At 69.9% G+C, this 56,094-nt stretch carries 55 protein-coding genes; 27 read left to right on the top strand and 28 right to left on the bottom strand.

Annotation, left to right across the window (positions count from 1 at the left end):
- The first annotated feature begins 400 nt into the window (after nt 1–400).
- The 3 genes from ACTMTI_RS22720 to ACTMTI_RS22710 all read left to right on the top strand — a co-directional run bounded on the left by ACTMTI_RS22720 (nt 401) and on the right by ACTMTI_RS22710 (nt 2,673).
- Entirely contained in the window at nt 401–799 is a 399-nt protein-coding gene (locus ACTMTI_RS22720) for a hypothetical protein (RefSeq protein WP_441122468.1), read from the top strand.
- Nucleotides 800–1,480: 681 nt separating this feature from the next.
- Nucleotides 1,481–1,819, top strand: a complete 339-nt coding sequence (locus ACTMTI_RS22715) for a hypothetical protein (RefSeq protein WP_441122467.1) — start codon at nt 1,481–1,483, stop codon at nt 1,817–1,819.
- A gap of 515 nt (nt 1,820–2,334) precedes the next feature.
- Entirely contained in the window at nt 2,335–2,673 is a 339-nt protein-coding gene (locus ACTMTI_RS22710; protein WP_441122465.1) for a hypothetical protein, read from the top strand.
- 1,530 nt (nt 2,674–4,203) lie between these two features.
- Here the strand turns inward: ACTMTI_RS22710 and ku are convergent.
- The gene (gene ku, locus ACTMTI_RS22705) at nt 4,204–5,085 is read right to left on the bottom strand and encodes a non-homologous end joining protein Ku (RefSeq protein WP_441122464.1); all 882 of its coding nucleotides are present in this window, start codon (nt 5,083–5,085) and stop codon (nt 4,204–4,206) included.
- A gap of 83 nt (nt 5,086–5,168) precedes the next feature.
- Here ku and ligD (ACTMTI_RS22700) point away from each other — a divergent pair, with 83 nt between their 5' ends.
- The 5 genes from ligD (ACTMTI_RS22700) to ACTMTI_RS22680 all read left to right on the top strand — a co-directional run bounded on the left by ligD (ACTMTI_RS22700) (nt 5,169) and on the right by ACTMTI_RS22680 (nt 8,248).
- Nucleotides 5,169–6,050, top strand: a complete 882-nt coding sequence (ligD, locus tag ACTMTI_RS22700; protein WP_441122463.1) for a non-homologous end-joining DNA ligase — start codon at nt 5,169–5,171, stop codon at nt 6,048–6,050.
- Between the two features lie 13 nt (nt 6,051–6,063).
- A complete protein-coding gene (gene ligD / locus ACTMTI_RS22695; protein WP_441122462.1) occupies nt 6,064–6,942 on the top strand; it encodes a non-homologous end-joining DNA ligase in 879 nt (292 codons plus the stop codon).
- Nucleotides 6,943–6,985: 43 nt separating this feature from the next.
- Nucleotides 6,986–7,195 carry a hypothetical protein gene (locus ACTMTI_RS22690; RefSeq protein ID WP_441122461.1) on the top strand — a complete coding sequence of 70 codons (210 nt, stop codon included), beginning with the start codon at nt 6,986–6,988 and terminating at the stop codon, nt 7,193–7,195.
- A 112-nt stretch (nt 7,196–7,307) separates the two neighbouring features.
- Complete coding sequence (locus ACTMTI_RS22685) at nt 7,308–7,928, top strand: TetR/AcrR family transcriptional regulator (RefSeq protein ID WP_185082923.1); 621 nt, start codon at nt 7,308–7,310, stop codon at nt 7,926–7,928.
- Nucleotides 7,929–8,017: 89 nt separating this feature from the next.
- Entirely contained in the window at nt 8,018–8,248 is a 231-nt protein-coding gene (locus ACTMTI_RS22680; protein WP_441122460.1) for a DUF3107 domain-containing protein, read from the top strand.
- Nucleotides 8,249–8,369: 121 nt separating this feature from the next.
- Here the strand turns inward: ACTMTI_RS22680 and ACTMTI_RS22675 are convergent, their stop codons facing one another.
- Nucleotides 8,370–9,011, bottom strand: a complete 642-nt coding sequence (locus ACTMTI_RS22675) for a ferritin-like fold-containing protein (RefSeq protein WP_441122459.1) — start codon at nt 9,009–9,011, stop codon at nt 8,370–8,372.
- A gap of 349 nt (nt 9,012–9,360) precedes the next feature.
- On the opposite strand from ACTMTI_RS22675, the gene ACTMTI_RS22670 reads away from it, so the two are divergent.
- The 3 genes from ACTMTI_RS22670 to ACTMTI_RS22660 all read left to right on the top strand — a co-directional run bounded on the left by ACTMTI_RS22670 (nt 9,361) and on the right by ACTMTI_RS22660 (nt 13,366).
- Nucleotides 9,361–11,325, top strand: coding sequence for a DEAD/DEAH box helicase (locus tag ACTMTI_RS22670; protein ID WP_441122458.1), 1,965 nt, complete (start codon nt 9,361–9,363; stop codon nt 11,323–11,325).
- Nucleotides 11,326–11,550: 225 nt separating this feature from the next.
- Entirely contained in the window at nt 11,551–12,441 is an 891-nt protein-coding gene (locus tag ACTMTI_RS22665; protein WP_441122457.1) for an alpha/beta fold hydrolase, read from the top strand.
- 13 nt (nt 12,442–12,454) lie between these two features.
- Nucleotides 12,455–13,366, top strand: a complete 912-nt coding sequence (locus ACTMTI_RS22660; protein ID WP_441122456.1) for an oxygenase MpaB family protein — start codon at nt 12,455–12,457, stop codon at nt 13,364–13,366.
- Here the strand turns inward: ACTMTI_RS22660 and ACTMTI_RS22655 are convergent.
- The 4 genes from ACTMTI_RS22655 to ACTMTI_RS22640 all read right to left on the bottom strand — a co-directional run bounded on the left by ACTMTI_RS22655 (nt 13,317) and on the right by ACTMTI_RS22640 (nt 17,120).
- Nucleotides 13,317–14,504, bottom strand: coding sequence for an MFS transporter (locus tag ACTMTI_RS22655; RefSeq protein WP_441122455.1), 1,188 nt, complete (start codon nt 14,502–14,504; stop codon nt 13,317–13,319). The two genes, ACTMTI_RS22660 and ACTMTI_RS22655, sit on opposite strands and share 50 nt — an antisense overlap.
- 105 nt (nt 14,505–14,609) lie before the next feature.
- Nucleotides 14,610–15,578, bottom strand: coding sequence for a RecB family exonuclease (locus ACTMTI_RS22650; RefSeq protein ID WP_441122454.1), 969 nt, complete (start codon nt 15,576–15,578; stop codon nt 14,610–14,612).
- A 143-nt stretch (nt 15,579–15,721) separates the two neighbouring features.
- The gene (locus ACTMTI_RS22645) at nt 15,722–16,441 is read right to left on the bottom strand and encodes an MBL fold metallo-hydrolase (protein ID WP_441122453.1); all 720 of its coding nucleotides are present in this window, start codon (nt 16,439–16,441) and stop codon (nt 15,722–15,724) included.
- Between the two features lie 52 nt (nt 16,442–16,493).
- Nucleotides 16,494–17,120 (bottom strand): DUF6758 family protein, encoded by a 627-nt coding sequence (locus tag ACTMTI_RS22640; protein WP_441122452.1) that lies wholly within the window; start codon nt 17,118–17,120, stop codon nt 16,494–16,496.
- A gap of 74 nt (nt 17,121–17,194) precedes the next feature.
- On the opposite strand from ACTMTI_RS22640, the gene ACTMTI_RS22635 reads away from it, so the two are divergent.
- Nucleotides 17,195–17,590 (top strand): NUDIX hydrolase, encoded by a 396-nt coding sequence (locus ACTMTI_RS22635; RefSeq protein WP_441122451.1) that lies wholly within the window; start codon nt 17,195–17,197, stop codon nt 17,588–17,590.
- Between the two features lie 148 nt (nt 17,591–17,738).
- Here ACTMTI_RS22635 and ACTMTI_RS22630 read toward each other — a convergent pair whose 3' ends face one another.
- Complete coding sequence (locus ACTMTI_RS22630) at nt 17,739–20,507, bottom strand: hypothetical protein (RefSeq protein WP_441122450.1); 2,769 nt, start codon at nt 20,505–20,507, stop codon at nt 17,739–17,741.
- Between the two features lie 416 nt (nt 20,508–20,923).
- A complete protein-coding gene (locus ACTMTI_RS22625) occupies nt 20,924–21,910 on the bottom strand; it encodes a lysostaphin resistance A-like protein (protein WP_441122449.1) in 987 nt (328 codons plus the stop codon).
- A 148-nt stretch (nt 21,911–22,058) separates the two neighbouring features.
- On the opposite strand from ACTMTI_RS22625, the gene ACTMTI_RS22620 reads away from it, so the two are divergent.
- Complete coding sequence (locus ACTMTI_RS22620) at nt 22,059–22,745, top strand: hypothetical protein (protein ID WP_441122448.1); 687 nt, start codon at nt 22,059–22,061, stop codon at nt 22,743–22,745.
- On the top strand, nt 22,742–23,287 hold the full coding sequence (locus ACTMTI_RS22615) for a DUF6529 family protein (protein WP_441122447.1): 546 nt from the start codon (nt 22,742–22,744) through the stop codon (nt 23,285–23,287). The genes ACTMTI_RS22620 and ACTMTI_RS22615 overlap by 4 nt, the downstream gene beginning before the upstream one ends.
- On the opposite strand, the gene ACTMTI_RS22610 is transcribed toward ACTMTI_RS22615, so the two are convergent.
- Together ACTMTI_RS22610 and ACTMTI_RS22605 are read right to left on the bottom strand one after the other, a co-directional pair.
- Nucleotides 23,277–24,209 carry an HpcH/HpaI aldolase/citrate lyase family protein gene (locus ACTMTI_RS22610; protein WP_441122446.1) on the bottom strand — a complete coding sequence of 311 codons (933 nt, stop codon included), beginning with the start codon at nt 24,207–24,209 and terminating at the stop codon, nt 23,277–23,279. The genes ACTMTI_RS22615 and ACTMTI_RS22610 overlap by 11 nt on opposite strands.
- Nucleotides 24,210–24,254: 45 nt before the next feature.
- The gene (locus tag ACTMTI_RS22605; RefSeq protein WP_441122445.1) at nt 24,255–25,394 is read right to left on the bottom strand and encodes an Mrp/NBP35 family ATP-binding protein; all 1,140 of its coding nucleotides are present in this window, start codon (nt 25,392–25,394) and stop codon (nt 24,255–24,257) included.
- Between the two features lie 158 nt (nt 25,395–25,552).
- Between ACTMTI_RS22605 and ACTMTI_RS22600 the strand changes: the two genes are divergently transcribed.
- A complete protein-coding gene (locus tag ACTMTI_RS22600; protein ID WP_441122444.1) occupies nt 25,553–26,014 on the top strand; it encodes a MarR family winged helix-turn-helix transcriptional regulator in 462 nt (153 codons plus the stop codon).
- Here ACTMTI_RS22600 and ACTMTI_RS22595 read toward each other — a convergent pair.
- Nucleotides 25,998–26,465, bottom strand: a complete 468-nt coding sequence (locus tag ACTMTI_RS22595; RefSeq protein ID WP_441122442.1) for a DUF1003 domain-containing protein — start codon at nt 26,463–26,465, stop codon at nt 25,998–26,000. The genes ACTMTI_RS22600 and ACTMTI_RS22595 overlap by 17 nt on opposite strands.
- Nucleotides 26,455–27,663, bottom strand: coding sequence for a magnesium transporter MgtE N-terminal domain-containing protein (locus ACTMTI_RS22590; RefSeq protein WP_441122441.1), 1,209 nt, complete (start codon nt 27,661–27,663; stop codon nt 26,455–26,457). Before ACTMTI_RS22590 ends, ACTMTI_RS22595 begins: the two co-directional genes overlap by 11 nt.
- 97 nt (nt 27,664–27,760) lie before the next feature.
- Between ACTMTI_RS22590 and ACTMTI_RS22585 the strand changes: the two genes are divergently transcribed.
- On the top strand, nt 27,761–28,714 hold the full coding sequence (locus ACTMTI_RS22585) for an EamA family transporter (protein WP_441122440.1): 954 nt from the start codon (nt 27,761–27,763) through the stop codon (nt 28,712–28,714).
- Between the two features lie 12 nt (nt 28,715–28,726).
- Here ACTMTI_RS22585 and ACTMTI_RS22580 read toward each other — a convergent pair whose 3' ends face one another.
- The 5 genes from ACTMTI_RS22580 to sigE form a co-directional block, all read right to left on the bottom strand.
- On the bottom strand, nt 28,727–29,095 hold the full coding sequence (locus tag ACTMTI_RS22580) for a hypothetical protein (RefSeq protein ID WP_441122438.1): 369 nt from the start codon (nt 29,093–29,095) through the stop codon (nt 28,727–28,729).
- A gap of 26 nt (nt 29,096–29,121) precedes the next feature.
- On the bottom strand, nt 29,122–29,484 hold the full coding sequence (locus tag ACTMTI_RS22575; protein ID WP_441122437.1) for a sec-independent translocase: 363 nt from the start codon (nt 29,482–29,484) through the stop codon (nt 29,122–29,124).
- Between the two features lie 144 nt (nt 29,485–29,628).
- Nucleotides 29,629–30,819 (bottom strand): S1C family serine protease, encoded by a 1,191-nt coding sequence (locus ACTMTI_RS22570; protein ID WP_441122436.1) that lies wholly within the window; start codon nt 30,817–30,819, stop codon nt 29,629–29,631.
- 875 nt (nt 30,820–31,694) lie between these two features.
- Nucleotides 31,695–32,216 carry an anti-sigma factor family protein gene (locus ACTMTI_RS22565; RefSeq protein WP_441122435.1) on the bottom strand — a complete coding sequence of 174 codons (522 nt, stop codon included), beginning with the start codon at nt 32,214–32,216 and terminating at the stop codon, nt 31,695–31,697.
- Between the two features lies 1 nt (nt 32,217).
- The gene (sigE, locus tag ACTMTI_RS22560) at nt 32,218–32,850 is read right to left on the bottom strand and encodes an RNA polymerase sigma factor SigE (protein WP_441122434.1); all 633 of its coding nucleotides are present in this window, start codon (nt 32,848–32,850) and stop codon (nt 32,218–32,220) included.
- Nucleotides 32,851–33,037: 187 nt separating this feature from the next.
- Between sigE and ACTMTI_RS22555 the strand changes: the two genes are divergently transcribed.
- The gene (locus ACTMTI_RS22555) at nt 33,038–33,676 is read left to right on the top strand and encodes an O-methyltransferase (protein WP_441122433.1); all 639 of its coding nucleotides are present in this window, start codon (nt 33,038–33,040) and stop codon (nt 33,674–33,676) included.
- Nucleotides 33,677–33,707: 31 nt separating this feature from the next.
- Here the strand turns inward: ACTMTI_RS22555 and ACTMTI_RS22550 are convergent, their stop codons facing one another.
- The gene (locus ACTMTI_RS22550; protein WP_441122432.1) at nt 33,708–35,117 is read right to left on the bottom strand and encodes a leucyl aminopeptidase; all 1,410 of its coding nucleotides are present in this window, start codon (nt 35,115–35,117) and stop codon (nt 33,708–33,710) included.
- A gap of 86 nt (nt 35,118–35,203) precedes the next feature.
- The gene (locus ACTMTI_RS22545) at nt 35,204–35,371 is read right to left on the bottom strand and encodes a DUF3117 domain-containing protein (RefSeq protein ID WP_020545024.1); all 168 of its coding nucleotides are present in this window, start codon (nt 35,369–35,371) and stop codon (nt 35,204–35,206) included.
- A 161-nt stretch (nt 35,372–35,532) separates the two neighbouring features.
- Here ACTMTI_RS22545 and ACTMTI_RS22540 point away from each other — a divergent pair, with 161 nt between their 5' ends.
- From ACTMTI_RS22540 to ACTMTI_RS22530, 3 genes are read left to right on the top strand one after another with little or no spacing between them, the layout of a single operon-like run.
- Nucleotides 35,533–36,330 (top strand): PaaX family transcriptional regulator, encoded by a 798-nt coding sequence (locus ACTMTI_RS22540; RefSeq protein ID WP_441122431.1) that lies wholly within the window; start codon nt 35,533–35,535, stop codon nt 36,328–36,330.
- Entirely contained in the window at nt 36,327–37,103 is a 777-nt protein-coding gene (locus tag ACTMTI_RS22535; protein WP_441122430.1) for an enoyl-CoA hydratase/isomerase family protein, read from the top strand. The genes ACTMTI_RS22540 and ACTMTI_RS22535 overlap by 4 nt, the downstream gene beginning before the upstream one ends.
- Before the next feature lie 20 nt (nt 37,104–37,123).
- A complete protein-coding gene (locus tag ACTMTI_RS22530; RefSeq protein WP_441122429.1) occupies nt 37,124–39,370 on the top strand; it encodes a polysaccharide lyase 8 family protein in 2,247 nt (748 codons plus the stop codon).
- Here the strand turns inward: ACTMTI_RS22530 and ACTMTI_RS22525 are convergent.
- From ACTMTI_RS22525 to ACTMTI_RS22500, 6 genes are all read right to left on the bottom strand, one after another.
- The gene (locus ACTMTI_RS22525; RefSeq protein WP_441122481.1) at nt 39,330–39,848 is read right to left on the bottom strand and encodes a DNA-3-methyladenine glycosylase I; all 519 of its coding nucleotides are present in this window, start codon (nt 39,846–39,848) and stop codon (nt 39,330–39,332) included. The two genes, ACTMTI_RS22530 and ACTMTI_RS22525, sit on opposite strands and share 41 nt — an antisense overlap.
- 29 nt (nt 39,849–39,877) lie before the next feature.
- Nucleotides 39,878–40,660 (bottom strand): hypothetical protein, encoded by a 783-nt coding sequence (locus ACTMTI_RS22520; protein ID WP_441122428.1) that lies wholly within the window; start codon nt 40,658–40,660, stop codon nt 39,878–39,880.
- An 81-nt stretch (nt 40,661–40,741) separates the two neighbouring features.
- The gene (locus ACTMTI_RS22515) at nt 40,742–41,326 is read right to left on the bottom strand and encodes a TIGR00730 family Rossman fold protein (RefSeq protein ID WP_441122427.1); all 585 of its coding nucleotides are present in this window, start codon (nt 41,324–41,326) and stop codon (nt 40,742–40,744) included.
- An 11-nt stretch (nt 41,327–41,337) separates the two neighbouring features.
- Entirely contained in the window at nt 41,338–42,135 is a 798-nt protein-coding gene (locus ACTMTI_RS22510; protein WP_441122426.1) for a TIGR00730 family Rossman fold protein, read from the bottom strand.
- A 460-nt stretch (nt 42,136–42,595) separates the two neighbouring features.
- Nucleotides 42,596–43,666: a succinyl-diaminopimelate desuccinylase gene (gene dapE / locus ACTMTI_RS22505; RefSeq protein ID WP_441122425.1), complete on the bottom strand. Its 1,071-nt coding sequence runs from the start codon at nt 43,664–43,666 to the stop codon at nt 42,596–42,598.
- Nucleotides 43,666–44,499, bottom strand: coding sequence for a 2,3,4,5-tetrahydropyridine-2,6-dicarboxylate N-succinyltransferase (locus ACTMTI_RS22500; RefSeq protein WP_441122424.1), 834 nt, complete (start codon nt 44,497–44,499; stop codon nt 43,666–43,668). Before ACTMTI_RS22500 ends, dapE begins: the two co-directional genes overlap by 1 nt.
- 36 nt (nt 44,500–44,535) lie before the next feature.
- Here ACTMTI_RS22500 and ACTMTI_RS22495 point away from each other — a divergent pair, with 36 nt between their 5' ends.
- A complete protein-coding gene (locus tag ACTMTI_RS22495) occupies nt 44,536–45,351 on the top strand; it encodes a hypothetical protein (RefSeq protein WP_441122423.1) in 816 nt (271 codons plus the stop codon).
- A 24-nt stretch (nt 45,352–45,375) separates the two neighbouring features.
- Here the strand turns inward: ACTMTI_RS22495 and ACTMTI_RS22490 are convergent, their stop codons facing one another.
- The 3 genes from ACTMTI_RS22490 to fdxA all read right to left on the bottom strand — a co-directional run bounded on the left by ACTMTI_RS22490 (nt 45,376) and on the right by fdxA (nt 47,633).
- Nucleotides 45,376–46,041, bottom strand: coding sequence for a DUF4178 domain-containing protein (locus ACTMTI_RS22490; RefSeq protein WP_441122422.1), 666 nt, complete (start codon nt 46,039–46,041; stop codon nt 45,376–45,378).
- Nucleotides 46,042–46,132: 91 nt separating this feature from the next.
- Complete coding sequence (gene dapC, locus ACTMTI_RS22485) at nt 46,133–47,203, bottom strand: succinyldiaminopimelate transaminase (protein ID WP_441122421.1); 1,071 nt, start codon at nt 47,201–47,203, stop codon at nt 46,133–46,135.
- Between the two features lie 103 nt (nt 47,204–47,306).
- Entirely contained in the window at nt 47,307–47,633 is a 327-nt protein-coding gene (gene fdxA / locus ACTMTI_RS22480; RefSeq protein WP_106240826.1) for a ferredoxin, read from the bottom strand.
- Between the two features lie 105 nt (nt 47,634–47,738).
- Here fdxA and ACTMTI_RS22475 point away from each other — a divergent pair, with 105 nt between their 5' ends.
- From ACTMTI_RS22475 to ACTMTI_RS22450, 6 genes are all read left to right on the top strand, one after another.
- A complete protein-coding gene (locus ACTMTI_RS22475; protein WP_441122419.1) occupies nt 47,739–47,969 on the top strand; it encodes a putative acetyltransferase in 231 nt (76 codons plus the stop codon).
- Nucleotides 47,970–47,986: 17 nt separating this feature from the next.
- Entirely contained in the window at nt 47,987–49,048 is a 1,062-nt protein-coding gene (locus tag ACTMTI_RS22470; protein WP_441122418.1) for an ABC transporter substrate-binding protein, read from the top strand.
- Between the two features lie 101 nt (nt 49,049–49,149).
- Nucleotides 49,150–49,926, top strand: coding sequence for a class I SAM-dependent methyltransferase (locus ACTMTI_RS22465; RefSeq protein ID WP_441122417.1), 777 nt, complete (start codon nt 49,150–49,152; stop codon nt 49,924–49,926).
- Nucleotides 49,927–50,152: 226 nt separating this feature from the next.
- Entirely contained in the window at nt 50,153–52,357 is a 2,205-nt protein-coding gene (locus ACTMTI_RS22460) for a hypothetical protein (RefSeq protein WP_441122416.1), read from the top strand.
- 4 nt (nt 52,358–52,361) lie between these two features.
- Complete coding sequence (locus ACTMTI_RS22455) at nt 52,362–54,182, top strand: UvrD-helicase domain-containing protein (RefSeq protein WP_441122415.1); 1,821 nt, start codon at nt 52,362–52,364, stop codon at nt 54,180–54,182.
- A gap of 116 nt (nt 54,183–54,298) precedes the next feature.
- A complete protein-coding gene (locus ACTMTI_RS22450; protein ID WP_441122414.1) occupies nt 54,299–56,074 on the top strand; it encodes a sigma factor-like helix-turn-helix DNA-binding protein in 1,776 nt (591 codons plus the stop codon).
- Nucleotides 56,075–56,094 lie beyond the last annotated feature (20 nt).

Genomic DNA, 56,094 nt, shown 5'->3' with positions numbered 1-56,094 from the left:
CCACGCTGACCACAGCGAGGAAACGACCTCCAGCCGAATCCCTCAGCCGACCAGCTCAAGGTCGAGAAAGATCGAGGCTAACGCCTCATGGGATTGGCCTGAATAGTCACGAGATGCCTCGGCGGCACGCCTCCGCCGAGAGCGCATGTCCATGTCTCAGTGGATGGCCTGTGCGACATTAAGAGCAATTCGGACAAACCGTTCCATTCTATTTTATAAATACTTAATGAGAGCAACGAGAGCGTTATAGTACAGCAAAACGCCACGAATCTCGTTTACGCGACACTCGCCCCGGAAATGACAACATACGGATGGAACATTAGTCACCATCCGCAATATTTTCCACGCAGTCCGGAAAATATTGAGAACAGGGGCAACCGAACCTTTGGGGGGAAATTCAATGCCCAAGTTCAAGACCGGCATCGCAGCTCTCGCAGCCACCACCGCCATGACCGGCGGCGCCCTCGTGGCGCTGGCCTCCTCCGCCACCGCCAACGCCGTGTCCAGCGGCATCGTCGCTGGACACGGCGGAGGTTGGGGCTGGGGCAACGGCCACAGCCGCCACCGCAACAAGCAGAAGGTCCGCATCCGGATCCACAACAACAACCAGCAGAGCCAGCAGCAGGCCGAGCGCCAGGACCAGGACCAAGACCAGGACCAGGTCAGGTTCGAACCGGCGTCAGTGGTGGCGGCGGACGGAGCGGCGGACGGAGCGGGCCTGGATGGGATCGACCCAGCCGTGCGGGCCTGCCTGCTCCTTCCGCCCGGGCAGGTTATGGCGTGCATCGAGGCGCTGTGATCCGTTAAACGTCCGGAACCCCCATCTTCGGCGCCGCCATCGTGCGCTCGTGCACGATGGCGGCGCCCGTCGACTGGTCGCCAGGATGCGGGGGCCGGACGAGGAGCGCATCAATATCTCCGCCGTAACGCCCCTTTTATCGAGCAGGGGCTCGTAGTTGTTCTGCTGGCCGCCCGTGAAGCGCTCCGCAGGAGCGCGTTGAACGGTCGAGCGGCGATCATGCGATCTCATCCCGGTCGTCGTGAACCGTGGCCCAGTGCCTGTGTCCCGCAGTGGCGTCACCCCGCTTCACCAAAGCGATGAGCCGATGCGGAACGCGGGCACTGCGTTTTCACTGGCACCATCGAAAGAGGCGCTCGAGGACGTTTCTCCCAAGATCCACGCCACCCCGATATGCGCTCTCGGCACTTCGCTGCCGAGGGCGCATTCGCGCGTTGCCCGGTCCTCGCTTCACCACATATTGAGGGAGCGATTCGGACAAATCATCTCATTTCCTGAACACTCAAAGAAGGCGACGAAAGCGTTAGAGTAGAGCAAAACGCCGCGAAGCCCGTTTGCCCGACACTCGCCCTGGAAATAAAAACGCACGGATGGCGCATTAGCCACCATCCGCAATATTTTCCACAGCCAGTCCGGAAGATATTGAGAACAGGGGCAACCGAACCTTTGGGGGGAAATTCAATGCCCAAGTTCAAGAGTGTCATCGCAGGTCTAGCCGCCGCCACCGCCGCAACGGGTGCCGTCGTCAGCCTGGGGGCGCTGACCACCGCCTCGACCGCCAACGCCACCACGGCCTCCGCTGTCACCTCGACGGCCGGCGGCTTCACGAGCGGCTGGGGTGGTCACAACCACAACCGCCACAAGCAGAAGATCCGCATCTGGATCCACAACAACAACCAGCAGGACCAGTTCCAGAAGGAGCGCCAGGACCAAGACCAGGACCAGGACCAGTTCGAGTCGCCGTTCGGCTTCCCGTTCGCCTTCGGTGAGGAAGAAGACGACGAGGACAACGAGGACTGAGCCTGCAACGCTCCACAGCAGCATGCTGAACGGTCGCAGGACAGGCCATGGCATCGCATCTCGATCGGCGTGAACCTGCGACCGAGTGCCTGTGTCCCGCAGAGGCGTCACTCGCTTCGCCGAAGCGATGAGCCGACGCGGAACACAGGCACTCCGCTTCACCGACCACCCCGGCCTGGGAGAGACGGTCAAGAACGTTTCTCCATCGGATTCACGTCATCCTGGCATGCGCTCTCGATATTTCACTGTCGAGAGCGCATTCATTTGTTTCCAGGCCTCCACCTCACCGCACACCGAAGAGCAATACGGACAATTCAGATCATTTCATTTGATAAATGCTCAATGAGGGCGACGAGAGTGTTAGAGTATAGCAAAACGCGACGAAACTCGTTTATCCCGCACTGGCCTCGGAAATGAAATGTAACGGATGGCGCATCAGCTGACCATCCGCGATATTTCCAACTAGTCGGGAAATATTGAGAACAGGCGCGACCGATCCTTTGGGGGGAGATTCAATGCCCAAGTTCAAGAGTGTCATCGCAGGTCTTGCAGCCGGCACCGCCGCGACCGGTGCCGTCGTCAGCCTGGGGGCGCTGACCACCGCCTCGACCGCCAACGCCACCACGGCCTCCGCTGTCACCTCGACGGCCAACGGCTTCACGACGGGACACTGGGGTCACAATCGCAACAAGCAGAGGATCCGCATCTGGATCCACAACAACAACCAGCAGAGCCAGCAGCAGTTCAAGCACCAGGACCAGGATCACGACCAGGACCAGTTCAAGTCGCCGTTCGGTTCCTTGTTCTCCTCCTTCCTCGAGGATGAGGAAGACGACGAGGACAACGAGGACTGAGCCTGCAACCTTTACGGCAGCGTGCTGAACGGTCGACAGGCGGGGTCATCCCACCGCATCCCGATCGATGTGAACCGCAGCCGAGTGCCTGTGTCCCGCGGAGGCCTCCGCACGGGAGAGGCGATGAGCCCGACGCGGAACAGAGGCACTCGGCTTCACCGGGCTCCCAGCGCGGCAGCCACCATTCCTTGTGCGAGCTGGGGTGATGTGCTCCGAGTCGCTGCAGTCTCGTGATGAGTGATCCGCGCAACGAGAGCAGCCGCTCATGATCATGCCCTGAATGGGCCGAGATCCGGAGCGGCTGCTGACGAGATCGTAGAGCCGCGCGCGTGCGCCGGATGTCTTTCGGCCGTCTCTTTACATCACCATCCGCCTGCAGGATCACAGGACAGAGCGTGGTGCGACGCACCTCCCGATGCAGTCACGCAGCGCATGTAGACCTGAATAGTTACGAGAAATAGGCTGAACCGGCCAATACATCGGCTTGATCAGACAGGGCGGGCATCTCCTCCTTATCGTCGATACCGAGAATCTCCCGCCCTGAATGTGACCTCATGGAGAGACAGCCGCCCATGGCGAGCAGTTGGTCAGAGGGCCGGTGGCCGGGAAGAACGTCGGGGTCCCGTCAGCGGCCTCGACTTCACAACGCGTCTGGAGGATGGTGACAGCGGTCCTCGCCCTGATCAGCAGATTGGTAGGCCCGACGGCCTGATCTTCACCTGCGACGGTGATGTTGAGCACGGCGCGGCGATGGCTTCCTGGCACCCTGCTGAGGCTCTGCCATTGCTGCCCAGCAGCAGCGCGAGGGTCGAAGACCCACGCGACGCCGCGGTTGACCGAGGTGGCGAAGACCCGGCCTGGAGCGAATGTGCCGCTGAGAGGTACGAACGTTGAGTCGAGCCATGACGACATGATCGCCGGGCTCAGTGCCACCTGCCCGTTCGCCTGCTGGTGGGCAGCGCCGGCCTTCGATCCGGTAGTGGATTGGGCGGACGCCGTTCCACCTGAGAGTCCCACGGCTCCACAGACCATCGTTGTCGCGACGGCCCACGTCAGCAGACGACCGGCAGCACTCGTCCGCGAGGTCGGCCTGCTCATACGAGAAACCAATTGATTTCCCTCCATTGCGAGAATGGTTTTTCGGGCACCGCATGGTCGCGCGATGCGCTCCGAAGATACCCAGCCCGATAAACGCGGACGCATGGCCGAATATGTAGTGAGAGCAAAATAAGCGGAATGGCGGCACAAAAATTGTCCGCCTAGTATTCATCTTTCCTGACTTGGTCGCATAATTGGCCCGCATCTCGACACGCAGGCCAATGTTGCACTAATAGGCGAGCGCCATTCATCAGTGTGAATCGGGTATATGCGGTGGCCAAGCGGGAAGATCTCCCAGCGTCACGGCAGCCCTGCCCGCCTGGCGCGTAAGTCACGCGCGAGCGTCACGGACAACCCACACCAGTCTGACGGCGATGGTGGTGGCGGCGGGCGTGAGCAGGAGTGCGCGGTGAGGGAATCGGCGTCCGGTGCTCAGGCCGACTTGCGGGCTTTGCGCTTGGCCGGGGCCTTCTCTTCTTCCTTCTCGTCTTCCTTGGACTTGCTCGCCGCGGCTTTCTTGGGCTTGGCCGGCGCGCCTTCGCGTTCGCGTTTCGCCGCCTCGACGCTCGCCCGCAGCGCCGCCATGAGGTCCACGGCCGGGCCCGCTTCCTCCTCCACCGCCGGCGCCATGACCTCCTTGCCCGCGACCTTGGCCTCGATCACCTGCTGCAGCGCCTCGCGGTAGGTGTCGTGGTGTTCGCTCGGGTCGAAGTCGGCCTCCATCGTGCTGATCAGCGACTCGGCCATCTTGAGCTCCTGCGCCCGCACCTGGATGTCCTCCTCCAGGAAGGCGAAGTCGGGCCTCCGGATCTCGTCCGGCCAGAGCATGGTCTCCAGGACGAACACCCCGTCGCGCACCCGCAGGGTGGCCAGGGACTCGCGCTGGCGCAGGGCCACCTTGACCACCGCCACCTGGCCTGAGCTCTCCAGGGCGTTGCGCAGCAGCACGTACGACTTCTCGCCCTGGGCGTCCGGTTCGAGGTAGTACGACTTGGCGAAGTAAATGGGGTCGATCTGTTCGGCCGGGGTGAACTGAAGGACGTCGATCCTGCGCGAGGTGCTCAGCGGCAGGTCTTCGAAATCCTCGTCGGTGAGCACGACGATCTCGCCGGTGGCCAGCTCGTAGCCTTTGGCGATGTCGGAGTAGGGGATCTCCTGTCCGTCGACCGTGCACACGCGCTTGTAGCGGATCCTGCCGCCGTCCTCGCGATGGACCTGGTGGAACGACACGTCCTTCTGCTCAGTGGCGGAGTAGAGCTTGACCGGGATCGTGACCAGCCCGAAGGAGATCGCACCTTTCCAGATGCTGCGCATTGTGCACTCCTCAGCTCTCAACGACTCACCAATGGGGCACATACCCCTTCATGGGGCAAGCAATGCCATACCCGATCGAACCAATGCTCGCCGTGCCTGGGGAACTACCCTCGGATCCCGAGCGGTATGGCCTGGAGGTCAAGTGGGACGGCATCCGCGCCATCGTCCACCTTGACGGCGGGCTGAGGCTGACCGGGCGGCATGGGGTGGAGTACACCCGGCGATATCCGGAAATTTCGGGGTTCGGGATCAAGAACGCGATCATCGACGGTGAGATCGTGGCGCTCGATCCCCGCGGCAGGCCCAGCTTCGTACGGCTCCAGCACCGGATGCACCTGACCGACCCCGAGCCGGTCATGCTGGATCTCTACCCGGTCACGTACATGCCGTTCGACCTCCTCCAGCTCGACGGCATGCCGCTGTTCGACCTGCCCTACCAGGACCGGCGGGCGCTGCTCGACGAGCTGGACATCGGCGCGCCCCCGTACTTTCCCGGAGACTCCGACCTGCTCACGGCCACGTACGAACAGGGGCTCGAAGGCGTGATCGCCAAGCGGCTCGACTCCCCCTACCGGGCGGGGACGCGGTCGCCGTGGTGGATCAAGGTGAAGAACCTGAGCACCAGGGAAGTCGTGATCGGCGGCTGGAAACCGGGCAAGGGGCGCCGGGCGGGTGGGATCGGGTCGCTGGTGATGGGGGCGTTCACGGACGCGGGGCTGACGTATGTGGGGCACGTCGGCACCGGGTTCACCGACGCCGTGCTCGACGAGCTCTACCAGTGGCTGCGGCCGCTGGAGATCCCCCACAGCCCGTTCTGCAACGGGGTTCCGTGGCGGAATCGGTGGGTTAGGCCGAACCTGGTCGGGGAGGTGGCCTACACGATGTGGACCGACGAGCAGCGGCTGCGGCACCCGGTGTGGCGCGGGCTGCGGCCCGACAAGATTCCGGCGGAGGTGACTCTATGACGGAGGTGACGCCATGGCGAACAAGGTGCCGGTCAAGGTCGAAGGGCGCGCGCTGGCGCTGACCAACCTGGACAAGGTGCTCTATCCGGACTACGGCTTCACCAAGGCCGAGGTGATCGACTACTACAGCCGCATCGCCGCCGTACTGCTGCCGCATCTCCAAGGCAGACCCCTGACCGTCAAGCGCTACCCGAACGGCGTCACCGGCCAGTCCTTCTTCGAGAAGAACGCCCCCGAGCACACCCCGGACTGGGTCAGGCGGGTCAACCTGCCCGTCCCCGGCAGCAGCAAGGACCGCGAGAGCATCGACTTCGCCGTCATCGACGACCTGCCCACGCTCGTCTACTACGCCAACCTCGCCGCGCTCGAACTCCACGTGCCCCAGTGGCGCGTCGACGAGGAAGGCAAGGCGCTGCCGCCCGACACGCTCGTGTTCGACCTGGACCCGGGCGCGCCCGCGACGATCGTCGAATGCTGTGAAGTGGCGCTCATGCTGCGCGACGTGCTGAAAGCCGAGGGGCTCACCGCCAGGCCGAAGACCAGCGGCAACAAGGGTATGCAGCTGTACGCGGAGTGGGACTGCCGCGAGGAGCCCTCCGCGTACGCCAAGAGGCTGGCCCAGCTCCTGGAGAAGGAGCACCCTCAGCAGATCGTCAGCGTGATGGCGAAGAAGGCCAGGCCGGGCAAGGTGTTCATCGACTGGAGCCAGAACAACCCGGCGAAGACGACCGTGGCCCCATACTCACTGCGGGCCAGGGAGCAGCCGACCGTCTCGACGCCGCTGACCTGGAAAGAGGTCGAAGGCTGCGAGCGTCCCGAGGACCTGATCTTCACGGCGCCGGACGTACTCGCCAGAGTGGAGAAACGTGGCGACCTTTTCGGCCGGGCGTAGGCTGGTTCCGTCCACACCAAGAGGGGGACTGAAGATGTCGGAAATGGATATTCGTGGCGACGAAGGCGCCTACGAGGAGGAGACCCCGGGGGAAGTGTCGATCGAGACGCCTGAAGCCGATGCCGCCGAGCAGCAACGGGACGCGCGCCGGAGCGTCAGCACGCTGCGCCCGCAGCTGCCCATCGACGTCGATCCCGGTGACGCGGCCGAGCAGGACCGCGAAGTGGACCTCGACGACGACGAATATCGGTGAGTTGAGGCCGGCCGGCATTGCCCGGACGCCTTGGTGACGACTATCGCTGAGGCCTCGCCTACTCGCACGTAGGATGTCCGCACAGGCCGCTGAGAGACCAATGGAGACCCGCGTGACCGCAACCCCGGACGCCAAGCCCCGGGGCACCCGGCTGCCCCGACTCGCCCGCCGCCGGCAGCTGTTGAGCGCCGCGCAGGAAGTGTTCGTGGAGAACGGCTATCACGCGGCCGCCATGGACGAGATCGCCGATCGGGCCGGGGTCAGCAAGCCGGTGCTCTACCAGCACTTCCCCGGCAAGCTGGAGCTCTATCTCGCGCTGCTCGACCTGCACGTCGACGACATGGTCAACCGCTGCAGGGAGGCGCTGGCCTCCACGAACGAGAACAAACTGCGCGTCCAGGCCACCTTCAGCGCCTTCTTCGACTTCGTCTCCACGCAGGGCGAGGCCTTCCGCCTGGTCTTCGAGTCCGACCTGCGCAACGTCGCGCCGGTGCGGCAGCGGGTCGAGCGGTCCCTGCGCGAGTGCGCGGAGATGGTCAGCGCGGTCATCCAGGAGGACACCGGCTGCACCAGCGACGAGGCGCACCTGCTCGGCGTCGGGCTGGTCGGCATGGCCGAGGTGAGCGCCCGCTACTGGGTCACCACGCACGGCTCGATCCCCAAGGACGCGGCCGAGCAGCTCATGGCACGCCTCGCCTGGCGCGGCATCAGCGGTTTTCCGCGTACGGCATAACCCGTTCGCTGGGCGCGATCATTCACGCCTTCCGTGGGCGCGAGCGGCCACGATGGAGGTGAGCCAGCCCCGTCCACAAGGGAGCCACGATGGAAATCAAGATCGGCGTACGCTCCGTACACCGCGAACTCGTTGTCGAGACCGACCTCACCGCCGAACAGGTCGAGGAAGAGGTCAGGAAGGCGCTGTCCGTCGATCGTGGCATTTTCGCCATCACCGACACGAAGGGCAGGCGGGTGGTCGTCCCGGTGGCCGCGCTCGGATTCATCGAGATCGGTGAGGACGAGTCCAGGCCGGTCGGGTTCGGCGGCACGCTCTAACGGCTCGGGACGGGGGTACGGCGCCGCGATGCCGTACCCTCGCGGGGGCGTTGGGCCGCCTCGGCTCGGTGGTCGGACAGCCCGCGCTCGTCCTCGCAGTACGGCGTGCGTAGTCCAGGAATCAGAGCCCCATGGCGGCCATACGTTTGCCGTGCTCCTCCGTCAGTTTCGCGAAAAGTCGGGAAATGTCCGCCTGGCCACCGTCGGCCTCCACCAGTAGCAGCGCCAGCTCCGGCCGCGCCGAGGCCACCTGCTGGGCCTGACTCAGCGCCTCGCCCACGAGCCGCCGCGCCCACAGCGCGAGCCGCGCGCCGGCCGCCGGATGCGCCTCGACCCCGGCTCTGACCCGCTCCACCGCGAACTGCGAGCGCCCCTCGTCCACCAGCACCTCGTCCACCAGGTCGGCGATCGAGGGATCGAGGTGCCTGGACGCCTCGCGGTAGAAGTCGTGCGCGATGCCGTCCCCTACGTACGTCTTGACCAGCGCCTGCAGCCAGTCGGCCGGCTTGGTCTGGGCGTGCCAGGCGTCCACCGCCGCGACGAACGGCGACATGGCCTCATCGGGAGCGGCCCCGAGCTCGGCCAGCCGGTCGCGCAGCAGGCGGAAATGGGCGTATTCGGTCACGGCCAGCTCGCACAGCGCCGCACGGTCGGCCAGCGAGGGCGCCAGTGTGGTGGCGTCCTCGGTCATCCTGGCGTAGGCGCTGAGCTCCGCGTACGCCAGCACACCGAGCAGGTCGACGACTCCTGGAGACTCCTTCATGGTAGGCAGAGTACTTCCATGAATCTTCGGGAACATATGTGAGCTCGGCCAGCGTTGTGCTATCGAGTACACTGCTCTGTGAAAGTGCGACCGCACTGTGTAAATTCGGGGGGTTTCCCCGAATACCTCCGTTCCCCGGAGGCGCGGTCGCTGATGACGCGAGAGGGCTGGCTCTACCGCGAGGACCCACGATACGGCGCCGTTTCCCGCCCGTCGGTCCCGGCAGGCCCGCCTTCATTTGAGACTGAGGCAGGCCACGCTGACGACTTTCCGAGACCTCGGAGTCACACCAGAAATCGCCGATGCCCTCGAGACAGAGGGCATCGTCACGCCGTTTCCGATCCAGGAGATGGCACTCCCGCTCGCGCTGAGCGGCCAGGACCTCATCGGTCAGGCACGCACGGGCACGGGCAAGACCTACGCGTTCGGCATCGCCATGCTGCAGAGCATCGGCAAGCCCCGCAAAAACCGCAAGAAGCCCCGCGGGCTGGTCGTCGTGCCGACCCGCGAGCTGGCCGTACAGGTCAGCGAGGACCTCGTCACCGCCGCCGGCAAACTCGGATCCCGGGTTCTGACCGTCTACGGGGGCCGGGCGTACGAGCCGCAGATCGAGGCGCTCAAGGCCGGGGTCGACGTCATCGTCGGCACCCCGGGCCGCCTGCTCGACCTGGTCAAGCAGAAGCACCTCGACCTGAGCCAGGTCACCAGCCTCGTCCTGGACGAGGCCGACCGGATGCTCGACCTGGGCTTCCTGCCCGACATCGAGCGGATCTTCAAGCTGATCCCCGCTGAGCGGCAGACGATGCTGTTCTCGGCCACCATGCCGGGCGAGATCGTCGGGCTGTCGCGCAAATACCTCAACCGCCCGACGCACGTACGCGCCGAGCACGAGAGTGGCGAGGGCGAGACCACCCCGCTGACGCGCCAGATCGTGTGGCGCACGCACCGGATGGACAAGATCGAAATCGTCGGCCGGCTGCTGCAGGCCGAGGGCCGCGGGCTCACCATGGTCTTCTGCGAGACCAAGCGGGCCTGCGACATGGTCGCCGAGCAGCTCGACACCCGCGGGTTCGCGGTCGCGGCCGTCCACGGCGACCTCGGGCAGGGCCAGCGCGAGCAGGCGCTGCGCGCGTTCCGGAGCGGCAAGATCGACGTGCTCGTGGCCACCGACGTGGCGGCCCGCGGCATCGACATCGACGACGTCACCCACGTGGTCAACTACGACTGCCCCACGGACGACAAGACGTACGTGCACCGCATCGGCCGCACCGGCCGGGCCGGGCGCACGGGCATCTCGGTCACGTTCGTGGAGTGGGAGGAGCTGACCCGCTGGAAGATGATCAACCAGATGCTCGGGCTCGATTTCGCCGAGCCCGTGGAGACCTACTCCACCTCGCCCCACGTCTACTCCGAGCTGAACATCCCCGAGGGCACCAAGGGCGTCCTGCCGCACGCGAGCCGCTCGCGCGTCGGACTGTCCGCGGAGCGCATCGAGGACCTCGGAGAGACCGGCAGGATCCGCGGTCGTGGCGGCAAGCGCCGCGACGAGCGCGAAGAGCGTCCTGCCCGCACGCCACGCCAGCGCCGCCGCACCCGCGGCGGAAGAGAAATGGCCGAGACCGCACCCGTCGAGACCTCGGAGGTCGAGCTCGTGGATGCCAAGACGGAGGAGACTCCCGCGATCATCTCAACGGACGAGATCCAGGCGGCCACCGAGCCGAAGCGCACCCGTACGCGGAGGGGGGCGGCTTCGTCGGCGATCGAGCAGGCGCTGGCCGAGTCCCCAGAGGCGCCGGTCACGAGCACCCACTCGCGCACGGTCGCCGAAGACGCTGAGGAGACGCCGGTGAAGAGCACGCTCTCACGCAAGGCCGCCGATGACACGCTGGAGGCCCCGGTGAAGAGCACGCGCTCGCGCAAGGCCGCGGACGACACGCTGGAGGCCCCGGCGAAGAGCATCCGCTCCCGCAGGGCCGCCAAGCCCGTCGAGGCGGCACCGGAGGTCGCCGCCGAGCCGGCCGTCACGCAGCCCGCGCCAGTCGTGGAGCGGCAGGACGCGGTGGCGGAGCCCGTGGCCGAGCAGGCGCCGAGCTTCCTCGCCACACCGCCGCCCCCGGTCCGCAAGGAGCCGGAGCGGATCATCCCGCCGAGCCCGTTCACGGTGATCTTCCAGTCACCGGATCTGGCGACGGACGACGACGACATCGCCCCGTCCGCCGCGACCGAGCGCAAGCAGCAGCGGCGCCCGTACCGTGGTGGTGGCGGCAGTGGCGGCGGCAACGGCGGCGGCGGTAACCGCCGCCGTGTGGGCTGAGGTCCCGAGGCACGTGTCGGAAGGCGCGCATCCCGAGTACGGGGTGCGCGCCTTCCGCGCGTCCGGCAGGCGAGCGCTCAGCAGGCCGGCGGGTCGGGCGCCCGGTCCCATGAGGTGGCAGGCCGGACGCGGAGGTCCCGCATTGCTCGCATCTCCCCCGAACTCGCACCAGCGTAATGGCCTTGCCGGTGTCGAGGCGCTGACCTCTGGGTATTGTTGCCCCACGTGAGTACGCCGCGATTCCTCGAGCTGCCTCCTGGCGTTGCACCACAGAAGATCGAGACGCCACAGGGCGCCTTCGCGGCCCTTGAGGCCCTTCCGGTCAGTGGTGTGGTCGAGCGCTGGCCCGCGCTCCTGGTCCCCGGTCTGACCGGCAGCAAGGAGGACTTCATCGCGGTCCTGATGACGCTGGCCCAGTCGGGCCGCCGGGTGGTGGCGATCGACCTGCGCGGCCAGTACGAAACGGCGGGCCCCGACGACCGTGACGCCTACTCCTGCGCCGCGCTCGGCGTGGACGTCGACATGCTCGCCCACGTGATCGGCACCGGCGACCCCGTGCACCTGGTGGGGCACTCGTTCGGCGGGCTGGTGGCGCGGGAGGCGGCGATCGACGGAATAACGAAGTTCGCCTCGGTCACGCTGATGAGCTCGGGCCCCGCGGCCATCGAGGGCAGGCGGGCGCGCAACGGCAGGAAGATCGTGGAAGAGGTGCCAACGCTGGGCCTCGAGCACGTGTGGCGCCACAGGTTCGAGCCCGAGGCGCTGGCCAACGACGTGTCGGACGAGATTCTGGCGTTCCTGCACAAGCGGCTGCTGGCCAACTCCCCGACCGGTCTGACGCGCATGGCCGAGCAGGTGCTGACCACCGGGGACCGTACTGACGAGCTGCGCCAGATCGAGGTGCCCACGCTCGTGCTCTACGGTGAGCACGACGACGGCTGGTCGCCGGAGACGCAGGCGGAGATGGCCGCCAGGCTCGGGGCCGAGTGCGTGGTCGTGCCGGGCGCGGTGCACTCCCCCAACGTCGAGGCGCCGGAGACGACCGCGGCGGCGCTGGTCAGGTTCTGGAACGCGGCCGAAAAGCATTACTTGGACACAAGGTCCAATGTCATGTAATTATCTACTTACTATGTCTGGCATCGAAGAGATCGTCGTCCAGCCGCCGCAGAGCGCGACCTGGCAGGTGCATCTCGACCGCTCGATGTGGGTGGGCGGGGTACGCGGCCTCATGCTCCAGGCGCTGCACCCGCTGGCCATGCGCGGCGTCTGGCAGAACTCCGACTTCCAGCGGGACCCGTTCGGGCGGCTGCGGCGCACCGCGGACTTCGTGGGCCGGGTGACGTTCGGCAGCCCCGAGGAGGCCGACGAGATCGGCCGGCGGGTGCGCGGCATCCACAAGGCGCTGCGCATCCACGATCCCGGCACGGGGCGGACGCATCGGGTGGACGACCCTGAGCTGTTGCTGTGGGTGCACTGCGCGGAGGTGTCGTCGTACCTCGAGACGGCCAGGCGCGGCGGGCTCGGCCTGACCGAGCGGGAGGCCGACCGCTACCTGGACGAGCAGCGCAGGAGCGCCGCGTACGTCGGCCTGCACCCCGAGGACGTGCCCGGCTCGTGCGCGGAGACGGCGGCGTACTTCAAGCAGGTACGCCCCAGCCTGCGCGTGACCGAGGAGGCGGCCGCGACCGTGCGGTTCCTGATGTGGCCGCGGCTGCCGCAGGAGCTCAGGCTGCTGTCCCCGGGCAAGCCCGCCTACTTCCCGTTCGGCGCGCTGTGCTACTACACACTGCCGGAGTGGGCCAGGCGGATGTACGGCGCGCTGCCCGAGGTGCCGCAGGCGACGGTCACGGCCGCGCTGAGGGCGTTCAGGATGAGCCTGAACGCCCTGCCGGAGCCCGTGCACGACCGCGCCTTCATGCCTGCCACCCGGGAGATGCTGCGGGCCTCCAGGGAGCGGCTGAGCGCGGCCGGCTACGACGTGAGCAAGGGACTCAAGGGCCTGACCGATCCCCGCCGCTGGCCGCAGGCGCAGGCCGCCTGACGGGCAGCAGCACGCCGCCCGCCAGCACGATCACCGACACGGCGACCATGATCCATCCGCCGCCCGCCATGCCCGCTCGCTCGAACAGCACGCCGAGCAGGGAGGACGCGGCGGCGGCGCCGACGTACCTGGACGACTGGAAGAGCCCCACCGCGACCCCGGTGTCGCGTCCGGCGGCGTGCACGAAGACCAGCGAGTTGAGCCCGAACTGACTGAACGCCGAGGCGATCCCGAGCAGGGCGGCGGCCACCGGCACCAGGGCGAGCGGGCCCACGGCGAGCATCACGCAGGAGCCACCGAGCAGCAGCGTCGCGCTCACCACCAGCACGGCCCGCAGCCCGGCACGGCCCGCCAGCGCCACCGCGACCGGCGTCGCGACGATCGCCAGGGCGGCCATGGGCAGCACGAGCAGCCCCGCGACGTGCGCGGGCACGCCGGCCACGCGCTGCGCCCACAGCGGCACCGCGAAGAACGCCGAGTAGAAGATCACGTTGACGAGCGCGAACTGGCCGCAGGTGGCCAGCAGCCGGGGACTCAGACGGGGCACCCAGGTCCGGCGAGGGCCCTGGGCGCGTACCTTGGGCAGCCAGCGCAGCGCAGCGGCGAGCGCGACCGCCGCGAGCGGGACGTTCACCAGGAAGATCGCCCGCCATCCCCACAGCGAGACCAGGAACCCGCTGAGCACCGGCCCGGCGGCGGCGCTGGCGGTGAGCACCATGGAGATCGTCGCGATCACGCGCGGCGGCGGCCTGCCGTCCTCACCCGGCATCGCCGCCTGGACGATGGCCATCCCCGCAGGCATCGTCGCGCAGCTCCCGAACGCCTGCAGCAGCCGCACGGCCACCAGCGCCGGGTACGACGGCGCCAGCGCCGCCAGCACGCCCGTCACCGCCATCGTCACCAGCCCGGAGCAGAACACCAGCCGCGGCCCGAGCCGGTCCGCCAGCGTGCCCATGACGGGCGGCACGAAGATGCCGGTCAGGTAGAACCCCGCGGCCAGCCAGGTCACCGCGGCGATCCCGACCTGGAACTCCGCCTCGATGTCGGCCAGGGCCACGGCGATCATGGAGGAGTTCAGGGGATTGAACAGCGTGCCCAGCGCCACGACCGCCGGTAACCGCCGCCCCACGCGTGTCACATATCGTCTGTAACCGCTGCCTCAATGGGAAAACAACATCATCCCCACGAAGTGCCGACATTTCCGCCTTATGCGGGCCCGGGACCCCCGGCGAGCGCCTGTCGGCTACTCCGCCAGGCCGTCCCAGGGGCGGCGATCGGGACCGGCCGCCTGGCCCTCGGGGCAGTGGCGGCGGAAGTCGCACCACGAGCAGATCGGGCCGGGGTTGGGCGGGAACAGCTCGTCGATCTCGGCAGGCACCGCCGCGGGCCCGACGAAGGGCCGCTCATTCGCAGCCGTCGTCCGCTCGCCGGCAGCCGACGACCGTCCGCCTGCCGCCGTGCCCGACGAGCGGCCGGTTCTGGACGGCGGCGCGCCGGCCAGCTCGCGGTAGCGCTCGTCCGCCGCGGCGGCCTCCGTCGCGAGCTCCTCCGCACGCCCCAGGTGCCGGGCGAGGGACTCGTCGGTGTGCCGCCACTCGACGATCTCCCCCGTCGGCAGGTGGTGGAGCTCGACGGTACGGCACGGCGTGCGCATCATCGTGGACGCCGCGGCGGCGTACACCGCCAGGGCGAGCGACGAACGGGCGTCGTCCTGGGTGAGCGGGCGGCGGCCGGTCTTGTAGTCGACCACGACCAGCTCGTCCCCGCGCCGGTCGAGCCGGTCGATGCGGCCGGACACGGCGATGACCTTGGTGCGGGTGGCGACCGTGCGCTCGACGCCGACGGGATCATCGGACGGATCCAGCGTCGCGACATATCCGGACACGAGGTCGCGGGCGCGCGCCAGCCACCGCCCCGACTGCTCGGCGTCCTTGAACCCCTCGGTGATCCATCCGTTCGTGAGGAGGATGGCCGCCGTCAGCGGGGTCCTGCGTTCGTACGGCTCGCGCCACCAGCCCGCCAGCGCGTTGTGCACGCTCGCGCCGACGCTGTTGTGCGCCCAGGCCGGCCCTTTGGACGGCTGCGGCCGGTCCAGATAGCTGAACCGGTAGCGGCGGCGGCAGTCCAGCCAGGCGTTCAACCGCGACGGCGTGCAGGAGTAGAGCCGCCGCGGCATCCCTTCCAGCGGAAGCTGGCCCTGCATGGCACTCATGGCCTCACTCCGTTCGGCAGCTCGGTCGCCGGACGACGGCACTCCCTCGCGGGCTCATGGCCACACTCCGTTCGGCGGCGGCTCGGTCGCCACGCGCCGCCGCCTTCCCCCGCCCTGGTCGCTACGCTCGCGCCGCTTCTCACCTACTCGTCGCCAGGGCCGAGCCTGATCCCCGAGATCTTGGTGCCGTCGGTCAGCGGGCCCTCGGCCTCGTCGGCGGCGTCGGCGCTGCGGGTCAGCGAACCCGACACCCAATCGTCGAAGTGCGGCTCCAGGTCGCCGATCGTGACCTCGTCGCCGTGGATGGCCAGCACCCTCGTGTCGTGGGGCAGCGTGAACAGCCGCCCGCCGATCGAGGTCAGCTGGTCGGCCAGGGCGGGATATTCGCCGCCCAGCTTGCCCGGGCCGTCGGCCTGCAGGGCCTTGCCGGTGAACACGGCCCCGAGCGCCTCGCAATAGAGCGACACGCCGCCGGGCGTGATGCCGGGCGTCTCCATGACATCCAGCTGGACGTCGGCGACCCCGAAGATGCCGTCGTCCTCCATGTCGATGTCGGGCCAGGTCTCCGACCAGGTCTCCCGCCACAACGGCTTGTCCTTGGGATGCAGGGCGACCACGGCCTCGTCCCTGCTGGCCACTTCGATGGCGGCCCCGACGTGGTCGGGCAGGCCCGCCGTGCAGATGACGGCCAGCACTTCCCGCTCGCCCACCTGCTCCAGGATCTTGTCGGCGTCACGCGCCGGGTCGATGACGATCACCTCGTCGTCGTCGCCCACGATCCACGTGTTGTTCTCGACCTTGTGCTCGGTGCCGTCGACGTCGACGACACCCTCGGTCACCACTCGCTCGATACGCGCTGTCACGTCTCCGAACTCTAGTCCGTCCGCACGAGAGCGCGAATCGCCTTCGCGGGTGCTAGTCCTCGAGTCTCGGCGAGAACGCTCCGAACGGCACGTCAAGGTCATGATCGCGGGCGTCGATCAGTGACAGCTCGCCCAGCCCGATCATGCAGCCGGCGTCGGCCGGCCAGCAGATGGTCCACAGCCAGTTGCCGAGCGCCTCGCCCGCGTAGACGGCCCGGTCGTTCATGCCGTCCACGCACCACAACGGGGTGGGATGCCCGAGGACCTCGATCTTGGCGTTCGGCGGGCCGGCGTCGAATCCCTCGCCGGGATCGGGGCCGTCGAGCCCGGCGAACGCCGCGCCGATCCCGATGCCCGGCTCCTCGGCGATGACCAGTATGTCGGCCGGCCCTTCCAGCAGCGACGGCCCGCTCAGCGCGACAATGCTGGCGCGAGCGCCGGTGCGCTGGTCGCCCACCTCGCCGAACCCGGTCACCAGCCAGCCCACCGGCAACGGCCATGGCAGCCACACCGGCACCACGGAACTCTTGCGTATCGCCTCGAGCGCCGTGCTGGTCGGCGGCCACGGAGGCTGATACGGCAGGACATCACCGTGCAGGTCACATCGAAACGCACTGGACCAGGCGCTGGGCCCGTGAAGCTGGCCAAAACACCGCGGACAGGTCGGAGCCGCTCTCACAACTACCCACGGTGCTTTCTTTGGTACGCCCCCGTCAAGGCCGCATCTCGTTATCCCGTCGTAATCTTGGTCACGTGCGCGTAAATTGTGTCGGCGCGATCGTCTTCGATGACTCCGGCCGGATCCTCCTCATCAAGCGCGGCCGCCCGCCCGGCGCGGGCCTGTGGTCGATCCCCGGCGGCCGTCTGGAGCCCGGCGAGACGGACGCCGACGGGCTGCGGCGCGAGGTCCTGGAGGAGACCGGGCTGCGCGTCGAGGTCGGCCGCCTGGCCGGCACGGTGGACCGCCCCGGCCCTGGCGGGGTCACATACGTGATCCGCGACTACCTGGCCAGCGTGTCGGACGGGGTCCCCAAGGCCGGGGACGACGCCGCCGACGTGCGCTGGTGCACCCCGGACGACCTGGTACGGCTCCCGCTCTCCGAGGGCCTGCTGGAATCGCTGACGGACTGGGGCGTCCTCCCGCCCTAGCGGCCGGCCCCGGCAAGGGCCCGGCGGCCCGCGTCCGGCGCCAACAGTCGCGGACGTGCTGATCGGCGACGAGTGCGACACCCATGGCGGCGGCACGCAGGACGGGCCCGAGTGGGTGGGCCCGTCCCCGAGGCCGGTGCCGCCCGCGTCACCTGCTTGACGTGAGACTGGAGGTCCAGAGGATCAGATGGTCGGCGTTGTACGTCGTGGACCGCCCGAGCGCCACGACCTCCGCGCCGGACACGGCCACCGCCGTCAGCCACTGCATCCCCTGCCCCGCCAGCCGGTCCTTGGCCGGCGCCACGCGGTTCCACGACAGGCCGTCCTGCGAGGTCCAGGCCGCGCTGTCGCCCTCGCCGGGCACGCCGTGCCAGCCGACCGCCACCAGCCCCTCCGGCGCCGCGGCCAGGTCGTACACCGCCGCCGCCTGGTCCGCGGGCAGCCAGGCCGTCTCCCACGTCGCGCCGTCGTCTGCGGAGACGGCCGCGAAGGCCCGCCGGGAGCCGCCCGTCAGGGCGGTGCCGATCGCCACCAGCTTGTCCTGATAAGTCGTGATCTGTCGGAGCCCGGCCGACGTGGCGTCCGGCGGGACGACGCGCGTGCGCGGGCTCCAGTTGACGCCGTCCTCCGAGTACCACACCACGCTGCTCTCGTGGTCGGCCGTCCCTGAGCCGCCCACCGCCACGAAGCCGTCCGCGGTGGCGATCGCGTCGTGGATCCGCACGCCGGAGCCGCCCTGCGGCAGCTTCTTCGACCTGGTGTACTTGCGCAGGTCGGCGGTGAACCACAGGGCCGCACCAGCCGTCCCCGCCTGGTCGCGGTCCTCGCCGGCCAGGACGTAGCCCTGCTTGCCCGCGGTCACGACGGTGGCGGCCAGATACGAGTGCTCGCGCTGGCGGACCAGGTCGCCGGAGATCTCGACCTTCTTCCAGCTCTCGCCGTCCCCTGAGGTGACGAGCAGGGGGTCGGTGAGCCCCACGTTGGTCTCCGTGCCGCCGACGGCCAGCCAGCCGCGGCTGCCGTGCGTCACGTCCTCCAGCCGCTGCCTGCCCGGGCCGCCGAGGCTCATCGACTTCCAGCTCTGCCAGTCCTTGATCGTCCACAGGCCGGCGTCGCCCGAGGCGGAGCCGACGGCCACGTACCGACCGGCGAAGCTGAAGATGCCGGTGGTCTCGCGGGCGATCCGCGTCAAGCCCTCGACGTCGCCGAGCGGCACGCGCGCGGCCTGGCCGCGCGGCGGCGCGGCCATGAGCACGAGCTGGTTGTCGACGTCGGAGGCCGCCTGGTCGCCGCCGGCGTACAGGGTGCCCCCGTCGGAGATCGTGAATCCGCGCAGCGTCGCGCCCGGCAGGTTGCCGAGGTCGGCCCGCTTGGCCCAGGCGCGCCCGTCCGTCGTGCTCAGGACGGAGTATCTGCCCAGGCTGGCCTGCGTGATCGCGGCGACGCCCGACGGGTAGGAGATCAACGACTCCACGCCGACGCTCTCACCGCTCAGGCCGCCGATGGTCCCGCACTGCGACCACTGCGCCCCGGTCGGTGAGCAGTAGACGCGTACGTCCCCCGCGATCGTCCGCTGCCGCGTCGGCACCAGTACGAACCGCTTGGGCAGCACCGCCAGCGTCCCGGTGCGCGGCATGGCCTCGGGGAGCTGGGAGCCGGTCGCCTGCCAGGTGCGCCCGCCGTCGGCCGACCGGACAACCCGCGAACCCTCGCCATCCGCGGGGTGCCCGATGGCCACGACGGTGTCGCCCTTGGCGACCACCGCGTTGATCTCGCGCACTTCCAGCCCTCTGGTCTCGACCCGCTCCCAGGTACGGCCGTCGCCGGAACGCCAGGCGGCCGGGCCCGACCCGCCGTCGTCCCCGGTCGTGCGTCCGACAGCGACGAACCCCGACGCCGTCCGCGCGATGTCGCTGATCTGGTCGCCCGGCCGGAACGCGGCCAGCCCGGACTCCGGCACGGCCTGCCAGCTGAATCCGTCGGTGCTGGTCCACAGGCCGCGCTCGCTCTGCCCGTCGCCGCCGCTGGCCAGCCAGCGCCCGGCACCGCCGACCACCCGCTGGACCGTGGACGTGGAGGCGCCGCTGACCTGGCCGAGTTGCCACTTCTTGCCGCCGTTGGGCGAGAACAGGAACAGCGGGCGCGGGGTCGGGCTCGTCGTGTCGCTGCCGACCGCGACCACGATCTTGCCCACCGAGGTCATGTCGTTGAGCTTCTGGTTGGTGCCGTCGCCCGCCGCCGGGACGGTGAACAGCTCGTCTCCAGAACGGCCCGTGCCCGCCGCCAGTCGCAGGCCGGGGGTCTCCTCCCCGGTCCACTGCCACACGAGCACACCGGCGGCCACGAGGACGGCCACGGCCACCGTCAGGACGATGGGGGTGGCCCGGTTGCCCCGTCCGGCGGGGCTGGACCTACGTAGGGCGGCGGGGGCCGGGCCTCTGTGGTGCCTGCCGCCGGCGCCCTGCGGGCGGGGCGGCCCGGTGGCGACCAGGAGGTCGGGCCGCGTGGGCCGCCCGGCCGGCGGCCGCCCGACCCGCCGGACCTCGGGCTCGTCCGAGCGCTCGCCCTCCTCGACGGGCTCGTCCGGCTCTTCCTCCCGGGGTACGGGCTCGGCGGGCTCCGCGGCGGGCACCACCAGGCGGTACGGGACCATACGGGGATCGCGCTGCGGTGCGGTTTCCTGCGCTTCCGGCTCGCTTCGCGGCGGGTCCGCTTCCGGCTCGCTCCGCGGCGGGACCGTTTCCGGCTCGGTCGGCGGCGGGCCGGAAGCCACGAGCTTGTCGGGCCGGGTGACGATGCGGCGGGGCCGGCGGCGCGGCTCGACCTCGGGCTCGGCCGTCGGCGAGCTGTACGGCCTGCGCCCCTTGGGCGGCTCCTGCGGCTCGTCATCCGGGATGGGCGCGGAGAACGGCGGCATGCCCCACGGGGACGTCAGAGGTAAGCCTCTGGCCCGATCGTCAGTGGGACCGGGCGGGGAGTGCCTGATCCTGGGCTCTTCAGAAGATTGCGGTTCCGACGTGCGCTCGGAACGCGGGTCGTCGTCACCCGGCGGTCGCCGTGGCGGTTCGCTGGGGCCGGAGGCCACGCGCCGTACCTCCTAGTCGAACGAGGCGTACGGGAACGATCGCGCGGACCGTTCCAGAAGGGTCGTCACGTTATATGCGCTTATTCCGAACGTCATGTGCTCACCCGACGAAGTATCACACGCGCCAACCGCCGGACCGTAATGATCACCTCCGGTGCACCCTCGCCGTCCCACACGATCCAGAGCAGCATGATTGAGCCGGAATAGCGAGACCTCTCTAGCGAGATTCCCCGAACCCTCCGCCTGATTTATCCCGAAATCGTGCTTATCGACCGCTTTTTGGCGAGATACAACACGCCGATCGCGTACACCGCGAACTGCACCGCGACCCCCACCAGCGCCTGCCAGGGCACCGCAACCTTGCTCTGGATCAAAGCGTCGTCGAGGTTCCCGGCGGCCGCGCTCAGCCCGAAGGCCAGCATGTTGTTCATCACGTGCAGCCCGATGGCCGCCTCCAGTCCCCCGGTCCGCACCGTCAGCCAGCCCATGACGACCCCGAACGCGAACACGTCCGCCAGCCCCGCCCACGAATAACCGTGCAACGACGCGAACAGCGCGCCGCCGATGACGACGGCCCAGACCGGATTGCGTACGTGCACGCCGATGGCCTGGATGAGCCAGCCGCGGAAGACGTACTCCTCGGCGGTCGCCTGGAACGGCACCAACAGCATGATCACGATGAGCGCGGGCACGAAGCGCTCCCACCCGGTCCAGGCGAACATGCCGGAGTACTCCTCGCCGGACACCATCAGGGCGACGAGTTGCGTGATCTGCCCGAGCACCAGCGCGAGCACGGCCAGCCCGGCACAGCTCAGCAGCCACGTCCAGCGCAGCCGCCCGGCCACCGACGACAGCGTGCCCGGCCTGCGCCGCTGGACGAGCACCGTCGTGCCGATCACGAACGGGAGCACCGCCGCGATCGACAGCAGCGCCACGACCAGCGCGAACACCGGATCGCCGAACAGTTCGCGATCGGGGTCGAGCGGCGCGGAGATGCCGAGCAGCAACGCCACCACCACGCCCGCGTACAGCACGAGAGCGCTGACGACGAAGAACGCCGCCGCGACCGCGATCGTGCCGACGATCGCCCGCCACGGATGGGCGGCCGCGGTTCTGGCGAGGTGGTCGTAGCGCACCCCACGCGGCAGCGGTACGAACCAAGACCGCTGCGGCGGCACCGGCTGATACGGATATGGCATGCCATACGGGACGTACGGCCCAGAATTTTCCGGCATCCATCCATTCTGTCCGTCTCATGCGCATTAGTTCACAGACGGTCCGCCCTTTTAGGCGGATGCTCGGAGGCATGGGGGCAGGGATCTGCCGCCTGCAGTCGGACGCTGACGCGGCCGACCAGAAGCATTTCGACCCTGGGAGCAGTCCATGTCAAGGCTGGGACCTGTCATCACCCTCATGGCGGGCGCCGTGCTCGCCGCGGGGCTGGGTGTCGCCAGCATCAACGCGACACCCGCGGCCGATCGCTCGGCCGCCGGCAACACCGCCGCGGAGGCACCCGCGGTGGAGGAGAAGACCGCGGAACCGTCCCCTTCGCCCACGAAGTCCGAGGCGGAGAAGGTGGAGAAGGTGGACTACGCCGGCCGCGTCAAGGGCAACGGCGCCCTCATCGCGATCTCGATCAGAGACGGCAAGGCCATCGGCTACTTCTGCGACGGCAGGACCGAGGTCTGGTTCAAGGGCAGCCAATCGGCCGGTCAGGTGAACCTGAAGGGCGTAGCCACCGGCAAGATCACGGCCGCGCTGGGCGGCGGGCAGGCCAAGGGCTGGGTCTCCGTCGGCAGCAAGAAGTGGAGCTTCGTCGCACCCACGGTGGTCAAGCCGTCGGGCCTGTACCGGGCCACCGCGATCGTCAGAGGCGCCCAGTTCAAGGCCGGCTGGATCATGGTGAAGAACCCGAACGGCGGCTACTACCAAGTCGGCGCCGCCACCGAGGGCGGCAAGCCGGTGCCGATCCCCGAACTGGACGGCGACGAGCCCACCGCGCCCGTGACGGCCAACGGCACCACCATCTATCCGAAGGACGTCGACGGCTTCATCGAGGAGATGCGATGACCGCCATCCGCCACCGGCCCTCTCGCGGCCTGGCCACGTTACTGGTGCCACTGCTGGCCGGCGGCCTGGTCATGCTCGCGCTCGGCGTCTACGGACGCGCGCACACCCCCACCGGGTTCGCGGTCGGGGTGGCGGGCTTCTCCGCCGCGCTGCCGATGAAGGTGTGGCTCACGACGGGGGCGTTCGTGCTGGCGATCGTGCAGGTAGTCTCGGCCCTGTCGATGTGGGGCAAGCTCGGGGTGAGCATCCCGCCCGGCGTGCACCGCTGGTCGGGGCGGCTGGCGTTCGTGCTGACGATCCCGGTCGCCTTCCACTGCCTCTACGCCCTGGGCCTGCAGTACGACGTGCCCCGGGTGCTCGCGCACTCGCTGCTCGGCTGCTTCTTCTACGGCGTTTTCACCGCGAAGATGCTGGCCCTGCCGAAACGGGACGCGCCCGGCTGGACGCTGCCGGTGCTCGGCGGACTGGTGTTCACCGCGCTGATCGGGCTCTGGCTGACCTCGTCGTTCTGGTTCTTCACCGCCATCGGCTTCAAGGTGTGAAGCTCTTCGTACGGGTCAGCCCGGCCGCCCGCCCCTTGGCGGCCACGACGAGCGCCATCTTGCGCGAGGCCTCGTCGATCATCTCGTCGCCCAGCATGACCGCGCCGCGCTTCTCGACCGTGGTGTAGTAGTCGTACGCCTCCAAGATGAGCTCGGCGTGGTCATAGTCCTCCTGCGCCGGCGAGAACACCTCGTTGGCCGCGTCGACCTGGGAGGGATGCAGCACCCACTTGCCGTCGAACCCGAGCGCCGCCGACCTCCTGGCGACCCGCCTGAACCCCTCGACGTCCTTGATCTGCAGGTAGGGACCGTCGATCACCTGCAGGTCGTGCGTCCTGGCCGCCATGAGCAGCCGCATGAGGATGTAGTGGTAGGCGTCGCCCTCGTCGTAGCCGGGCGGCTGCTCGCCGACGACGAGCGTGCGCATGTTGATCGACGCCATGAAGTCCGCCGGGCCGAACACCAGCGCCTCCAGCCGCTTGGAGGATCCGGCGATGGCGTCGGCGTTGACCAGGCCGCGGGCGTTCTCGATCTGCGCCTCGATGCCGATGCGGCCGACGGCGTACCCCATGGCCTTCTCGATCTGCGTGAGCAGCGTGTCGAGCCAGACGATCTCGGTGGGATCCTGCACCTTGGGCAGGATCAGGCAGTCGAGGAACTCCCCCGCCCCCTCGACGACCTCGATCACATCCCGGTACGTCCACTGCGTGGTGAGATCGTTGACCCTGACCACGCGAGTCTTGCCGGACCAGTCGCCCTCGCGCAGGGCGGCCACGACGTTCGCGCGCGCCTGCTCCTTGGCCGCCGGCGCGACGGCGTCCTCCAGGTCGAGGAACACCTCATCGACGGGCAGGGTCTGGGCCTTCTCCAGGAAACGGGGGTTGCTGCCGGGCACCGCGAGAACCGAACGACGTGAGCGCATGCGCACACGCTAGCCGTTCACCCCCGGAGGCCGGGGGTGAGGGGCTCAGCGGTTCGGTGACAGGCCCAGAGGGACGCCCTTCAGGCTGGAGGAGCGCTTGCTCAGCCCGGCCGCGATCTTGCGCAGCTCGGCCGCGGCGGGCGCGTCGGGATCGGTCAGCACCAGCGGCTTGCCCTCGTCGCCGCCCTCGCGCAGCCGCAGGTCGATCGGGACCTGGCCGAGCATGGGCACGCGGGCGCCCAGCGTGCGCGTCAGCGCGTCCGCGACCGTCTGCCCGCCGCCCTCGCCGAACACCGCGATGCGCTCGTCGCAGTGCGGGCAGGGCAGCCACGCCATGTTCTCGATGACCCCGGCGATCTGCTGGTGGGTCTGGGCCGCGATGGACCCGGCCCGCTCGGCCACCTCGGCGGCGGCCATCTGCGGCGTCGTCACGACCAGGATCTCCGCCGACGGCAGCCGCTGGGCCACCGAGATGGCGATGTCGCCGGTGCCCGGAGGCAGGTCGAGCAGGAGGACGTCGAGGTCGCCCCAGTAGACGTCGGCCAGGAACTGGTGGAGCGCCCGGTCCAGCATCGGACCGCGCCACACCACGGGCGTGTTGCCCTCGGGGGGCTTGAACATGCCGACCGAGATGACCTTGATGTCATGCGCGACCGGCGGCATGATCATGTCCTCGACCTTGGTGGGCCGCTCGGCGGCGCCCAGCATGCGAGGAATGCTGTGGCCGTAGATGTCGGCGTCGACGATGCCGACCTTGAGGCCGCTCGCGGCCATGGCGGCGGCCAGGTTGACCGTCACGGAGGACTTGCCGACCCCGCCCTTGCCGCTGGCCACCGCCAACACGCGGGTCAGCGAGCCGGGCTGGTTGAACGGGATCTCCTTCTCCGGCCCGCGGTCGCCCCGCAGCGTGGTCTGCAGCTTCTTGCGCTGCTCGGTGCTCATGACGTCGAGCTCGAGCTCGACGCCCGTCACACCCTCGACCTTGGCCACGGCGGTCGTGACATCGCGGCGGATCGTGTCCTTCATCGGACAGCCGGCCACGGTGAGATAGACCCCTACGCGCACCGCCCCGCCGGGAGCGATCTCGATGCTCTTGACCATGCCGAGATCCGTGATCGGGCGACGGATCTCGGGGTCGATGACGGTCCCGAGGGCCGCCGTCACCTGTTCCTGGGTTGGTGCCATCGAAGTCTCGGCACGAAGGAGTGCCGGCCCTCCTTTGTCGGTATATGTGTGACAGGCGCGGGTCGCCAGTGAGGATGCCTCTCCATGGTATGAACCCGTGGCCTTGCTGAGTTAATCCATGCGTTAGATGTCTGTGCAACAACGCCTAAGGTTACTCCGTGACTCTTCTGCGCGACGAGGGCTTGACCGTCGAGGAGCTGGCGGTCTGGCGGATGATGCAGCGCGCCCAGGTGCGCATCACCCGCCATCTGGAGGCGGAGCTGCTCGACGCCCACGATCTGCCGCTGGCCTCGTACGACGTGCTCATGCAACTGGCCGAGACCCCCGAGCGGCGGCTGCGCATGAATGATCTGGCGAACCGCGTGCTGCTCTCCCGCAGCGGCCTGACCAGGCTCATCGACCGGCTGCAGCGGGACGGGCTGGTGTCGCGGGAGGCGTGCGCGGACGACGCCCGCGGGCTGTTCGCGGTGCTGACGGACCGCGGCGCGGCGCGGCTGGCCGAGGCGACCCCGACCTACCTGCGCGGCATCAGGAGCCAGTTCCTCGATCTGCTGGGGGCGGGCGAGATCCGGCAGATCCGGGCGATGCTCGCCAAGCTCGACGTCAACGGCGCTCCTTGAGTTCCTCCAGCAGCCGGCTGAGCTCCGTACGCAGGTAGTCGCGGGTGGCCACCTCGTTCAGCGCCAGGCGCAGGCCGGCGATCTCGCGCGTCAGATATTCGATCTCGGCCTGATTGCGGTCGGCGGCCTCGCGATCCTGCTCGTACTGGATGCGGTCCCTGTCGCCCTGCCGGTTCTGCGCCAGCAGGATCAGCGGCGCGGCGTAGCTGGCCTGCAGCGACAGCATGAGCGTGAGGAAGATGAACGGATACGGGTCGAACTTGAGGTGCGCCGGCGCGACCGCGTTCCAGATCCCCCAGACCGCGACGAAAACCGTCATGTAGACGAGGAACCGCCCCGTGCCGAGGAAGCGGGCGATCCGCTCGGACAGCCGGCCGAACGCCTCGGGGTCGTAGTGGGGCCGCAGCGAGCGGCGCAGATCGCGGGGCTGGTCCAGTCGTTCAGCGGTCACGGTCGGCCCTCTCGCGCCAGTCCTCGGGAAGCAGGTGGTCCAGGACGTCGTCGACGGTCACCGCGCCGACGAGCCTGCCGAGCTCGTTCACGACCGGGGCCGCGACGAGGTTGTAGTGCGCCAGGTAGGAGGTGACCTCGAGCAGCGTGAACTCCGGCCTGATCGGGTCGATCGACGGGTCGAGCACGGCGCCGAGCAGCGTGGACGGCGGCTCGCGCAGCAGCCGCTGGAAGTGCGAGACCCCCAGGTACGTGCCCGTCGGCGTCTCCGTCGGCGGCCGGGTCACGTAGACCTGGGCGGCCACCGCGGGCGTCAGGTCCTGCTGCCTGATGTGCGCGAGCGCCTCGGCCACCGTGGACGTGGGCGGCAGGATCACCGGCTCGCTGGTCATCACGCCGCCCGCGCTGTTCTCCGGGTACGTCAGCAGTCGCCGCACCGGGGCCGCCTCCCCCGGCTCCATCAGCGCCAGCAGCTTGGCCGCCTGCTCGTCGGGCAGGTCGTGCAGCAGGTCCGCGGCGTCGTCGGGGCCCATCTCCTCCAGCACGTCGGCCGCCCGCTCGGGCTCCAGCGTGCCCAGGATGCCGATCTGGTCGTCGGGCGGCAGCTCCTCCAGGACGTCGGCGAGCCGGTCGTCGTTGAGGGCGCGGGCGATCTCCACCCGGCGCTTGCTCGGCAACTGGTGCAGGGCGGTGGCCATGTCGGCGGCGCGCATGGACGCGAACGCGGCGATCAGACCGGCCGCGCCCTGGTCCTTCTGCAGGGTGTCGAACCCGGACACCGCGTTCCAGTCCACGATCCGGGGCTCGCGCCGCCTGCCTTTGTAGAGGGCGACCTTGGTGATCTCCCAGGTGGACGGCTTGACCTCCTCCATGGCCACGTCGTAGACGGTCATGGGCTGGTCCTCGAGGCGCACGGTGAGGTCGAGCATCTCGCCGACGACCAGCGTCTCGGTGGCGCGCTGCTCGAACCTGCGCATGTTGAGGCGGCCGGTGAAGACCACGGCCCCCGCCTCGATGCGGCGTACGCGGGTGAGGGGCAGGAACACCCGCCGCCGCGGCTGCACCTCCACCACCAGGCCGTGGACGTTGGGCCGGCGGCCGATGCGCAGGCCGACCACGACGTCCCGGACGCGGCCGATCTGGTCGCCCGCGGGGTCGAAGACCGGGGTCCCCGGTAGCCGGGCCACGAAGATCTGCACGTGGCCAGGCTAACAGGGCTGTCCCGTTGCGCCCGGGACGCCTGTCGTGTCAGTATCAAACCCGCTTAACGGTCATTACGTAGGTAGGTGGTGTGCGATGAGGTATGCGGGGCTCGCGCTCGCGTTCGTGTCGTCGTGGTGTTTCGCGTTCTCGGGTCCCATGGCCAAATACCTCATCGCCGCCGGGCTGGCCCCGATCGAGGCCGTCTGGACGCGCATGGCGGGCGCCGGGCTGCTGCTGGTGGCCGTGCTGGCCGTGGTCAAGCCGCAGGCGCTGCGCATCCCCCGGTCGCGGCTGCCGTTCTTCGGGCTGTACGCGGTCATGGCGGTGGCCGGAGTGCAGGCCCTCTACTTCGTCGCGATCACACGGCTGCCGGTGGGGATCGCGCTGCTGCTGGAGTTCATGGCCCCGGTGATGGTGGTGGCCTGGGTGCGGTTAGTCCGGAAGGTACGGCTGGCGCGGGCGGCCTACATAGGCGCGGTCGTCGCCGTCGTGGGCCTGGGGATCGTCGTCGAGGCGTGGCAGGGGCTGCGACTGGACGCGCTCGGGCTGCTGCTGGGGCTGCTGGCTGGGGCGTGCTGCGCCGGATATTTCATCATGAACGATAGCTTCGGCGACGACGTGGACCCGCTGGGCCTGATCGCGTGGGGGATGACGGGGGCGGCCGTGGTGCTGATCCCGTTCGCCCGCCCGTGGGACATCCCCTGGGACGCCTTCACCGTCTCCGCGACGCCCGAGGGCGGCCTGACGCTGCCGGTGATCGTGGCGTACCTGTGGATGCTGCTGGTCGCGACCGTGATCGCGTACATCCTGGGGGTGCACGCCGTGCGGCGGCTGTCTGCCGCGGTGGGCGCCACGGTCGCGTCCCTGGAGGTCATCGCCGGCGCCGTGGTGGCCTGGGCGCTGGTCGGCGAGACGCTGGGCGTCTTCCAGATCATCGGCGGCCTGATCGTCCTCTCCGGCGCCCTCCTGGCCCAAACCGCCACGGCCGCCACTCAGCCCGTCCCTGCGGCACTCGAAGAGCCCATAGAGGCCACGGCACAGGCTTGAGCGCGCCCGGAATCAGCGGTCGGGAGTGAGCCGCAGAACGGTGGACTCGCGAGCCCAGCGCTCGGTGAGCTGCTCGCTGTCGCGGGCGTTGAGCCGCTCCTTGGCCAGCACCGCCACGGCGTCGGCCGCCGCGGCCTGATCCACGACGGACACCGCCGCGTCGAACTCCACCAGCCGCGCGCCGTTGTCCTTGCTGCGCAGCGTCACGTGCACCCGGTCGAGCGCGTCGAGCCCGGGCAGCTCCTGCTCCTCGCCGCCCGTCACCAGGTAGATCGCGCCGTCGTGCCAGGCGTGCCAGGCCAGCCGGGGACGGTCGAGGGTGAGCCAGAGGATGCCGGACTTCTTGGCACCCTCCTCGATGGCCGCGGTGTTGTCGCTCACACCTCAGCACTGTACTCGGGGCGCGGTCAGGTCGCCTCGGAGTCGTAGGGCGGGAGCTCGCCGAAGCCGAGCTCGTCCACGGGCTCGGGCTCGTATGGAGCCGTGGTGGCCGGCTCCAGCTCCTTGGACTTGCCGTTCCAGTCGTCCTCGATGTCGTCGAGGAGGTGCTTGCGGACGAAGTTCCGCGGGTTGAGGTCGGCCGGGTCGAAGTTCTGGAACTCCGGGCCCAGACCGGCGCGGAGATCGTCGCGCGCGTTGTTCGCCATCCGGCGCAGGTTACGAAGCGTCCTGCCGGCCTGTGCGGCGGCCTGAGGCAGTTTTTCGGGACCGAAGACGAGCAGCGCCAGAATGACCAGCGCCCCGATCTCCATCCACCCGAGTCCGAACACCGTGAGCTCCTACCGCAGTCCAACCGTTCCGAGGACTACCCCGGCCTATCCACAGACTAAGGGCTTTGGGGGATAGGTCGGTCGCTCCCCCAGGCTTCGCCGGTCGGCGCCCACTTGCCGAAGCCGCAAAACACCCTAAAGCGTTTAAGACGGGGAGGGCCTGGGCTCTTCGTCGGCCGCCACGGTGAGCGTGGCGGTGCGCTCCTGGCCCGCACGCTGGTACTTGATATTGATCTTGGCTCCCGGCGCCTTGCTCCGGATCAGCGCGATCAGCTCGTTCCCGTCCTGCAACGCCAGCCCGTCCATCTCCAGGATCACGTCACCGGCCTTCAACCCCGCCTTGTCGGCAGGCCCGTTGGCGTCGACCGGCTGACGACCGCCAGAGGGCCCACTGGCGATCTTCACGCCCTGCCCCTGGTAGTCCTTGTCCAGAGTGATCCCGATCTTCGGCCGCTTGGCCCGGCCGGTGCTGATCAGCTCCTCGGCCACCCGTCGCGTCTGGTTGACCGGGATCGCGAAGCCCAGCCCGATGCTGCCGCTCTGGCTGTTCACCGACCGGCTGAGGGTGGCGATGGCCGAGTTGACCCCGACGACCTCGCCCCGGCCGTTCACCAGCGGGCCGCCCGAGTTGCCGGGGTTGATGGCGGCGTCGGTCTGGATGGCGCTGATGTACGCGGGCTCCTCGTTGCCCGTGCCGGTTTCGTCGCCCGCGATGACCGGCCGGTTGAGCGAGCTGACGATGCCGGTCGTCACCGTGCCCGTCAGGCCCAGCGGGGAGCCGATGGCGATGACCGGGTCGCCGACCACGACCTGGTCGGAGTTGCCAAGGGTGATCTCCGGGGTGCCGAACGTCTCCTCCGGCTTGATCACGGCCAGGTCCGAGCCGGGGTCGCGGCCCACGATGCGGCCGGAGGTGGTCTTGCGGTTGTGGAACACGATCCGGATCTCGCCGCCGTTGGCGGCCAGGGCGACCACGTGGTTGTTGGTCACCACGTAGCCGTTCTTGATCAGGAAGCCGGAGCCCGATGCGCCCTCGGTGTTGGAGCCGTTGCCGACCTCCAGCGAGACCACGCTCGGCAGCACCCGCGAGGCCACGCCCGCCACCGAGTCCGGCGGCCGGTTGGTGGCCCCCGTCGGCACGGGGCCGAGGCTGTAGGAGGGGTCGGTGCCGCTGCTCGGCCTGGTGAGCAGGTAGGTGCCGACGCTGCCCAGCAACGAGGCCACCAGGGCGACGGCCACGGCGATCGCGATCAGCCCGCCGGTGCCGGGGCCGCGCCGCTGCGCTCCGGCCGCGCCCGGCCCGCCCGGAGGCGGCGGCGCCCAGCCACTGCCCATGCCGAGCGCCTGGCGCGGCGGCGGCGGCGGAGTCCCACCGCCGTAAGAGGACGACCCACCGAACGGCGGCCCCTCATAGGGCCGCGCACCGCTGTCCGGGGGCCCGAACAAGGGGCTCTCGTAAGACCGCGTACCCGTGTCCGGAGGCCCGAACGACGGACTCTCGTAAGACCGCGCACCACTGTCCCCGTAGGACGGGCTCTCATAAGGCCGCGCACCCGTGTCCGGAGGCCCGAACGACGGACTCTCATAAGGCCGCGCACCCGTGTCCGGAGGCCCGAACGACGGACTCTCGTAAGACCGCGCACCACTGTCCCCGTAGGACGGGCTCTCGTTGGAGCGCGCACCAGCATCAGGAGGCCCGAAGGAAGGGCTCTCCTGAGAAGGCGCACCAGTGTCAGGAGCCCCGAACGTGGGAGGACCGTGAGTGGGGGACGGACCACTCTGGGGGGAACTGTCGTACGAGCCACCGCCGTCATACGAACCGCCGTACGAGCGGTACTCATATGGCTGCTCGTACGGCGGCACGCCGGAGACCTCGGTACGGCCCGACGGGTCGCCCCACGAGAGGCCGAAGGAGGCGGGCGGCTCCGGCCGCCGGCCTGCCTGGTCGGATGAATCCTGCGCGGGCAGGAACTCCGGCCGCCCCTGTGGCTCGGAGGAGTCCGACGGCGTGCGTCCTTCGGTGGGGCGCGTCTCGTCGGTCATCTAAGTCTCACCACTCCTTGGCTCGGCCACCGCAATCCTCGTTCTTGCGGCATACGAGGGTCATAAAGCATTCGTCAGGAATCGCCTATGACAAATCCCGAACCCAGATCGTATGCCCCAAGCGTCGTGAACTACGCCAAGCCCAGCATCCCAGGCATATCTGGATCTCAAGGCGTGGCGGTCGAGGGAGCGGTCGACTGCGACGGCTGAACCTTCCAGAGCTCGACGGGCGGCGTGACGGAGTTTTGCCCCGCGCTCGAGACCGCGAAGAACGTCCCGAGCGCCACGGCCGCGGAAACCACGCTGACCGCGACGTACGTCGTGCGCCGCCTACTACCGCGCCCAGGGCCCGAGGCCCCGCCAGTGGCGTCCCTGCGGGGGCGGTTGTCGAGGGGAGCGATGGTGTGCGGCCCAGGGATGGGCACTCCCCCGAACGTACGGTTGGGGAAAGGGCGCTCCCTCGGCGGCAGCGGCCCTCCCGGCTCCGCCATCCGGAGCAGGGACATCGTCAGGTCGGCGGGCATCGCCGGGGTGTCGAGCGAGCGCAGGCGCGACTTCAGCGCCCGCATCGACTCGACCTCGTGCCGGCAGTCAGCACAGAAGGTCAGATGCGCCAGCGCGCGCTCTCGTTCGTGATGATTGAGCTCCCCGTCGACGAGCGCGGAAACTCTCTCTCCAAGATGAGCCATGTCAGAATTCCTCCCCACGGATCACGGTCGGGGGGAGTTGAGAATTACGGGGGGCCCGATGGTCGAGCGCCTCCCGCAACTGCGCCCGGCCACGGTGAATACGGCTTCGGACCGTACCCAGCTTGACGCCGAGCGTGGCCGCGATCTCCTCGTAAGACAGGCCCTCGATGTCACACAGCACGATCGCGGCCCGGAACTCGGGTGCGAGCGCGTCGAGGGCGGCCTGAATGTCGGGCTCCAGGTGAGCGTCGTCGAACGCCTGGGCCGGGGACGGCTCCCTGCCGCGCAGACGCTCGGCGGCGTCGTCGGCCAGTCCCTCGAACCTGATGCGCTGCTTGCGCCGCGCCATGTCGAGGAACAGGTTGGTCGTGATCCGGTGCAGCCACCCCTCGAACGTGCCGGGGGTGTAGCTCGACAGCGACCTGAAGACCCGTACGAAGACCTCCTGTGTGAGGTCTTCGGCATCGTGGACGTTGCCGGTCAGCCGATAAGCCAGCCGATACACGCGTGCGGAATGCGTCCGCACCACTTCCTCCCAGGTGGGAGGAGTCCAGTCAGACGACACGGGAGTATCTGCCTGGTGGTCGCTTTCGTCCACCAGAACTCCTCTCTCTGGGACCACCGCTACCGCCATAGTGCCTGGTTTCGTCCCTTCGTGCGCACTGCCTGCCCTCCGGACCGGCAAAGCCCGTTTAAACCTGCAACGCCTCGAGAGCCTCCTGAGTTCCCGTCCAGGCGTGTCTCCCCTAGGCTGCGATCGTTGCCAATCACGTGTATGACCTTCTGCGACCAATCGCACGAAAGTTGGGGGGAGGAGGCCGATGACCAGTCCGGTGGAGGCCACTCTGGCCTATGCGGAGCAGTTCCATCAGGAGGATGAGATCCTGCACGCGGCGCGTCAGCGCGGGCTGGAGATGGGGGCCACGCCCGTCCTTCCCGGCGGCGGGGCCGCGCTGTGCTTCCTCGCCACCGCCGTCCACGCCAAGTCGGTCGTCGAGATCGGCACGGGGTGCGGGGTCTCGGGTCTGTGGCTGCTGCGCGGCATGCGTACGGACGGGACGCTGACGAGCGTGGACGTCGAGCCCGAGCATCAGCGGCTGGCCAGACAGGCGTTCGCGGAGGCGGGGTTCGCGGGCGGGCGGGTGCGGCTCATCACCGGGCGGGCGCTCGACGTGCTGCCGCGGCTGTCGGACGGCGGCTACGACGTGGTGTTCGCCGACGGCGCGAAGCAGGAATACGCCGACTATCTGGCCGAGGCGGTCCGGCTGCTGCGCGTGGGCGGCGTCGTGGCCTTCGCCAACATGCTGTGGCACAACCGGGTGGCCGATGCCACGCAGCGCGACCCCGACACGGTGGCGCTGCGCGAACTGGGCAAGCTGGTGCAGTCGGACGACCGCCTGCGCTCGGTGCTCATGCCCCTGGGCGACGGCCTGCTGGCCGCCGTCAAGATCGCCGACTGAGCGCGAGACGGCCTCGGCCGCGAAGGCCGCGCTACGCCCGGGTGAGCCACTCCAGCAGGACGCGCACGCCGAATCCCGTGGCGCCCTTGGTCAGCGTGCCCTCGTCCACCGTGCTGCGCCCGACCCCGGCGATGTCGAGGTGCGCCCACGGCCGCCGCCCCGCGAACTCCCGCAGGAACAGCGCCGCCGTGATCGACCCGGCCCCGTATCTGGACCCGGCCTCGACGTTGGCGAAGTCGGCGATCGACGAGTCCAGCGCGGGCGCGTAGTCCTCGATCAGCGGCATCCGCCACAGCCGGTCGTCGCTGGCCTGCCCCGCATCCAGCAACTGCTTGGCCAGCACGTCGTCGGAGGCGTAGACGGCGCCGACGCTGCGGCCGAGCGCCACGCTGATCGCCCCGGTGAGCGTGGCGATGTCCACGACCGCGTCGGGGTCGAGCACGGCGTCGGCGTAGGCGAGCGCGTCGGCCAGCACGAGCCGCCCTTCGGCGTCGGTGTTGAGCACCTCGACCGTGCGCCCGCCGTAGTGCTTGATGACGTCACTGGGCCGCTGGGCGGTGCCCGACGGCATGTTCTCGGCGGCCGCGATCAGCCCCGTGACGCGTACGGGGGCGCCCAGCTCGGCCAGCGCGCCGAGCACGGCGATCACGACGGCCCCGCCCGCCATGTCGGTCTTCTGGAACTTCATGTTGTCGGTCGGCTTGAGCGACAGCCCGCCCGAGTCGAACGTGATCCCCTTGCCCACCAGCACCACGTGCCGGTCGACCGGCTCGGCGGGCGTGTAGGAGAGCTGGATGAGCCGGGGCGGGCTGGCCGAGCCGCGCCCGACGGCGACGATGCCGCCGAACCCGTCGGCCTGCAGCTGCTCCTCGTCCCACACCCGCACCGGCAGGCCACGCTCGGCGGCCCGGTCGGCGAGCCAGGCGGGGTTCTTGACGGAGGCGGGCGTGTTGGCCAGGTCGCGGGCCAGGGCGACGGCCTGGGCCACGGTCTCGGCGCGCCGCACCTGCCCCTCGTCCGCCCCGGCGAACGCCAGCGCCCGCACGGCCTTCTTGCCCGCATTGCCGATCTTGAACGAGTATGAGGCCAGCAGCGCCGCCTCGGCGAACGCCGCCACGTCGCCCTCGGGCGGCACCACGGTCAGTGTGTCCCTGCCCTTGACCCGGCGCGTGAGCGCGGCGCCGGCCTTGCGCAGGGCACCCGGCGAGCCGTCGCCCACGCCGTAGAACAGCACCCTGCCCACGCCGCCGGCCCGCGCCACCGGCACCTCGACGATCTCCCCGGCCTCCCCCTTGGCCTCGTAGTGCGCCAGCAGGTCGGCCACCGGCACGTGCAGCTCGACGGCGTGCGCGGGGCTGAGGTCGGCGGCGTAGGGGACGGCCAGCAGCTCGGCGCCGGCGGGAACCGCGGCGACCACAGAGGCAGTGGTCTCAATAGGCACGGACGATCTCTCCTCGAACGTCAGCGACCCTGGCGCCGGACTACGCCAGGGTCGTGGAACCAAAAAAAAGTCTCTCCGGGGAGTGCTCAGCCGACGACGTTCTTCAACGCCTCACCGAGCGCCTTTGCCTCGTCGGCGGAGATCTCCACGACGAGCCGGCCGCCACCCTCCAAAGGGACCCGCATGACAATGCCGCGCCCTTCCTTGGTGACCTCGAGCGGACCATCGCCGGTCCGCGGCTTCATCGCCGCCATGCGTGCATCCCTTCCTGCCTTGGGCTCCCGCGGCCCCGCGATTTCCGACCGCCCGTGGGGGGTGGTCGGCGCATTCACGTCTTCTGTGATGTCCCATTCTCCCGCATCGAGAGCGCTCATGGGTAACGATCTCCTCCCAGAATGCGTTGTCGAGCGGTGCGATGACGTCCAGACTGGACTGCGTGCACGCTCGCGCCGCTCTGTTCGATCTCTATGGAGACCACCTGCGTTCACGCGGTGGGCAGGCGTCCGTCGCCGCGCTCGTCCGGCTCATGAAACCCCTGGAAATAGCCGCCCCCGCGGTGCGGACGGCGGTCTCGCGCATGGTGCGACAGGGGTGGCTGCGCCCGGTCAGGCTCCCGCAAGGAGCCGGGTACGCGCTCACGCCGAAATGCGTCCGCCGCCTCGATGAAGCGGCCTTGAGAATTTACCGAGCCGGGACTTTGATCTGGCACGGCCGCTGGCACCTGATCGTCCTGGAGCCCGTCAAAGAACGCCCGCGCAGGGAACGGCTGCGGGCCGACCTGACGTTCCTCGGCTACGCGGCGCTGTCGGAGACGACCTGGATCGGTCCACGCTCGTCCATCGAACTGGACAACCTGCTCGAGAGCGAGGGCGTGCGGGCCGACAGGTTCGACGCGGCGCTCGAGGGCGACCCGCGCGAGCTGGTGGCGCGGGCATGGGATCTGGCCGCCATCGGCGAGGCGTACGAGCACTGGCTCGCCGCGGCTGTCACGCTGATCGGCAGACTGCCCGAAGGGGCACCGGCGGACCAGGTGTTCGCCACCAGGAGCAGGCTCGTGCACGGATGGCGCAATTTCCTGTTCCGCGATCCCGGCCTGCCGCCTGAGCTGTTGCCCGCCGGCTGGCCGGGTGAGAAGGCCAGGGCCTACTTCGAGCAGGAGGCCGCCCGGCTGCTGCCCGCAGCCGCCGCGTTCGTCGACAGGGAGTTGATTTGATCCGCTATGACGTGGCCGATGCCGTCGCCACCATCACCCTCGACCGCCCCGACGCTATGAACTCGCTCACCGCCGAGACCAAGGAGGCCCTCCTCGGCGCGCTGCGCCGCGCCGCGGGCGATCGCTCGGTCAGGGCCGTGCTGCTCACCGGCTCGGGCCGGGCCTTCTGCGCGGGTCAGGACCTGCGCGAGCACGCCGGCAACCTGGAGGCCGGGCGCGGCCTGGCCGACACCGTCCGCGAGCACTACAACCCGATGGTGGAGCTGATCACCACCATGGCCAAGCCGGTGGTGGCCGCGGTCAACGGCGTCGCCGCGGGCGCGGGCGCGTCCCTGGCCTTCGCCTGCGACCTGCGGATCGCCTCGGAGAAGGCCAAGTTCGCGCTGGCGTTCTCCGGCATCGGGCTGGCGCCGGACTCGGGCGCGTCGTGGACGCTGCAACGCCTGGTTGGGCGTGGCCGCGCCGCCGAGCTGCTGCTGCTCGGCGAGCCGCTGGACGCGGCCCGCGCGCTGGAGCTGGGCCTGGTCACGCGCGTGGTCCCCGCCGACGACGTGCTGAAGACGGCCCAGGAGCTGGCGGTACGCCTCGCCAACGGCCCGACACTCGCCTACGCCGCCACCAAGCGGGCCCTGGGTTACGCCGCGACGCATTCGCTGCCCGACGCCCTGGCCATGGAGGCCGAACTCCAGGACCAGTGCGCCGCCACCAGAGACCATCTCAACGCCACCCGCGCCTTCCTGGCCAAAGAACTCCCGACCTTCACAGCCGAGTGACGCGGGATACTCCATAGCCCATGCGCCACTCCGACGACGCGCCGGCGAACGACGACGACGACTTCGACGCGTTGCGCGCGACCGCGCTCGGCCTGCTCACCGGCGGCCGGATCGACGGCTCCGACCCCGTCTACGCCAGACCCCTGGCCAGGCTGAGCGAGGCGGCCGCCGACCGGCTGGCCGCCCTGTCCCCCGGCCTGACCTGGCCGGACCTCCCGCTGGACGGCCAACCTGGCAACGTGACGGGCGGCTACGCGCGGCTCCGGCTGATCGCCACGGCCTGGGCCACGCCCGGCACCGCCCAGCACGGCGACGACGCCGTGGCGACGACGGTGGTGGACGCGCTCGACCTGCTCTACGAGCGCCACTACAACGAGCGGCTTCCCGAGACGGGCAACTGGTGGTTCTGGGAGATCGGCACGCCCGCCGAGCTGAGCCGCGCGTGCGTGCTGCTCGGCGACCGGCTCGAAGCCGACCGGCGGGCGGCGTACCTCGGGGCGATCGACCGGTTCTGCCCGGACGCCGACTGCCGCGCCGGGTGGCCCGAGATTCGCGAGACCGGGGCGAACCGGGCGGACAAGGCCTGCATCGTCGCGTTACGCGGTGTGGCCGGGCGCTGCGCGGCCAAGCTGGCGGCGGCCAGGGACGGACTGTCCGATGCGCGGGGCGGCGTGTTCGGGTACGTCGAGTCCGGCGACGGCTTCTACCGCGACGGGTCGTTCATCCAGCACGGCGACGTGGCCTACACGGGCTCGTACGGCCTGTCCCTGCTGATCGCGGTCGCCCGCACGCTGGCGCTGCTCGACGGGTCGCCATGGGAGGTCACCGATCCGGGGCGGCAGGTGGTGTTCGACGCGGTCGAGCGGTCCTTCGCGCCGTTCGTCCACGACGGGCTGCTGATGGACACGGTCAGAGGGCGGGCGGCCACCCGGCAGGCGTTCTCGGACGCGGTGGCGGGCCACGGCCTGATCGGTGCCGTGCTGCTGCTCGCGGGGTGCGCGCCGGAGCCGTACCGGAGCCGCTTCAAGGAACTGGCCAAGGGATGGATCGAGCGCGGCAGGAGCCGCCCCTACCTGGAGCACGCGGACGTGCCGGAGACGCGGCGGGCGGTCGCGGTGCTGGACGACCCGGCCGTCGAGGCCGCGGCCGGGGCCGTCGGGCACTTCGTGTTCCCCTCGATGGACCGGGTGGTGCACCGGCGGCCCGGCTGGTCCTTCGCGATCAGCCTCTCGTCCCGGCGGATCGCCGCGTATGAGGCGATCAACCGGGAGAACCCGCACGGCTGGTACACCGGCGACGGCATGACCTACCTCTACACGAACGACCTGGGCCAGTTCGGAGAGGACTTCTGGCCGACGGTGGACCCGTACCGGCTGCCGGGGACCACGGTCGACACGCGCGAGCGTGCGGACCTGTCCTTCCGCGCGCACCGGCCGGACAACGCGTGGGCCGGCGGCGCGGTGCTCGACGGCCGGTACGGCGCCGCCGCCATGGAGCTGGCCGGCGACGGCGTGAGCCTGCGGGCCCGCAAGTCGTGGTTCTGCCTGGACACCGCCGTGGTGGCGCTGGGCAGCGGCATCACCGGCGGCGACGGCCGCACCATCGAGACGGTGGTGGAGAACCGGGCCACGGACGCGGAGCCGTACCTGGGCGATGGCTGGGCGCACCTGCCGGGGGTGGGCGGCTACGTGTTCGAGGGCGCGCTGTGCCTCGTGGAGGGGCGTAACGGCAGTTGGCGGGACATCAACGCGGGCGACGACACGCGCGGCGCCCTAGACCCGGTCACGCGGCGCTACGTGACCTTCTGGTTCGACCACGGCGTCGATCCCGTGGACGCCTCCTACGCCTACGTGCTGCTGCCCAACGCCTCGCGCGAGCGCACCCGGGCCTTTCGCGGGTCGCGTCCCGTGCGGGTGGCGGCCAACACGCCGCAGGTGCAGGCGGTGCGGACGCGGACGATGCTGGCGGCCGCGTTCTGGGGGCCGGCTCGCGTCGAGGGCGTCAGCGTGGACGGGCCCTGCGTGGTGCTCGTGCGGCGGGCGGCCGAGCGGGTCTTCCTGGCCGTGGCCGACCCGAGCAGGACGGTGGACGCCGTGACGCTCACGCTCGACCGCCCGGCGCGCGGCGTCGTCAGGGCCGACGACACCGTCTCGGTACGGCCGGGGACGAACCCCGCCGTCACCGTCCGGCTCGGCGGCTCACTCGGGCGGACGCACACGGCCGAGCTCAGCGTGTACGCGCCACGCAGCCCTCGATATGGTCGTTGACCAGGCCGATCGCCTGCATCAACGCGTAGGCGGTGGTCGGGCCGACGAACCTGAAGCCGTGCTTCTTCAGCTCCTTGGCCAGCGCCTTCGACTCCGGGGTGGTCGCGGGCACGTCCGCCATCGACCCCGGCACGGGCGCGCCGGGGTCGGCGAAGCGCCACACGAGCTCCGACAGGCCGTCCGGCAGGTCGAGCGCCGCCCTGGCGTTGGCGATCGCCGCCTCGATCTTGGCGCGGTTGCGGACGATGCCCGCGTCCCCGAGCAGCCGCTCCACGTCCTGCTCGGTGTACGCGGCCACCTTGACGATGGAGAAGCCGTCGAAGGCGGCGCGGAAGTTCTCCCGCTTGCGCAGGATCGTCAGCCACGACAACCCCGACTGGAAAGCCTCCAGTGCCACTCGCTCGAAGACCGCGTCATCGCCTCTGACCGGGCGGCCCCACTCATCGTCGTGGTAGGCCAGGTACATCGGGTCCGCCATGCCGGGCCAGAAGCAGCGGATCGGCTCACTCACGAACGCTCGTCCCCGTCCTTGCCCATCGCGGCGCGCACGGGCTCCTGCCCGCCCTCGCTGCCTTCGTCACCGGGCTTCAGCGCGTCGGCCGCCTCTTCCGGGTCATCGATGCGCTCATCCGGCTTCTCGTCCTCCTCACCGACGGCCTCGCTCGCCACCGGCTGCCCGGCAGCCGCAACCGGCTCGTCGTCGACTGCGGCCGGCTCGTCGGCGCTCACGACAGGCTCGGCCACGTCGTCGGCGTCAGCATCGGCGGATTCATCGGCGGCAGCATCGGCGGCGTCGCCGTCGGTCTTGGGCACCCGCCACTCCGTGCCCTCCGGCAGGTGCCGCAGCTCCGCGCCCCCGTCCCAGGACACCGAGGCCCCGCTCGCCGACACGGGATCGCCGGACTCCGGCAGCTCTCGCGCGCTGGCCGGCGGCGAGTGGTCGGTACGCAGGCCGTTCCCCGGCGCCGCATAGACCTCCTGACGCGCCTGCAGCCGGCTCGCCAGCAGCTCCGAGACCCGCTGCTCCAGCACCGCGATCCGGGTGTCACGCGCGCTGATCGCGCCGGCGGCCTTGCGGAGGGTCTCGTCGACGCTGGCCGTGTGGTAGCCGACCAGGTTGACCGGCAGTTGGAGCGCCATGAAATCGACCGCTGTGAGCTGCCCCGGCTCGGGGAGGTCGAGGGGCGGCACGTCCGGCGGGAACTCGGTCAGCTCACCGCCCTTGCCCAGGGAGACCAGGACCACGCAGGCCAAGACGGCGATGGCGGCGATGGCGAGTATGACCAGCACATTGGCATCGTACTCATAGCATCGGGGCATGAGAGGCGCACTTGCCTCATCTGGCGCGTCTCCGGGCGGCGAGCGCGCTGGTCACCGGGTGGACTCGCCGAGTTCGGCGATGCTGGGCCGGACCGGCTGGGAGCGGGATTCGAGGTGGGCGAACGCCTCGTCCACCGTCGTGGTCCAGGAGATCGCGTCGAAGACCTCGGCCCGGGTGAAGCCCTCGTCGTACAGGTGGCTCATCAGCTGCTTGAGCGGGCCGTACAGGCCCCAGGGGTCGAGGACCACCAGGGGGCGGTCGTGGATGCCGAGCACCCGCGCGGTCCAGATCTCGAAGAGCTCCTCCAGCGTGCCGATGCCGCCGGGCAGCACGAGGAACGCGTCGGAGCGGGCGTCCATGAGGCCCTTGCGCTCGCGCATGTCCGTGGTGACGATCAGCTCGTCCGACCCCTCGTCCGCCACCTCGATGTCCACCAGGACCTGCGGGATCACGCCGATCGTGCGCCCACCGCCCGCGCGGGCGGCCGAGGTGACGGCGCCCATGCAGGAGACGGTGGCGCCGCCGCTCACCAACGTGTGACCCCGCTTGGCGAGCTCGGCACCCACCTGTCCGGCCAGCTCGATGTACTTCTTGTCGATGTGCAGGCTCGAGGCGCAGAAGACGCAGATGTTCACACCGAGAAAGCCTATTGGGGCTCGGCGTGCTGGGCCCCAGCGGCCTCCAGCTCCTGCCCGCGCTGCTCGGAGTTGGCCAGGTCGGCGTCCACGATGATGCGGACGGCCTCGTCCACGTCGTCGGTGACGCTGATCAGATCGAGGTCCTGAGCCGCGATCTTCCCGGTGCCGAGCAAAGTGCTCTTGATCCACTCCAGCAGCCCGCCCCAGAACTCAGTGCCCATCAGCACCACGGGGAAGGCCGTGACCTTGCCGGTCTGCACCAGCGTCAGCGCCTCGAACAGCTCGTCGAGCGTGCCGAAGCCGCCGGGCAGGGTGATGAAGCCGCAGGAGTATTTGACGAACATCGTCTTGCGCACGAAGAAGTAGCGGAACTCGATGCCGAGGTCGATGTAGTCGTTCATGCGCTGCTCGAACGGCAGCTCGATGCCGAGCCCGACCGACACCGCGCCGTCCACGTCGTTCGCACCGCGGTTGGCGGCCTCCATGACGCCGGGCCCGCCGCCGGTGATCACGGCGTAGCCGGCCTGGGCCAGCGCCCGGCCGAGCGCCTGGCCCATCTCGTAGTCGGGCGACCCTTCGGCGGTGCGCGCGGAGCCGAAGACGGTGACCGCCGGCGGCAGCTCGGCGAGCTGGCCGAACCCCTCGACGAACTCGGCCTGGATGCGCAGCACCCGCCACGGGTCCATGTGGACCCAGTCGGATGGCCCCTGACGGGCGAGCAGGCGCTGGTCGTGGGTGGAGGTGGGGACGAGGCTGCCGCGGAAGACCGCCTGCCCCTGACGGCGTTCTCGACGTGACGGTTCCATGGGGATCACGCTAGTCCTTCTCGTACGAGGTCGGTCTCACTGCTGCCCACGAGTTCCGTGAGAGTCACCTCTGAGCACGAACTCCCTGGCAGGAGGGCCAAATCGGCTGTTTAAAAAATCTTGGAAAAACCAGGGAACCGAATTTCGGCTCGCCCGCGTCTAACTGCCGAGGGTGCTGCTCGGGACTGAAAGTGGTCTTCCCCGCCAAATGGCCGGCGCGGAAGGCCACTTTCATTTTTGATCCTTTCCGAGGGACCCGCAGAGTGTCGATGCGTGATGCTACGATTACGCACAGATGATGGACGGGGTCGAAGGCACCGGGCGACCGGGAAACGGCTCCTGACCCGATATCGGCCATCTCCCCATCGCGGGCGGCACGCCGCCCGGGGCGTCGTCAACCGCCCGGACGCTACGGGTCGTCCGGCAGCCAGCCGGAAGTCTCGAGAGCAAGCCCCTCCCTTCAGGTGGGTGCAGTTGACGTTGTGAGCCAGTTCAGCATGGCAGTCTCGCTCTCGACGATCTTCGGGAGCGAGACGTACTCCCCCTGCTGGTGCGCGAGGTTCGGATCGCCGGGCCCGTAGTTCACGGCCGGCACGCCCAGCGCGGAGAAGCGGGCCACGTCCGTCCACCCCAGCTTGGCCCGCGGCGTGCCGCCGACGGCCGCGGTGAACGCCGCCGCCACCGGATGCGTCAGCCCCGGCCGGGCCGCCGGCGCCGCGTCCACGAAGGCCACCTCGAAACCGTCGAACACCTCTCGTACGTGCTCCTGCGCCTGCGCGATCGACAGGTCCGGCGCGAACCGGTAGTTGACCGTCACCACGCACAGATCCGGAATGACGTTCCCGGCCACCCCGCCGCGCACGCCGACCGCGTTGAGCCCCTCGTGGTATTCGAGCCCGTCCACCACCGGCCGCCGCGGCTCGTACGCGTTCAGCCGGGTCAGCACCGGCTCGATCCCGTGGATGGCGTTGACCCCGAACCAGGACCTGGCGCTGTGCGACCGCTTGCCCGTCACGGTGACGTCGGCGCGCAGCGTGCCCTGGCAGCCGCCCTCGATCACGCCGTCGGTCGGCTCCATCAGCACCGCGAAGTCGGCCGCGAGCCAGTCGGCATGGTCCCTGGCCACGCGGGTGAGGCCGTTGCGCTCGGCCTCGATCTCCTCGCAGTCGTAGAAGACGTACGTCACGTCCTTGGTGGGCGCGGGCACGGTGGCCGCCAGCTTGAGCGCGACCGCCACGCCGGCCTTCATGTCCGACGTGCCGCACCCGTACAGCAGGTCTCCCTCGACGCGGCTGGGCAGGTTGGCGGCGACGGGGACGGTGTCGAGGTGCCCGGCGATCAGGACGCGCTCCCGGCGCCCCAGGTCGGTGCGGGCCACCACGGTCTCGCCCGACCGGTCGACCTTCAGGTGCGGCAGCGCGGTCAGCGCCCGCTGGACCGCGTCGGCCAGCGCCCGCTCGTCGCCGCTCACCGACTCGATGTCCACGATCGCGGCGGTCAGCGCGCGTACGTCCTGCGTCAGATCCAGCATCAGGTGTCCACTCCGTGTTCGCGCAGCACCTCGTTGAGCGCCGCCTTGTCGTGCCGCTGCCCCGGCTCCAAACGCTTGATCACCAGCACGCACGGCAGCCCGAACGTGCCTCCGGGGTATTCCTTCTGCCGGGTGCCGCCGACGGCCACGCACCAGTCGGGGACCCGGCCGCGGGCCAGCTCCTCGCCCGTCTCGACGTCGATCACCGGGATCGACGCGGACAGGATCGTTCCGGCCCCGACGACCGCGCCCCGGCCCACCCTCGCGCCCTCGACGATCATCGCGCGGCTGCCGATGAGCGCCTCGTCCTCGATGACGACCGGCACGGCGTTGGGCGGCTCCAGCACGCCGCCGATGCCGACCCCGCCGGACAGATGCACGTTCTTCCCGATCTGGGCGCAGGATCCGACGGTGGCCCAGGTGTCGACCATGGTGCCGGTGTCCACGTACGCGCCGATGTTCGTGAACGACGGCATCAGCACCACGCCGGGCGCGAGGTAGGAGCCCCAGCGGGCGATGGCGCCGGGCACCACGCGTACGCCGTCGAAGGAGCTCTTCAGCGGGATCTTGTCGTGGTGCTGGAAATCCCCCACCTGCGAGCGGGCCATGCCGAGCACCTTGAAGCCGAGCAGGATGGCCCGTTTGGCGCGCTCGTCCACCACCACCTCGCCGTCCACCAGCCGGGCGACCCTGGCCTGACCCTGGTCGAGCAGGTCCACCGCCGCGACGACCACGTGGCGTGCCTCGGCGTCGGCCGGCGACAACTCGGCGCGGCGCTCCCACAGCTCATCGATGGCCGGAGATATCCGCGCGGAGGTGCTCACGTCACTCATGGCCCGGAGCTTATCCGGCCGGGTAGGTTTTTCAGGGTGCGCCTGCGCTTCTCCCGTGGAGTCATCGCCATCGCGATCATCGTCGTCGTGCTCGCCGTGGGCATTTCCGTGGGTCTCTACCACCTGCTGAAGAGAACGCCGCAACTGGCGATTCCCGAGGCGAGTTGCACCGTGCGCACCCCCGACGGCGCGCTCGACCTCGACCCCGAGCAGGCACAGATCTCGGCCACCATCGCCGCCGTCGCGGCGCGGCGCAAGCTGCCCGAGCGGGCGGTGGTGATCGCGTACGCGACCGCGATCCAGGAGTCCAAGCTCTTCAACCTCGCCTACGGCGACCGCGATTCGGTGGGCGTGTTCCAGCAGCGCGAGTCGCAGGGCTGGGGCGCCGAGAAGCAGCTCATGGACCCCGTCTATGCCACGAACAAGTTCTTCGCCGCGCTGGTCAAGGTCAAGAACTACCGCAAGATCCCGCTGGCGGAGGCGGCGCAGGCCGTGCAGCGCTCGGCGGGCGGCTATGCGTACGCGCCGCACGAGGCGGACGCCAAGATCCTCGCGGCCGCGTTCACCGGGCGCGTCCCGCAGGCCGTCCACTGCTGGTATCCGACGAGCAAGAGCCCCGCGCCGGAGCCCAAGACCGGCGAGGCACGCAAGCAGCTCGCGCGGGCGCTCGGCAGCACGGCGATCACCTCGAAGAAGCGCGGGTGGCTGATCGCCGCCTGGTCGGTGGCGCACGCCGAGAAATACGCGCTGAGCCGGGTTCGCTACAGCGGGGCCACGTGGTCCAACGACATCGAGGTCGACGGCTGGCAGGCAGGCGGCGCGTCCGGCACCGCCCAGGTCGAACTGTCCTAGCGCGGGCTGAGGTCGCAGCGGGCGTTACGAGGCGCGGCGGACGATGGAGATCGAGCCAGGCGGGAGCGGTTCGGCGTAGCTGGCCGTCCAGGCGCTGCCCTGGATGCGTTCGAAGGACAGCAGCCGCCCGTCCGAGGCCCGGTAGTCGGCGAAGTCCAGCAGCCCCCGGTCAGGGGTGCCGGTGTCGCCTTCGCTCCGGAACGCGGCCGTGCCCCGCTCGATCGGGAAGAACTCCACGCCCTCCATGATCAGCATGCTCTTGGCCGGCACCATGCCCTGCGTGGGCACGTCGTTCCAGAGGAGCACCTCCAACTGCGGCGGCTCGCCCTGAAGCACCTCGACGGAGAGCCACTGGACGCGGCGGGAGGCGGTGCGCAGCAGGAATTCGATCCACTGATGCCCCTGCCACGAGATGTGCATCGCGCCGAGCACGCGCGCGGGCGAGCCGAGCACCGCGATCCGGTCGCCGACCCGGATGGTGCGGGGGTCGGTGTAGTCGGAGCCGGCGTGCCCGGGCGACACGCTCACCGGGGCCGGCAGCGGGGTCTCGATGGGAGCGACCTCGACCGCCGCCGGCGGCGTGCTCGCGCGGCCCTTCCGGTCCTGCCGCATGGTGGCCAAGAAGGCCCCCAGCAGCAGGAGGACGGTCGCGATGCTCAGCCCGAGTACGACCATGGAGGTCATGCTCATCGATCAGCTCGCTCCACTCGCGGTCTGCCTCGGCAATAGCCCTTATCAATTTATGCGTGCCGGCCCGTTTGGTCGGCTATGACGGGGGATCCTACTGGAGGCGGCGCACGGCCGCACCGATGCGCTCATCACTCGCGGTGACGGCGATGCGGATGTGCCGCCCACCTGCCGATCCATAGAAGTCTCCCGGCGCGACCAAAATGCCGATTTCAGAGAGCTTACTCACCTGATCCCAGGCGCTCTGCCCGTTCGACGCCCAGAAGTACAGCCCTGCCGTCGAATGGTCGATGCGCCACCCCGCCCGCTCCAGCACGGGACGCAGCAGGGCCCGGCGCGCGGCGTACAGCTCGCGCTGCGCGTCGGCGTGCGCGTCGTCGCCGAGCGCGGCCGTCATCGCCGCCTGGACGGGGGCGGGCATCATCATGCCCGCGTGCTTGCGGATCTCCAGCAGCCGCTTGACCAGGGCGGGGTCGCCCGTCACGAACCCGGCGCGGTAGCCGGCCAGGTTGGAGCGCTTGGAGAGGGAGTGAACCGCGAGCAGCCCCTCGTGGGAGCCACCGCAGACGTCGGGGTGCAGGATCGAGACCGGCTCCTCTTCCCAGCCCAGCTCGAGGTAGCACTCGTCGGAGGCCACGATCGTGCCGCGCTCGCGGGCCCAGGAGACCACCTTGCGCAGGTGTTCGGCGGGCAGCACCCGCCCCGTGGGGTTGCCCGGTGAGTTGACCCAGAGCAGGTCCACGTGCTCGGGGCCGAGCGCGAGCGTGCTGTCGGAGGCCGTGGCCACCGCACCGGCCAGCCGGGCGCCCACGTCGTAGGTGGGGTAGGCCAGCTCGGGGAAGACCACCCGCTTGGCCCCCAGGTAGGTGGGGAGCCAGGCGACGAACTCCTTGGAGCCGATCAGCGGGAGGACGTCCTGCTGCTCGACGGTGATGCCGTGCCTGCGCCGCAACCACCCGGCCGCGGCCTCACGCAGCGCCTTGGTGCCGTGGGTGACGGGGTAGCCGGGGCTGTTGGCGGCCTGGACGAGGGCGTTCTGTACGACCTCGGGCACGGGATCGATGGGCGTGCCGATCGAGAGATCGACGATGCCGTCGGGATGTGCGAGCGCGCGTTCTTTGTACGGCTCTAGCCGGTCCCAGGGGAAGTCGGGCAGGTTGTTCACGGTTCTCCAGGGTGTTGCGGTGCCGTACCAGCGCTATGACATGCCACATGAGCGGGGCGCATCCGGCAAGGATGCCCCCCGCGCACGGCGTGTCAGGACCGGATCAGTGGTCCTCGCCCTGCGGTGGCAGGGCGGCGACCACCGGGTGGTCCTTCTCGATCTTCCCGACCTTGGATGCACCACCGGGCGAGCCGAGGTCTTCGAAGAAGTCCACGTTCGCCTTGTAGAAGTCCTTCCACTGCTCAGGAAGGTCATCCTCGTAGAAAATCGCCTCGACGGGGCATACAGGCTCACACGCGCCGCAGTCCACGCACTCGTCGGGGTGGATGTAAAGCATGCGCTCGCCCTCGTAGATGCAATCGACGGGGCATTCCTCGATGCACGCCTTGTCCAGGACGTCCACGCAAGGCTGCGCGATGACGTAGGTCACCTCGAGCTCCTTCTTCTCCGCACCATGGCATGACACTGACCGCGGTTTGCTAGGCCCTAGTATTGCCGTGCTTGCCAGCTGGCCGAAACGGAGGGTGGCAAACTCGTGGCCGCACGCTTCGTCATCGCGATCACTAATCAGGATATAGGCGCACGGATCACCACTCGTAGGCGCGTCCCGGGCGGGTTTCGCGACACGGTCGGGGTTCTGGAGTCCTGGGATAGTGGTGTGCTGAAAATACGTAAAAAAGACGGCACGCTGGTGGAAATCTTCGAAGATGCGCTGGTAGCCGCCAAGGTCGTCCCGGCCGCGCCTCCTCGACCCCGGCGAACGTAGCGGTAAGTATTCACTGTGTGACCGTACGTACCTGCGCCGCCGCAGCAGCCATCCTCGCCAGCGCCGGATGCGGCGCGTCGTCCACAGAGTCAACGCCCAAGAACCTGCCACCGGTCAACGTCCAGGCGAGCTCGCTGAAGAGCGGCTTCGCCACCATGGACCGGCTCGTCGAGGCCGCCAAGCGGGAGGGCCAGCTCAACGTGATCGGGCTGCCCCGCGACTGGGTCAACTACGGCGAGGTCATCGACACCTTCGCCGACAAGTACGGGCTCAAGGTCAACGAGCTCGAACCCGGCGCGAGCAGCAAGCGCGAACTGGACGCCGCCGCACAGCTCAAGCCCGACGTGTTCGACCTGACCCTGGACATGGCCGTCCAGAAGGCCGGCAGCTTCGCCCCGTACAAGGTGCAGGGCTGGCAGGACCTCCCCGACGACGTCAAGGATCCCTCCGGCGCCTGGTACGCCGCCTACGGCGGCTACATGTCCATCGGGTACGACCCGCACGCGGTCAAGCCTCCGGCCTCCTTCGCCGACCTGCTGAAGCCCGGTTACCGGGTGGCGCTCGACGGCGACCCGCTGCGCTCGGCCTCGGGGTTCGGCGGCGTGATGGCGGCCTCCATGCGATCCGGGGTCCCGCACCCGGAGCAGGGCGTCGCGTTGTTCGCCAAGCTCAAGCAGGCCGGGCAGCTCACCGAGCCGGCCAAGGCCAACGTGATCGTCGCCTGGGACCACCTGAACGCGGCCCGCAGCGCTGCCAAACCCGAAGACTGGAAGGTCACGATCCCGCGGGACGCGCCGCTCGGCGGCTACCACGTGCAGGCGATCAACAAGGCCGCCCCGCACCCGGCCGCGGCCCGCCTCTGGCAGGAGTTCCTGTTCTCCGACGAGGGCCAGAACCTCCTCCAGAAGGGCTGGGCCCGCCCCGCCCGCGGCGAGGCCATGCTCATGAAGGGCACGCTCGACACCGAGCAGGCCGGGAAGATGCCGAAGGCGCCCGGCCCGCCGGTGCTCATGACGATTCCGCAGGCAGACGCGGCGAAGGCGTACCTCAAGAAGGAGTGGCCCAAGAGCGTGGGATGAGTCCGTTGTGACTTGATATGTCGTAGAGACGTTCAGGCTCTAAAGTGAGCAGACAGCACGGCCACGGGGGCCCGATGTCTGACGAATGAGAGCTGATCGTCTTGCGATACGACACACCGAGCTTGGAGCGGTGGAACAGTCGCGCCTACGACAGCAGTTTCGGCTACGTCTCCACGCAGGGTGCCCCGCTGATCGACCTCCTGGACGCGCGGCCCGGCGAGCGCGTGCTGGACCTCGGGTGCGGCACGGGCGTGCTCACTGCGCAGATCGCCTTCAGGGGCGCGAAGGTGCTCGGCATCGACGGCTCGGCCGCCATGATCGAGAAGGCGCTCGCGCAGCATCCGGGGATCGACTTCATCGTCGGCGACGCACACGACTTCACCGTCGTGGACCCGTACGACGCGGTCTTCTCCAACGCGGCGCTGCACTGGATGAGCCGGGATCCCAGCGCGGTGATCGCCAACGTCCGGGAGTCGCTGACTCCCGGCGGGCGGTTCGTGGCGGAGATGGGCGGGGCCGGCAACTGCGCCGAGCTGACCGCCGCGATGCTGACCGCGTGGCGCGAGTACGGCCTGCGCGAGCCCGAGCTGCCGTGGTACTTTCCCACGCCTGCCGAGTACGCCCGCCGCCTCGAGAAGGAGGGCTTCGTCGTCAGGCTGCTCGAATACTTCGACCGGCCGACCCCCCTCGACGAATGTCCGGGAGGGGCCGCCGACTGGGTGCGCATGTTCGCCGCATCGGTGCTCGAGGGGCTGCCGCCGGAGATCGTGCAGCCCCTGTTGCGTCGTGTCAATGAGCTGGCGGCACCTGCGCTTCGCAGGGAGACTGGCTGGATGGCTGACTACGTGCGCCTACGCTTTGCCGCCGTTCGGCGCTGATGCGTAGTACATGATGCGTAGGGCTGTTTTGCCGGACTATGGTCTGTTCCGTGGGCGGCGAGATTATGGCTGCACCGCTGCGGCGGCGTGAGGGGCTGGTGAACGGAACGGGATGAACTTCTGCCTGAGCGACCTCGTTCCACCGTTGAGGTGGAGCGACGCGTCGACGATCACGCTACTTACCGGGCAGCCGGATCTGCCGGATGCGTGGTGGCGCAGTCTGCCCATGCCGCATGTCCTCGCAGCCATCGGCCCGGAGTCGCTGGGCGAGCTGCTGACGGAGATCGCCCTGGAACACTGGCCCGCGGCGGCGCTGGGCGACGTGCTGCCCGCGCTGCACGTGCTCGACCCGGACGAGGCCGACGAGCCCGCCGTGGCGATCGCGCTCGACCGGGCCGGCTCGTGGACCGGGCTGCTGGCGCTGACCGGCAGGGAGCTGGTGGACCAGCCCTTCATCCATGCGCGCCCGGTGCTCAACACGCTGTTCTCGGCGGTCCTGGTACGTTTCGCGCACCCGCGCGTCGAGACCCCCGCCGAACCGGTGGCCGCGGCCGCACCCGTTGCTGAGACTGCCGCGCCCGTCGCCGAGGATGCGGCCGCGCAAGCGCCTGAGGCGGTCGCCGGCGAACCGGAGGCCGCGCCCGTGGCCGGAGAGCCCGGACCGGGTCTCATCGCGGCGGAGCGCGCACCTGAGCCGACCGCCGAGCCCGCCGAGCCCGCGGCGTTCGCCGCCGCGCCGGCAACGGACGAGCCCGAGCCGGCCGGCCAGGCCTCCGCGCAGGCCGCCCCCGCCATGGACGCCGAGCACCCCGAAACCCAGGGCGAGCAGCCCGCGACTCACGAGAGTGCTGCCTCCCATGAGGGCGCACCCGGCGCCGCCGCGACGGGCGAGGCCGAGTTCGAGGCCGCGCCCGGCCACGACGAGCCTGAAGCCGCGCCCGACCATGCCGCGCACGAGGCCGGCCCGCCGAGCGAGGACGAGCCTGCCTCAGCCGCACCGGCCGAGGACGAGCCTGCCGCAACCGGGCCGGGCGAGCCCGAGGCCGCCGCTGCGCCGGAGCACCCGGTGGCCGATGAGGGCGAGATCGCCGTCGAGGGCGCGCTGCCTGCCGAAGGCTTAGTGCGGGTTGAGGGCGACGTGCCCGTCGAAGGCGACGTGCCCGTCCAAGACGACGTGCCTGCCCAAGACGGCGTGCCCGTCCAAGACGACGTGCCCGTCCAAGACGACGTGCCCGTTGATGGGGCGGTTGCGGAAGGCGAAGCCGAGCCGGTGTTGGACGCCGACGTGGAGCCCGTTTCCGAAGATGCCCCCGAGGCCGAGCCCGTCCCCGTGCTGCACGCCGCCGAGGAGCCCGCCCCCGAGCCGGCGGCCGAGGAGGCCGCCGCGCTGGCCGCGAACGAAATACCAGAGCTCATCGAGGCCGCGTTCGCCGGACTGGACGACAAGAGCTGGGCCGTGGCGCAGAACCGGGTCTTCACGGACGAACCCTCGGCCGTGGACCAGCTCGCCAAGCTCTTCGCCGTCCCGCCCGCCGAGATCTCCGCCACGGAGCACGAGCTCCGCATCCGCCTGGACCAATGGCTGGCCAGCGAGGAGGCGGCGCCGTACCGGGCCTATCTGGACGAGCTGCGCAGGACGCTGGGTCCGGCGGCGCCCAAGGAGCAGTTGATCGGCGCGGCCGACTGGCACAACGTGGAGATCAAGGCGCTGGAGGTCCCCGCCTGGCAGTTCGTCCTGGCGACCCTGCCGTCCCAGCAACAGCCCCAGCAACAGCAGCCGCAGTCGGCGTTCGGTAACGTGCCTCCTCCTCCTCCTCCTCCTCCGCCGCCCGGCCCGCCGCAGTTCCAGGCGTTCTCGCCGGTGGCGCCTCCGGTGGAAGAAGGCAACGGCGCCCCGGGCGAACACAAGCCGTACCAGCCGCTGAAGGACGTCTCCCAGACCAGGCGCTGCTTCAGGCAGCCGGACGGCCGGTGGTGGCTGCGCATCGACGTGACCGCCGAGCAACTGGCGGGCGGCGAGTGCGCGCTGCCGACGGGGTTCGCGTCGTACCTGGGGCTCTCCCCCGGCGAGACCAGAACGGTCAGGAGCGCCGCCGGTGAGCTGAACATGACCTGGCACGGCAGGCCGGTGCTCGAATCCATCGAGCGCCTGCTCGTCGACGTCGGCGCCAAGGAAGGCGGGCACCTGTTCCTGACGCTGTCGGACGAGGGCGTGTTGCGTGCCAGGCATCTGCCGGTGGCCGCGCAGGGCGCCGAGAAGATCACCAAGGCGCTCCGACTGGTCGGGTACACGGCGCCGGGAGGCACACGAGATCAGGCGGCGAGGGTGATCGCCACGAGGATCGGCATGACCGGGCCGGTCAGCCTGCCCGACCTGCTCACCAGGCTCCGCGAACGCGGAGACCGCGATCTGCTAGCTCTCCTGGACTGAGCCGGTGCCGCGGCTCGCGATCGGCCCTGAGTTCCCCGGGCGGCTCGGCGCACTGGCCCAGCCGGTGCGCAGGGACGCCGTGGTCGCGCTGCGCCGGTTCCTGCTGAACGTGTCCGGCGCCCCGCACCCCGAACGGGTCAGGGGCGCCCGGGATCCGCGGGTCGCGACACTGCGGCTGGCCGAGGGGCATCGTGGGGTGGTGGTGCGGCACCGGGACGTGTACTGGCTGCGTACGGTGCTGCCCGACCCCGAGGCCTGGTCGTACGCGCAACGCCACCGGTACGGCGTCAACCCCGTGATCGGCGTCGTCGAGGAATGGGACGCCGCCGCGCTGGAACGGGTCGAGCCCGCACTACGCAGGTCGGTGCGGCCGTCGCGGCTGTTCGACCCGATTTGCGACGGGGACCTGCTCGCGCTCGGCCTGGACGTGCACGCCCTGCCGCTGTTCCGCCTGATCACGACCGAGGCCGACGTGGCCGCGCTCGAACCGCTCCTCCCGCCCACGCAGCACGTCCCGCTCGCCGTGCTGGCCCGCGGCGGCTCGCTCTCCGAGGCCTGGCGCGAGCTGGACGCGTGGCGCGCCTCCGACGCCGAGAGCGGCCCGATCGACCCCGACGACCTGCACACGGCGCTGCTCCGCAGCCCGGACCGCGCGGCGTTCGCGGCCGACAAGGTGGCGCTCGACCGGGTGCTGGAGGCGCCGGAGTGGTGCACGTTCCCGCATCCGGCACAGCACCGGCTGGCCAGGGCCGCCCGCTACGAGCGTCCGGTGCTGGTCATCGGCGGCGCGGGCACCGGCAAGACGATCACCGCTCTGCACCGCGCCGCCCACCTGGCCGCGAACGGCAGCGGTCCCGTCCTGCTCATCACGTTCTCGCAGAGCCTGGCCGAGGAGCTGTCCGTTCGGCTCGACGTGCTGATCGAGGACGAGATCGTCCGCAAGCGGGTCGAGGTCGACAACGTCGAACGCCTGGCCCTGCGCATCGTGGCGGGCGCCGAGGGCCGCCGCCCGGCGCTGGTGGGACCGGGGGCGCGGACGCTGGCCGAGCTGACCGACGAGGCGCTCAGGGTGCTGTCCCTCTCGACCGGTGACCTGCTTGACGACGTGGAGCCCGGGCGCAAGCCGTACCGTCATATCGTGGTGGATGAGGCGCAGGACATCAGCCCGGCGCAGTGGCGGCTGCTGCGGGCGGCGGTGCCGCGCGCGCACGACGACCTGTTCATCGTCGGCGATCCGCACCAGCGGGTCACCGAGACGCGGGTGGTGCTCGGCGCGGTCGGCATCCACGCCGTCCAGCACGCGCTCAGGCTGTCCTACCGGCTGCCGCAGGAGCTGTTGTCCTTCGTGGTCCGGCTGCGGGGCGGCGGCCCCGCGCCCGGTCTGGTGAAGGGCGTGACCGAGATGTACGGCTACCGCGCCACGCACAACGGCGAGCGGCCGATGATCAGGGCGTACGACAGCCCTGACGCGGAGCTGGCCGGGCTGCGCAGAACGATCGAGGCGTGGCTGGCGGAGGGCGTGCCCGCCGGTGAGATCGCCGTCGCCGCCCGCGATCCCAAGCTCGTCCGCGCGGCCAGGCAGGCGCTGGACGGGCTGGACGTGCGGGCCTCGACCTTCCAGCATCTGAAAGGGCTGGAGTTCGAGCGGGTGGCGCTCATCGGCGTGGCGGAGGGCACGGTGCCGGAGCCGCCGCCTGAAGAACCTGGCGCCAGGGCTCGAGCGCTGCAGCGCGAGCGGAGCATACTATTCGTCGCCTGTACGCGGGCCCGTGCGATGCTCTATATCTCCCATTCCGGAAGAGGTAGCCCCTTTATCCCCCTCTGATCACATAGTCTGAACTGCGGATACTTCCCATTGCCGGTTGGACCTCAATGAACCTCAGTCTGAGCGACCTCGCGCCACCCGTGCGCTGGACCTCTCCTGGTCAAATCGCGCCGATCGTGGAGGAGCCACAGCTGCCCGAGGCCTGGTGGCAGGCGATTCCGCTGGACCGCGCGTGTGCCATCGTCGGCACCCACGCCGTGGCGGGCCACCTGGCCGACCTGGCCGTGGCCTGCTGGGGTCACCTCATGCTCGGCGACATCCTGCCGCTGCTGCGCTTCTCCGACCCCGCCGAGGCCGAGCGCACTCCGGAGACGCTCGGCAAGGACGTCGTGCAGAAGCTGTTCAGCGGCGTGTTCGAGCGGCTGCTCGAGCCCGCGCCCGACGCGCTCCCCGCGCCGGCGCGGCCGGACAGGCCTCTGCCCGAGGTGATCGACGAGCTGTTCGCGGCGCTGGACGACCGGCAGCGGGCCATCGCCCGCGACCGGCTGTACGCGGCGCAGCGGGCCACGCTCGACGAGCTGGCGCAGCGGTTCTCGGTGACGCGGGAGCGGATCAGGCAGATCGAGCGCGACCTGCGCGACCACGTGGAGGCCTGGCTCGGCACCCCTGTCGCGGCGCCGCTGGCCGCCCACGTGGCGTGGCTGCGCACGCGGCTGGGCTCCGCCGTTCCCGCCGACGACCTGCAGGCGGCCGTGCCGTGGCACCGCAGCGAGCTGCGGACGCTGGGGATCCCGGTGTGGCGGTTCGTACGCACCCTGCTGACCGGCTACGAGCAGTCCGAAGGCTGGCTGGTGGCGGGCGGGACCGACGAGCTGAGGGAGAAGACGCGCCAGCTGTTCTCCGACGGGCCGCGCCCGCTCGGCGAGGCCGTGTCCATGGTCGCGCAGCTCGGCGTGCGCGAGGACGTGGCCGAGCGGTGGATCCTGGCCGTGCCGCAGCTCCGGGTGCTGGGCCAGCACGTGGTGCCGTGGCCGCGCAGCATCAACGAGAAGGCCGAGGCGGTGCTGGCGGTGGCGGGCTCGCCGCTGTCGCCCGAGGAGATCCAGGAGCGCATCGGCGAGGACTACAGCCTCGTCGGCATCCGCAACCAGCTCACCGCCGACGAGCGCTTCCGCCGGGTCGACCGCAACAAGTACGGCCTGACGAGGTGGGGCGGCGACGAATACCTGGGGATCAGGGAGATGATCGCCAGGGAGATCGAGCGGGCCGGCGGCGAGGCGTCGGTGAGCACGATCGTGACGAACCTGACCTCGAAGTACGACGTCAGCGAGAGCTCGGTACGGGCGTACTCCGGCGGCCCCGGGTTCGAGCGCACGCAGCGGGGCTGGATCCGGGTGGCGGGCACCTCGCCGAGCGGGGAGCCGGAGCCGTACCAGCCGCGCAAGGACGTCTCCGAGACCCGGCGCAGCTTCCGCTCACGCGACGGGCGCTGGTGGCACCGGGTGGACATCAACGCCGAGCACCTGCGCGGGTCGGGGTCGCCGCTGCCCACGGGGTTCGCGGCCTACCTGGGCATGGCGCCCGGCGGGCAGCTGACCGCCTCCGCGCCCTCCGGCGACGTGGTGATCAGCTGGCACAACCAGCCCACCATGGGCTCGATCCGCAACGTGCTGGCCGAGTTCAAGGCGAGCGAGGGCGACCACGTGTTCCTGACCGTGTCGGACGGCGGCGAGCTGCTGACCCGCTACCTGCCGGCCGCGCCCGTCGGGATGCCGCCGATCAACCGGGCTCTCTACCTCTTCGGCTACACCGCGCCGGTCAGCTCGGAGATGGAGGGGCTGCGGCTGATCGGGGCCAGGATCGGGCTGCCCGACACGGCCACGCGCGAGGAGATCCTGGCCCGGCTGCGCGAGCGCGGCGACCGGGACATACTCGGTTTCCTGGGGGGATGACGTTCCTGGGGATGACGCCG

Source organism: Nonomuraea sp. H19, from assembly GCF_052068215.1.
Lineage (GTDB): Bacteria > Actinomycetota > Actinomycetes > Streptosporangiales > Streptosporangiaceae > Nonomuraea.
This window is presented reverse-complemented; position numbering and strand designations above follow the sequence as displayed.

Bases quoted from the DNA above. Each gene is read 5' to 3' on its own strand.
- ACTMTI_RS22720 (WP_441122468.1), top strand. From the start codon at position 401: ATGCCCAAGTTCAAGACCGGCATCGCAGCTCTCGCAGCCACCACCGCC.
- ACTMTI_RS22715 (WP_441122467.1), top strand. From the start codon at position 1,481: ATGCCCAAGTTCAAGAGTGTCATCGCAGGTCTAGCCGCCGCCACCGCC.
- ACTMTI_RS22710 (WP_441122465.1), top strand. From the start codon at position 2,335: ATGCCCAAGTTCAAGAGTGTCATCGCAGGTCTTGCAGCCGGCACCGCC.
- ku (WP_441122464.1), bottom strand. From the start codon at position 5,085: ATGCGCAGCATCTGGAAAGGTGCGATCTCCTTCGGGCTGGTCACGATC.
- ligD (WP_441122463.1), top strand. From the start codon at position 5,169: ATGCTCGCCGTGCCTGGGGAACTACCCTCGGATCCCGAGCGGTATGGC.
- ligD (WP_441122462.1), top strand. From the start codon at position 6,064: ATGGCGAACAAGGTGCCGGTCAAGGTCGAAGGGCGCGCGCTGGCGCTG.
- ACTMTI_RS22690 (WP_441122461.1), top strand. From the start codon at position 6,986: ATGGATATTCGTGGCGACGAAGGCGCCTACGAGGAGGAGACCCCGGGG.
- ACTMTI_RS22680 (WP_441122460.1), top strand. From the start codon at position 8,018: ATGGAAATCAAGATCGGCGTACGCTCCGTACACCGCGAACTCGTTGTC.
- ACTMTI_RS22675 (WP_441122459.1), bottom strand. From the start codon at position 9,011: ATGAAGGAGTCTCCAGGAGTCGTCGACCTGCTCGGTGTGCTGGCGTAC.
- ACTMTI_RS22670 (WP_441122458.1), top strand. From the start codon at position 9,361: ATGGCACTCCCGCTCGCGCTGAGCGGCCAGGACCTCATCGGTCAGGCA.
- ACTMTI_RS22660 (WP_441122456.1), top strand. From the start codon at position 12,455: ATGTCTGGCATCGAAGAGATCGTCGTCCAGCCGCCGCAGAGCGCGACC.
- ACTMTI_RS22650 (WP_441122454.1), bottom strand. From the start codon at position 15,578: ATGAGTGCCATGCAGGGCCAGCTTCCGCTGGAAGGGATGCCGCGGCGG.
- ACTMTI_RS22630 (WP_441122450.1), bottom strand. From the start codon at position 20,507: ATGCCGCCGTTCTCCGCGCCCATCCCGGATGACGAGCCGCAGGAGCCG.
- ACTMTI_RS22625 (WP_441122449.1), bottom strand. From the start codon at position 21,910: ATGCCGGAAAATTCTGGGCCGTACGTCCCGTATGGCATGCCATATCCG.
- ACTMTI_RS22620 (WP_441122448.1), top strand. From the start codon at position 22,059: ATGTCAAGGCTGGGACCTGTCATCACCCTCATGGCGGGCGCCGTGCTC.
- ACTMTI_RS22615 (WP_441122447.1), top strand. From the start codon at position 22,742: ATGACCGCCATCCGCCACCGGCCCTCTCGCGGCCTGGCCACGTTACTG.
- ACTMTI_RS22610 (WP_441122446.1), bottom strand. From the start codon at position 24,209: ATGCGCTCACGTCGTTCGGTTCTCGCGGTGCCCGGCAGCAACCCCCGT.
- ACTMTI_RS22605 (WP_441122445.1), bottom strand. From the start codon at position 25,394: ATGGCACCAACCCAGGAACAGGTGACGGCGGCCCTCGGGACCGTCATC.
- ACTMTI_RS22585 (WP_441122440.1), top strand. From the start codon at position 27,761: ATGAGGTATGCGGGGCTCGCGCTCGCGTTCGTGTCGTCGTGGTGTTTC.
- ACTMTI_RS22570 (WP_441122436.1), bottom strand. From the start codon at position 30,819: ATGGGCAGTGGCTGGGCGCCGCCGCCTCCGGGCGGGCCGGGCGCGGCC.
- ACTMTI_RS22565 (WP_441122435.1), bottom strand. From the start codon at position 32,216: ATGGCTCATCTTGGAGAGAGAGTTTCCGCGCTCGTCGACGGGGAGCTC.
- sigE (WP_441122434.1), bottom strand. From the start codon at position 32,850: ATGGCGGTAGCGGTGGTCCCAGAGAGAGGAGTTCTGGTGGACGAAAGC.
- ACTMTI_RS22555 (WP_441122433.1), top strand. From the start codon at position 33,038: ATGACCAGTCCGGTGGAGGCCACTCTGGCCTATGCGGAGCAGTTCCAT.
- ACTMTI_RS22545 (WP_020545024.1), bottom strand. From the start codon at position 35,371: ATGGCGGCGATGAAGCCGCGGACCGGCGATGGTCCGCTCGAGGTCACC.
- ACTMTI_RS22540 (WP_441122431.1), top strand. From the start codon at position 35,533: ATGACGTCCAGACTGGACTGCGTGCACGCTCGCGCCGCTCTGTTCGAT.
- ACTMTI_RS22530 (WP_441122429.1), top strand. From the start codon at position 37,124: ATGCGCCACTCCGACGACGCGCCGGCGAACGACGACGACGACTTCGAC.
- ACTMTI_RS22525 (WP_441122481.1), bottom strand. From the start codon at position 39,848: ATGGCGGACCCGATGTACCTGGCCTACCACGACGATGAGTGGGGCCGC.
- ACTMTI_RS22510 (WP_441122426.1), bottom strand. From the start codon at position 42,135: ATGGAACCGTCACGTCGAGAACGCCGTCAGGGGCAGGCGGTCTTCCGC.
- dapE (WP_441122425.1), bottom strand. From the start codon at position 43,666: ATGCTGGATCTGACGCAGGACGTACGCGCGCTGACCGCCGCGATCGTG.
- ACTMTI_RS22500 (WP_441122424.1), bottom strand. From the start codon at position 44,499: ATGAGTGACGTGAGCACCTCCGCGCGGATATCTCCGGCCATCGATGAG.
- ACTMTI_RS22490 (WP_441122422.1), bottom strand. From the start codon at position 46,041: ATGAGCATGACCTCCATGGTCGTACTCGGGCTGAGCATCGCGACCGTC.
- ACTMTI_RS22460 (WP_441122416.1), top strand. From the start codon at position 50,153: ATGCCGCATGTCCTCGCAGCCATCGGCCCGGAGTCGCTGGGCGAGCTG.